Annotated in this window: 57 protein-coding genes (2 of these 57 running past the window's edge); 28 read left to right on the forward strand and 29 right to left on the reverse strand. The window is 71.4% G+C overall.

The features are described 5' to 3' along the window. The 9 genes from HQQ85_RS19545 to HQQ85_RS19585 all read left to right on the forward strand — a co-directional run. Positions 1-725, forward strand: partial view of an ABC transporter substrate-binding protein gene (locus HQQ85_RS19545; RefSeq protein WP_173184282.1) — the 3' portion only. The gene continues 586 nt to the left of window position 1, outside the view; the window shows 725 of its 1311 coding nt (coding positions 587-1311); the start codon falls outside the window, past its left edge; it ends in the stop codon at positions 723-725. 163 nt (positions 726-888) lie between these two features. Further along, positions 889-1797: a carbohydrate ABC transporter permease gene (locus HQQ85_RS19550; RefSeq protein ID WP_254069618.1), complete on the forward strand. Its 909-nt coding sequence runs from the start codon at positions 889-891 to the stop codon at positions 1795-1797. Next, positions 1794-2705: a carbohydrate ABC transporter permease gene (locus HQQ85_RS19555; protein WP_173184284.1), complete on the forward strand. Its 912-nt coding sequence runs from the start codon at positions 1794-1796 to the stop codon at positions 2703-2705. Before HQQ85_RS19550 ends, HQQ85_RS19555 begins: the two co-directional genes overlap by 4 nt. 5 nt (positions 2706-2710) lie before the next feature. Continuing rightward, on the forward strand, positions 2711-3409 hold the full coding sequence (locus HQQ85_RS19560; RefSeq protein WP_371741973.1) for a DUF624 domain-containing protein: 699 nt from the start codon (positions 2711-2713) through the stop codon (positions 3407-3409). Continuing rightward, entirely contained in the window at positions 3406-4689 is a 1284-nt protein-coding gene (locus HQQ85_RS19565; protein ID WP_371741974.1) for an alpha-L-fucosidase, read from the forward strand. The genes HQQ85_RS19560 and HQQ85_RS19565 overlap by 4 nt, the downstream gene beginning before the upstream one ends. After that, on the forward strand, positions 4686-5681 hold the full coding sequence (locus HQQ85_RS19570; RefSeq protein WP_173184288.1) for a serine hydrolase: 996 nt from the start codon (positions 4686-4688) through the stop codon (positions 5679-5681). Before HQQ85_RS19565 ends, HQQ85_RS19570 begins: the two co-directional genes overlap by 4 nt. A gap of 124 nt (positions 5682-5805) precedes the next feature. Then, positions 5806-6930, forward strand: coding sequence for a Gfo/Idh/MocA family protein (locus HQQ85_RS19575; RefSeq protein ID WP_216851929.1), 1125 nt, complete (start codon positions 5806-5808; stop codon positions 6928-6930). A gap of 5 nt (positions 6931-6935) precedes the next feature. Next, positions 6936-8126, forward strand: a complete 1191-nt coding sequence (locus tag HQQ85_RS19580; RefSeq protein WP_371741981.1) for a dihydrodipicolinate synthase family protein — start codon at positions 6936-6938, stop codon at positions 8124-8126. Continuing rightward, positions 8123-9106, forward strand: coding sequence for a sugar phosphate isomerase/epimerase (locus HQQ85_RS19585; protein WP_173184292.1), 984 nt, complete (start codon positions 8123-8125; stop codon positions 9104-9106). The genes HQQ85_RS19580 and HQQ85_RS19585 overlap by 4 nt, the downstream gene beginning before the upstream one ends. A 74-nt stretch (positions 9107-9180) precedes the next feature. Here HQQ85_RS19585 and HQQ85_RS19590 read toward each other — a convergent pair whose 3' ends face one another. From HQQ85_RS19590 to HQQ85_RS19600, 3 genes are read right to left on the reverse strand one after another with little or no spacing between them, the layout of a single operon-like run. Next, positions 9181-9630, reverse strand: coding sequence for a BLUF domain-containing protein (locus tag HQQ85_RS19590; RefSeq protein ID WP_173184293.1), 450 nt, complete (start codon positions 9628-9630; stop codon positions 9181-9183). 35 nt (positions 9631-9665) lie between these two features. Then, positions 9666-10508 carry an aldo/keto reductase gene (locus HQQ85_RS19595; protein ID WP_173184294.1) on the reverse strand — a complete coding sequence of 281 codons (843 nt, stop codon included), beginning with the start codon at positions 10506-10508 and terminating at the stop codon, positions 9666-9668. 25 nt (positions 10509-10533) lie between these two features. Then, positions 10534-12267, reverse strand: coding sequence for a cell wall-binding repeat-containing protein (locus tag HQQ85_RS19600; protein WP_173184295.1), 1734 nt, complete (start codon positions 12265-12267; stop codon positions 10534-10536). A 164-nt stretch (positions 12268-12431) separates the two neighbouring features. Here HQQ85_RS19600 and HQQ85_RS19605 point away from each other — a divergent pair, with 164 nt between their 5' ends. Further along, positions 12432-12647 (forward strand): hypothetical protein, encoded by a 216-nt coding sequence (locus tag HQQ85_RS19605; protein WP_173184296.1) that lies wholly within the window; start codon positions 12432-12434, stop codon positions 12645-12647. Positions 12648-12704: 57 nt separating this feature from the next. Continuing rightward, the gene (locus tag HQQ85_RS19610) at positions 12705-13247 is read left to right on the forward strand and encodes a putative immunity protein (protein ID WP_173184297.1); all 543 of its coding nucleotides are present in this window, start codon (positions 12705-12707) and stop codon (positions 13245-13247) included. A 13-nt stretch (positions 13248-13260) separates the two neighbouring features. On the opposite strand, the gene HQQ85_RS19615 is transcribed toward HQQ85_RS19610, so the two are convergent. Then, positions 13261-13494: a hypothetical protein gene (locus tag HQQ85_RS19615; RefSeq protein WP_173184298.1), complete on the reverse strand. Its 234-nt coding sequence runs from the start codon at positions 13492-13494 to the stop codon at positions 13261-13263. A gap of 215 nt (positions 13495-13709) precedes the next feature. Between HQQ85_RS19615 and HQQ85_RS19620 the strand changes: the two genes are divergently transcribed. Together HQQ85_RS19620 and HQQ85_RS21240 are read left to right on the forward strand one after the other, a co-directional pair. Continuing rightward, positions 13710-14897, forward strand: a complete 1188-nt coding sequence (locus tag HQQ85_RS19620) for a MalY/PatB family protein (protein ID WP_173184299.1) — start codon at positions 13710-13712, stop codon at positions 14895-14897. 109 nt (positions 14898-15006) lie between these two features. Next, positions 15007-15348, forward strand: coding sequence for a carboxymuconolactone decarboxylase family protein (locus HQQ85_RS21240; protein ID WP_173184301.1), 342 nt, complete (start codon positions 15007-15009; stop codon positions 15346-15348). A 113-nt stretch (positions 15349-15461) separates the two neighbouring features. Here the strand turns inward: HQQ85_RS21240 and HQQ85_RS19630 are convergent, their stop codons facing one another. Genes HQQ85_RS19630 through HQQ85_RS19640 form a run of 3 tightly spaced genes read right to left on the reverse strand, consistent with a single transcriptional unit; the run spans position 15462 to position 16921 of the window. After that, on the reverse strand, positions 15462-15830 hold the full coding sequence (locus HQQ85_RS19630) for a VOC family protein (protein ID WP_173184303.1): 369 nt from the start codon (positions 15828-15830) through the stop codon (positions 15462-15464). 10 nt (positions 15831-15840) lie between these two features. Next, positions 15841-16284, reverse strand: a complete 444-nt coding sequence (locus tag HQQ85_RS19635; RefSeq protein WP_371741975.1) for a DUF1232 domain-containing protein — start codon at positions 16282-16284, stop codon at positions 15841-15843. Between the two features lie 34 nt (positions 16285-16318). Then, positions 16319-16921, reverse strand: coding sequence for a Chromate resistance protein ChrB (locus HQQ85_RS19640; RefSeq protein WP_216851901.1), 603 nt, complete (start codon positions 16919-16921; stop codon positions 16319-16321). Positions 16922-17014: 93 nt separating this feature from the next. Here HQQ85_RS19640 and HQQ85_RS19645 point away from each other — a divergent pair, with 93 nt between their 5' ends. Next, complete coding sequence (locus HQQ85_RS19645) at positions 17015-17356, forward strand: hypothetical protein (protein WP_173184305.1); 342 nt, start codon at positions 17015-17017, stop codon at positions 17354-17356. Positions 17357-17439: 83 nt separating this feature from the next. Here HQQ85_RS19645 and HQQ85_RS19650 read toward each other — a convergent pair whose 3' ends face one another. Further along, the gene (locus HQQ85_RS19650) at positions 17440-18075 is read right to left on the reverse strand and encodes an N-acyl homoserine lactonase family protein (RefSeq protein WP_173184307.1); all 636 of its coding nucleotides are present in this window, start codon (positions 18073-18075) and stop codon (positions 17440-17442) included. A 67-nt stretch (positions 18076-18142) separates the two neighbouring features. On the opposite strand from HQQ85_RS19650, the gene HQQ85_RS19655 reads away from it, so the two are divergent. Continuing rightward, positions 18143-18613, forward strand: a complete 471-nt coding sequence (locus HQQ85_RS19655) for a hemerythrin domain-containing protein (RefSeq protein ID WP_173184309.1) — start codon at positions 18143-18145, stop codon at positions 18611-18613. Between the two features lie 119 nt (positions 18614-18732). Then, on the forward strand, positions 18733-20106 hold the full coding sequence (locus tag HQQ85_RS19660; protein ID WP_173184311.1) for an MFS transporter: 1374 nt from the start codon (positions 18733-18735) through the stop codon (positions 20104-20106). A gap of 75 nt (positions 20107-20181) precedes the next feature. Here HQQ85_RS19660 and HQQ85_RS19665 read toward each other — a convergent pair whose 3' ends face one another. Then, complete coding sequence (locus tag HQQ85_RS19665; RefSeq protein ID WP_254069624.1) at positions 20182-20895, reverse strand: IclR family transcriptional regulator; 714 nt, start codon at positions 20893-20895, stop codon at positions 20182-20184. 191 nt (positions 20896-21086) lie between these two features. On the opposite strand from HQQ85_RS19665, the gene HQQ85_RS19670 reads away from it, so the two are divergent. Continuing rightward, positions 21087-23036 carry an FAD-binding monooxygenase gene (locus tag HQQ85_RS19670; RefSeq protein ID WP_173184313.1) on the forward strand — a complete coding sequence of 650 codons (1950 nt, stop codon included), beginning with the start codon at positions 21087-21089 and terminating at the stop codon, positions 23034-23036. On the opposite strand, the gene HQQ85_RS19675 is transcribed toward HQQ85_RS19670, so the two are convergent. Beyond that, a complete protein-coding gene (locus HQQ85_RS19675; RefSeq protein WP_173184315.1) occupies positions 23017-24669 on the reverse strand; it encodes a thiamine pyrophosphate-binding protein in 1653 nt (550 codons plus the stop codon). The genes HQQ85_RS19670 and HQQ85_RS19675 overlap by 20 nt on opposite strands. A gap of 163 nt (positions 24670-24832) precedes the next feature. Between HQQ85_RS19675 and HQQ85_RS19680 the strand changes: the two genes are divergently transcribed. Together HQQ85_RS19680 and HQQ85_RS19685 are read left to right on the forward strand one after the other, a co-directional pair. After that, positions 24833-26374, forward strand: coding sequence for a fumarylacetoacetate hydrolase family protein (locus HQQ85_RS19680; protein ID WP_173184317.1), 1542 nt, complete (start codon positions 24833-24835; stop codon positions 26372-26374). Further along, a complete protein-coding gene (locus tag HQQ85_RS19685) occupies positions 26371-27096 on the forward strand; it encodes a GntR family transcriptional regulator (protein WP_173184319.1) in 726 nt (241 codons plus the stop codon). Before HQQ85_RS19680 ends, HQQ85_RS19685 begins: the two co-directional genes overlap by 4 nt. Positions 27097-27111: 15 nt before the next feature. Here the strand turns inward: HQQ85_RS19685 and HQQ85_RS19690 are convergent, their stop codons facing one another. Both HQQ85_RS19690 and hpaH read right to left on the reverse strand, forming a co-directional pair. Beyond that, a complete protein-coding gene (locus HQQ85_RS19690; protein WP_173184321.1) occupies positions 27112-27936 on the reverse strand; it encodes an aldolase/citrate lyase family protein in 825 nt (274 codons plus the stop codon). Beyond that, positions 27921-28706 (reverse strand): 2-oxo-hept-4-ene-1,7-dioate hydratase, encoded by a 786-nt coding sequence (gene hpaH, locus HQQ85_RS19695; RefSeq protein WP_173184323.1) that lies wholly within the window; start codon positions 28704-28706, stop codon positions 27921-27923. The genes HQQ85_RS19690 and hpaH overlap by 16 nt, the downstream gene beginning before the upstream one ends. A 125-nt stretch (positions 28707-28831) precedes the next feature. Here hpaH and hpaE point away from each other — a divergent pair, with 125 nt between their 5' ends. The 4 genes from hpaE to HQQ85_RS19715 all read left to right on the forward strand — a co-directional run bounded on the left by hpaE (position 28832) and on the right by HQQ85_RS19715 (position 33971). Continuing rightward, positions 28832-30364, forward strand: coding sequence for a 5-carboxymethyl-2-hydroxymuconate semialdehyde dehydrogenase (gene hpaE, locus HQQ85_RS19700; RefSeq protein WP_173184325.1), 1533 nt, complete (start codon positions 28832-28834; stop codon positions 30362-30364). Positions 30365-30402: 38 nt separating this feature from the next. After that, a complete protein-coding gene (hpaD, locus tag HQQ85_RS19705; RefSeq protein ID WP_173184327.1) occupies positions 30403-31479 on the forward strand; it encodes a 3,4-dihydroxyphenylacetate 2,3-dioxygenase in 1077 nt (358 codons plus the stop codon). Continuing rightward, complete coding sequence (locus HQQ85_RS19710) at positions 31476-32936, forward strand: NAD-dependent succinate-semialdehyde dehydrogenase (RefSeq protein ID WP_173184329.1); 1461 nt, start codon at positions 31476-31478, stop codon at positions 32934-32936. The genes hpaD and HQQ85_RS19710 overlap by 4 nt, the downstream gene beginning before the upstream one ends. Positions 32937-32999: 63 nt before the next feature. Next, on the forward strand, positions 33000-33971 hold the full coding sequence (locus HQQ85_RS19715) for a helix-turn-helix domain-containing protein (protein ID WP_173184332.1): 972 nt from the start codon (positions 33000-33002) through the stop codon (positions 33969-33971). Between the two features lie 36 nt (positions 33972-34007). On the opposite strand, the gene HQQ85_RS19720 is transcribed toward HQQ85_RS19715, so the two are convergent. Then, positions 34008-35537, reverse strand: a complete 1530-nt coding sequence (locus HQQ85_RS19720) for a GMC family oxidoreductase (RefSeq protein WP_173184334.1) — start codon at positions 35535-35537, stop codon at positions 34008-34010. A gap of 144 nt (positions 35538-35681) precedes the next feature. Between HQQ85_RS19720 and HQQ85_RS19725 the strand changes: the two genes are divergently transcribed. Then, positions 35682-36497: a MoaF C-terminal domain-containing protein gene (locus tag HQQ85_RS19725; protein WP_173184336.1), complete on the forward strand. Its 816-nt coding sequence runs from the start codon at positions 35682-35684 to the stop codon at positions 36495-36497. A 39-nt stretch (positions 36498-36536) separates the two neighbouring features. On the opposite strand, the gene HQQ85_RS19730 is transcribed toward HQQ85_RS19725, so the two are convergent. From HQQ85_RS19730 to HQQ85_RS19770, 9 genes are all read right to left on the reverse strand, one after another. After that, positions 36537-37253 carry an ABC transporter ATP-binding protein gene (locus HQQ85_RS19730; RefSeq protein WP_173184338.1) on the reverse strand — a complete coding sequence of 239 codons (717 nt, stop codon included), beginning with the start codon at positions 37251-37253 and terminating at the stop codon, positions 36537-36539. Then, on the reverse strand, positions 37250-37978 hold the full coding sequence (locus tag HQQ85_RS19735) for an ABC transporter ATP-binding protein (protein ID WP_173184340.1): 729 nt from the start codon (positions 37976-37978) through the stop codon (positions 37250-37252). The genes HQQ85_RS19730 and HQQ85_RS19735 overlap by 4 nt, the downstream gene beginning before the upstream one ends. Next, positions 37975-39045, reverse strand: a complete 1071-nt coding sequence (locus HQQ85_RS19740; protein ID WP_173184342.1) for a branched-chain amino acid ABC transporter permease — start codon at positions 39043-39045, stop codon at positions 37975-37977. The genes HQQ85_RS19735 and HQQ85_RS19740 overlap by 4 nt, the downstream gene beginning before the upstream one ends. Further along, positions 39042-39908 (reverse strand): branched-chain amino acid ABC transporter permease, encoded by an 867-nt coding sequence (locus tag HQQ85_RS19745; RefSeq protein WP_173184344.1) that lies wholly within the window; start codon positions 39906-39908, stop codon positions 39042-39044. Before HQQ85_RS19745 ends, HQQ85_RS19740 begins: the two co-directional genes overlap by 4 nt. Before the next feature lie 28 nt (positions 39909-39936). Continuing rightward, positions 39937-41241: an ABC transporter substrate-binding protein gene (locus HQQ85_RS19750; RefSeq protein ID WP_173184346.1), complete on the reverse strand. Its 1305-nt coding sequence runs from the start codon at positions 41239-41241 to the stop codon at positions 39937-39939. 127 nt (positions 41242-41368) lie between these two features. Then, complete coding sequence (locus tag HQQ85_RS19755) at positions 41369-42121, reverse strand: SDR family NAD(P)-dependent oxidoreductase (RefSeq protein WP_254069591.1); 753 nt, start codon at positions 42119-42121, stop codon at positions 41369-41371. An 11-nt stretch (positions 42122-42132) separates the two neighbouring features. After that, positions 42133-43542: an aldehyde dehydrogenase family protein gene (locus HQQ85_RS19760; protein ID WP_173184348.1), complete on the reverse strand. Its 1410-nt coding sequence runs from the start codon at positions 43540-43542 to the stop codon at positions 42133-42135. 130 nt (positions 43543-43672) lie between these two features. After that, the gene (locus tag HQQ85_RS19765) at positions 43673-44116 is read right to left on the reverse strand and encodes a nuclear transport factor 2 family protein (RefSeq protein WP_371741976.1); all 444 of its coding nucleotides are present in this window, start codon (positions 44114-44116) and stop codon (positions 43673-43675) included. A 3-nt stretch (positions 44117-44119) separates the two neighbouring features. Beyond that, positions 44120-45226: a zinc-binding dehydrogenase gene (locus HQQ85_RS19770; protein ID WP_173184350.1), complete on the reverse strand. Its 1107-nt coding sequence runs from the start codon at positions 45224-45226 to the stop codon at positions 44120-44122. A gap of 162 nt (positions 45227-45388) precedes the next feature. Between HQQ85_RS19770 and HQQ85_RS19775 the strand changes: the two genes are divergently transcribed. Next, a complete protein-coding gene (locus HQQ85_RS19775; RefSeq protein WP_173184352.1) occupies positions 45389-46204 on the forward strand; it encodes a MoaF C-terminal domain-containing protein in 816 nt (271 codons plus the stop codon). 61 nt (positions 46205-46265) lie between these two features. Here the strand turns inward: HQQ85_RS19775 and HQQ85_RS19780 are convergent, their stop codons facing one another. Next, positions 46266-47159, reverse strand: coding sequence for an NADP-dependent oxidoreductase (locus tag HQQ85_RS19780; RefSeq protein WP_173184354.1), 894 nt, complete (start codon positions 47157-47159; stop codon positions 46266-46268). Between the two features lie 28 nt (positions 47160-47187). Then, entirely contained in the window at positions 47188-48066 is an 879-nt protein-coding gene (locus HQQ85_RS19785; protein WP_173184356.1) for an NmrA/HSCARG family protein, read from the reverse strand. Positions 48067-48135: 69 nt separating this feature from the next. On the opposite strand from HQQ85_RS19785, the gene HQQ85_RS19790 reads away from it, so the two are divergent. Next, positions 48136-48597: a MarR family winged helix-turn-helix transcriptional regulator gene (locus HQQ85_RS19790; protein WP_173184358.1), complete on the forward strand. Its 462-nt coding sequence runs from the start codon at positions 48136-48138 to the stop codon at positions 48595-48597. Here the strand turns inward: HQQ85_RS19790 and HQQ85_RS19795 are convergent. Continuing rightward, complete coding sequence (locus tag HQQ85_RS19795; RefSeq protein ID WP_173184464.1) at positions 48563-49660, reverse strand: low temperature requirement protein A; 1098 nt, start codon at positions 49658-49660, stop codon at positions 48563-48565. The genes HQQ85_RS19790 and HQQ85_RS19795 overlap by 35 nt on opposite strands. A gap of 40 nt (positions 49661-49700) precedes the next feature. Here HQQ85_RS19795 and HQQ85_RS19800 point away from each other — a divergent pair, with 40 nt between their 5' ends. Further along, positions 49701-49877, forward strand: a complete 177-nt coding sequence (locus HQQ85_RS19800) for a hypothetical protein (RefSeq protein ID WP_173184360.1) — start codon at positions 49701-49703, stop codon at positions 49875-49877. Between the two features lie 2 nt (positions 49878-49879). Next, entirely contained in the window at positions 49880-50182 is a 303-nt protein-coding gene (locus HQQ85_RS19805) for a hypothetical protein (protein ID WP_173184362.1), read from the forward strand. Between the two features lie 156 nt (positions 50183-50338). Here the strand turns inward: HQQ85_RS19805 and HQQ85_RS19810 are convergent, their stop codons facing one another. From HQQ85_RS19810 to HQQ85_RS19825, 4 genes are all read right to left on the reverse strand, one after another. After that, positions 50339-51700, reverse strand: a complete 1362-nt coding sequence (locus HQQ85_RS19810) for an HNH endonuclease signature motif containing protein (RefSeq protein ID WP_173184364.1) — start codon at positions 51698-51700, stop codon at positions 50339-50341. A 118-nt stretch (positions 51701-51818) separates the two neighbouring features. Next, positions 51819-52835, reverse strand: a complete 1017-nt coding sequence (locus tag HQQ85_RS19815; protein ID WP_173184366.1) for a transporter substrate-binding domain-containing protein — start codon at positions 52833-52835, stop codon at positions 51819-51821. Positions 52836-52896: 61 nt separating this feature from the next. After that, positions 52897-53658, reverse strand: a complete 762-nt coding sequence (locus tag HQQ85_RS19820) for an amino acid ABC transporter ATP-binding protein (RefSeq protein ID WP_173184368.1) — start codon at positions 53656-53658, stop codon at positions 52897-52899. Then, positions 53655-54487, reverse strand: partial view of an amino acid ABC transporter permease gene (locus HQQ85_RS19825; protein WP_173184370.1) — the 3' portion only. Its footprint extends 229 nt past the window's final position; the window shows 833 of its 1062 coding nt (coding positions 230-1062); its start codon lies off the right edge, out of view; its stop codon occupies positions 53655-53657. The genes HQQ85_RS19820 and HQQ85_RS19825 overlap by 4 nt, the downstream gene beginning before the upstream one ends.

The following is a 54487-nucleotide window of genomic DNA, read 5'->3' on the forward strand; positions in this document are numbered from 1 at the left end:
GCAGCGCCCAGGGCATCTCCGGCGGCACCGACTGGACCGGCCGCATCCAGAACTTCGAGATCCAGCTGCGCGCCGAGGGCGCCGAGCTGTTCAGCGAGGATGGCGAGCCCGGCTTCGACAAGGCCCGCCTCGCCGAGTTCTGGGAGCAGGGCGCCGAGGTGCGCGACCCCGCGATCACCATCCCGCAGCAGCGGCTCGAGGAGATCTACCCGCTGTCGGGCTTCGACGCGGCGCAGACCGCGAGCGAGCTGACCTGGGACAACTTCGGTGCCGGCTACCTGGGCAACCTGGGTGAGGGTTACACCGAGCTCGGCCTGGTCGCCCCGCCCGTCACCAAGGAAGGCGCGAAGGACCTGTACCTGAAGCCCTCCATGCTGCACACCATCTCGGCCAAGACCGATCACCCCGAGGCTGCGGCCACGCTCGTGAACTTCCTGGTGAACTCGCCCGAGGTCGGCGCCATCTTCGGCACCAACCGCGGTCTGCCTGCCTCGGAAACCCAGCTCGAGGGCGCCGACCTCGGCGGTCTCGACGCCCAGATCCGCGACTACGAGGAGTCCATCCAGGACCGCCTCGGCGACGCGCCCCCCGTGCCGATCGTCGGCGCCGGCACCCTGGAGGAGAAGTTCCGCCAGATCGGCCAGGAGCTCGGCTTCGGCACCCTGACGGTCGACGAGGCAGTCGACCAGTTCTTCAACGAGATGGACGTCGTCCTCAACCAGTAACCACCCACGCCTTCCGGGCCCGGACCTCGTGTCCGGGCCCGGAGTGCGTCACAGGGATCGGAGAAATCGCGTGACGATCACGAAAGAGGCTGCCGCGGAGCAGCCCACCCGCGCCGGAGCGGGCGGCCCCTCGAAGGGCGCCGGCCGGCCGAAGACCCCGGCGCTGAAGCCGGGGCGGCGACGGGCCAACCGCCGCGAGAACGTGGCGGGCTACACCTTCCTGCTGCCGTGGCTGATCGGCTTCCTGGGCCTCACGCTCGGGCCGATGATCTACTCCCTGTACCTCTCCTTCACGAAGTACAACCTGTTCGCCGACCCGAAGTTCGTCGGGTTCGACAACTACGTGCGCATGTTCACCGAGGACCCGCAGTTCCTGCAGTCCGTGCAGATCACGCTGGTCTACGTGCTCGTCGGCACCCCGGTGAAGCTCGCCGCGGCCCTCGGCATCGCGATGCTGCTGAACTACCGCAACCGCGGCACCGGCTTCTTCCGCTCCTCCTTCTACGCCCCGTCGCTGATCGGCGCCTCCGTCTCGGTCGCCATCGTCTGGCGCGCCATGTTCTCCTCGAACGGGCCGGTCGACTCCTCGCTCAGCCTGTTCGGGATCAACATCGGCGGCTGGGTCGGCAACGTCTCGCTCGTCATCCCGATGATGATCCTGCTGGCGGTGTGGCAGTTCGGCGCCCCGATGGTGATCTTCCTCGCGGGCCTCAAGCAGATCCCGCGCGAGCTCTACGAGGCCGCCGAGGTCGACGGGGCCGGCCCGGTGCGCAAGTTCCGCTCGGTCACGATCCCGATGCTCTCGAGCGTCATCTTCTTCAACCTGCTGCTGGAGACCATCAACGCCTTCCAGGTGTTCGCCTCGGCGTACATCATCTCGAACGGGTCGGGCGGCCCCGCCGGCATGACGAACTTCTACACCCTCTACCTCTACAAGCGCGGCTTCGCCGACGGGCAGATGGGCTACGCCGCGGCGATGGCCTGGGTGCTGGTGATCGTCGTCGCGATCATCGCCTTCATCCTGTTCCGCACCTCGAAGTCGTGGGTCCACTACGCGGGAGAGAACAAATGAGCACCATCGAAGTCGACCGCGCCGCCTTCCTCGAGGGCCAGATCGAGCCGCAGCCGCGGCGCCGCCGCCCGAAGCGCAAGACCGTCAACACGGTCATCTGGTTCGTGGTGCTCCTCGCGCTCACCGCGATCATCCTGTACCCGCTCGTCTGGCTGGTCTTCTCGACCTTCAAGCCCTCGAGCGAGTTCGGCCAGAACCCCGGGCTCATCCCCGAGAACCCGACCATCGACAACTACCTCAAGGTGTTCGACGGAATCGCCGGCACGCCGCTCTGGCGGTTCTTCGGCAACTCGCTGCTGATCGCGGTGAGCGCGGTCGTCGGCATCCTGGCCTCATCGGCCCTGGCGGCCTACGCCTTCGCCCGGATCAAGTTCAAGGGTGTCGGCGTGCTCTTCGCCGCGATGATCGGAACGCTGCTGCTGCCGTTCCACGTCATCATCATCCCGCAGTACATCATGTTCCAGAAGCTCGAGCTGGTGGACACCTACGTGCCGCTGATCCTGCCGAAGTTCCTCGCGACGGAGGCGTTCTTCGTCTTCCTGATGGTGCAGTTCATCCGCAACATCCCGCGCGACATGGACGAGGCGGCCCGGATCGACGGCGCCGGCCACACCCGGATCTTCTTCTCGATCATCCTGCCCCTGATCAGGCCGGCCCTCATCACGAGCGCGATCTTCGCGTTCATCTGGACCTGGAACGACTTCCTCGGCCCGCTGCTCTACGTGAACTCGCCCGAGAAGTACCCGCTGCCGATCGCGCTGCGGCTCTACAACGACGCCACCAGCACCTCCGACTACGGGGCCACGGTCGCGGTGTCGTTCCTCGCGCTCCTGCCGATCCTGATCTTCTTCATCGTGTTCCAGCGCTTCCTCGTCGACGGGGTGGCCACGCAGGGGCTCAAGGGCTGATGACCGTGACCGACAGGCAGCACCGCCGCTTAGATCGGGCCGCCCGCCGCGCCGCCGATTCGGGCAGCGGGCCGGTTCGCGAGGAGGGGCCGCCCGCGCGGTTCCCGGGCGCGCGCAACCGCTTCGCGCTGCTCGGCGAGGTGCTGACGGTGGGCATACTCGTGACGCTGGTGTCGCTCCCGCTCGTGACGCTGCCGGCCGCCCTCGCCGCCGGGGCCGGGCACATGCGCCGCTTCCTGCGGGCCGAGGAATCGACCTTCGCCGTCGCCTGGGCCGAGTTCAAGGCCGCCTTCCTCGGGGGAGCCGTCGTGGCCCTCAGCGCGGCCGTGCTCGTGCTGGTGCTCGTGCTCGACATCGACCTGGCCGGCTCGGGCGCGCTGCCCGGCGGCCCGCTGGTGGGGCTCGTCGGCTGGATCGGTCTCGCCGCGGTCGCGCTGGTGCTGCTCACCGCGTGCGGTCGATGGTCTCCGGATGCCGGCTGGCGCGCCGCCTTCACGGCGGTGCCGTCGGCTCTCGGCGGCGACCCGGCCGGGGCGGGCTACACGATCGCGACCGCGGCCTTCGCGGTGGTCGTGACGTGGCAGCTGCTGCCGCTCGCCGTTCCGGCGCTCGGCTGCGTCGTGCTGGCGATGGTGGCCATCCCGGAGCGTCCGCGGCGCGCGGACCGGGACGACGACGTGCTGGGCCCGGAGGAGACGCGGTGAGCGCCGGCACGACCACGCCCGCCCGCGACAGCGCTACGGCGAGCGTGCTCTCCCGCCCCCTGCCCGCCTGGGCGCGCGACGCCACGCTCGGCGTCTTCGTGCACTGGGGCGCCTACTCGGTGCCGGCCTGGGCCGAGCCGAGCGGCGCGCTCGGCGCCGTGCCCGACGAGGAGTGGTTCGCCCACAACGCCTATGCCGAGTGGTACGCCAACACGATCCGGATTGAGGGCTCGCCGGCGGCGCGTCGGCACACCGAGCTCTACGACGGCGCCCCCTACGCCGCCTTCCTCGACTCCTGGACCGCCGAGCGCTACGACCCCGCCGAGTGGGCGAGGCTCTTCGCCTCGATCGGCGCCGACTACGTCGTGCCGACCACGAAGCACCACGACGGGATCGCGCTCTGGGACGCTCCGGGCGCCGGTGAGCTCAGCACGGTGGCCCGCGGGCCCCGCCGCGACCTGATCGGCCCCCTCGCGGCCGCGGTGCGCGAGGCCGGGATGCGCTTCGGCGTCTACTACTCGGGCGGTCTCGACTGGGCGTTCGCGGAGCATCCGCCGCTCACCTCGAGCGACGACGTCAGCCGGCTGCGACCGGTCGGCGCCGACTACAACGACTACGCCTTCGCGCAGGTGGCCGACCTGATCGACCGCTACGCGCCCGAGGTGCTCTGGAACGACATCGACTGGCCCGACGCCGGCAAGGAGCCCGGGCCGACCTCGATAAAGGAGCTGCTGACCCGCTTCCGGGCGGCGGCGCCCGAGGGCATCGTGAACGACCGCTGGGGCGCGCCGGTCGGCGACTATCGCACCAGCGAGTACGACCACGACACGTCCAACGAGACCGACACCGGTTGGGAGCACTGCCGCGGCCTCGGCTTCTCGTTCGGCTACAACGCCGTCGAGGACGAGGCCCTGACGCCGCGCGAGCTGGCGCGGCTCTACGCCGACGTCGTGTCGCGCGGGGGCCGTCTGCTGCTGAACGTGGGGCCGACGGCGGCGGGCGAGATCCCGGATACTCAGCGGCGCACCCTCGAGGGCGTCGCGCCGTGGCTGGCCGAGGTGAAGCCCGCGACGGTGGGGCGGTCGACGGCCGAGCGGGCGGTCATCCGGGTGACCGTGCCGGGGGCTTCCGCCGACCGGCGGGACGACCCGTGGTGGCGCGCGTGGCGGAGCCCGGACGGCCTGGTCGTCGTGGTGGACGACCCGCGCGCGATCGTGGAGGCCGACGGCCCGGCGCGCGTGTTCGCGCTTCCCGACGGTGCAGACGAGGAGACGGCATGAGCGGCTACGGGCACGCGCTGGGCTGGGCCCGGCGGCAGGTCGACGAGGGCATCCTGCCGACGGCGGTGCTCGGCATCGCCGACGCGAGCGGCGTGCTCGAGCTCGAGGCGTTCGGCGCGAGCGGGTCGAGGCAGGCCGCGGTGGGCGACCACTACCCGCTGTTCTCGATCACGAAGCCGATCGTCGCGCTGACCGCGCTGCGGGCCGTCGAGCGCGGGCTGCTCACGCCGCAGACACCACTTCAGGATGCTCTGCCGGCCTTCGGGGAGCGCCGCTCCGACACCGTGCGCCTGCGCCACCTGCTCAGCCACACCTCGGGCATCGCCGAACCGCCGCTGCACACGCCGCTCGGGCTCGAGGCCTCGCTGCTCGGCGCGGACGCCGACTTCGCCGCCGGCACCGTCTCGCGGTACTCGAGCATCGCGTTCGCGGGCGTGCAGGCGCTGGTCGAGCACGCGACGGGGGAGTCGCTCGAGCACGAGCTCGACGCACTCGCCGCCGACGCCGGGATGCCCGGGCTGACGTTCGACGCGGGCTGCGATCCGCACCCGGTGTTCGACGCGGCCGAGCAGGGGCTGGACTATCCGGCGCTGCAGCGGCTCGCGCATCCGGGGGCGGGGCTGTACGGCACCGCGTCCGACCTGCTGGCGCTGGGATCGGCGCTGCTGGCCGACGGTGGGCGGGTCGTGCATCCGTCGACCGTCGCCGCGATACTGCGCCCGCAGACCACCGGACTGCCCCGGCTCGAGCCCTATCCCGCCGAGCGCGGACAGGACTGGGGCCTGGGCTGGAACCTGCGCTTCGCTGCCCCCGGGCTGCTCGAGCAGCGCACCTACGGCCACGGCGGCTGGGCCGGCACCGAGTTCTGGATCTACCCCGAGCTCGGCGTCGCGTTCGTGCTGCTGACGAACATCGCGAGCCCGTCGCGGCTGGGGCTCGACGTCGACCGGCTGCACAACGCGGTCGTGGCCGGAACGCCGGCGGCGGGCTGACACCCCACTCCCACTGGACAACGCCGGACCCGTCTGGCAGAGTCGAACCATCTGGAAAGCGCTTTCCGCACGGAGAGCCCGAGAGAACGGAAACGACGTGTCGACGCAGACGCTTCGCATCATCATGAACGGCGTCACCGGACGCATGGGCTACCGCCAGCACCTGGTGCGGTCGATCCTCGCGATCCGCGACGACGGCGGCATCCTGCTGCCGAACGGTGACCGGCTCACGGTCGAGCCGATCCTGGTCGGCCGCAACGCCGAGAAGCTGGCCGAGCTGGCCGCCCTGCACGGCGTCGCCGAGTACACCACCGACCTGGCCGCCGCGCTCGCCGACGAGACCGCGACCATCTACTTCGACGCCCAGGTCACGAGCGCCCGGAAGGACGCCATCCTGCAGGCCATCGCCGCCGGCAAGCACATCTACACCGAGAAGCCGATCGCGAACACGGTCGCCGACGGCCTCGAGCTCGTCGCCGCGGCCGAGCAGGCCGGCGTCATCAACGGCGTCGTGCACGACAAGCTCTACCTGCCGGGCCTGCTGAAGCTCAAGCGCCTGATCGACTCGGGCTTCTTCGGCCGCATCCTGAGCGTGCGCGGCGAGTTCGGGTACTGGGTCTTCGAGGGCGACTTCCTGCCCGCGCAGCGCCCCTCCTGGAACTACCGTGAGGAGGACGGCGGCGGCATGACCCTCGACATGTACTGCCACTGGAACTACGTGCTCGAGAACCTCTTCGGCCGCGTCGAGGCGGTCTCCTCCAAGGCCGTCACCCACATCCACGAGCGCTGGGACGAGCAGGGCAACCGCTACGAGGCCACCGCCGACGACGCCGCCTACGGCATCTTCGAGCTCGAGGGCGACATCATCGCGCAGATCAACTCGAGCTGGGCGGTGCGGGTCGACCGCGGCGAGCTGGTCGAGTTCCAGGTCGACGGCACCCTCGGCTCGGCGGTCGCCGGCCTCTTCGGCTGCAAGGTGCAGCCGCGGGTGAACACGCCGAAGCCGGTCTGGAACCCCGACCTGCCGACCGACCAGGACTTCCCGTCGCAGTGGACGCAGATCCCCGACAACCAGGAGTTCACGAACGGCTTCCGGGCGCAGTGGGAGCAGTTCCTGCAGGACGTCGCCGCCGGCCGCCCGCACCCCTACGACCTGGCCGCCGGCGTGCGCGGGCTGCAGCTCGTGGACGCCGGGCTTCAGTCGTCGAACGAGGGGCGTCGCGTCGAGATCCAGGCGGTGTCGTCGTGACGCTCGTGAGCGCCGGCAGCAGCACGGGCACCGGCACCCGCCTCGCGCTGCCGACCGCCGGCGGGTGGCGGGAGATCGAGCTGAACGAGCCGCGGGCGTGGGCCGCGCATCCGTCGCCCTACACCTCGCGGGTCGCGTTCGCGGCCGCCCACGTGGTGGCCGACCCGCACGGCGACAACGTGCCTGGGGCGCCCGCCGCGATCGACTGGGACGCGACGCTCGCGTTCCGCCGGCACCTCTTCGGCTACGGTCTCGGCGTCGCCGAGGCGATGGACACCGCGCAGCGCAACATGGGGCTCGACTGGCCCGCCATCCAGGAGCTCGTCACCCGCAGCGCGGCTCAGGCGAACGACTTCGGGGCCCGCATCGCGTCGGGCGCCGGTACCGACCACCTCACGGTCGCCCCCGGCGTCGCGACGCTCGCCCAGGTTCAGGACGCGTACCTCGAGCAGGTCGCGTTCGTCGAGTCGACCGGGTCGCAGGTCATCGTGATGGCCTCGCGCCACCTCGCCGCGGCGGCCACCGGACCCGAGGACTACCTGGCGGTGTACGACCGCATCCTCTCGCAGGTGTCGGAGCCGGTCGTGCTGCACTGGCTCGGCGAGGCCTTCGACCCGCAGCTCGCGGGCTACTGGGGCACGCGCGACGTGGCCGCCGCGACCGCGACGTTCCTGTCGCTGATCGAGACGCACGCGGCCAAGGTCGACGGCGTGAAGGTGTCGCTGCTCGACGCCTCCCACGAGATCGGGCTGCGCCGGGCGCTGCCCGCCGGGGTGCGGCTCTACACGGGTGACGACTTCAACTACCCGTCGCTCATCCGGGGCGATGAGCAGGGTCACTCGGATGCTCTGCTCGGCGCGTTCGCGGCCATCGCCCCCGCCGCCTCGGCCGCACTCGCCGCGCTCGACGACGGCGACCTCGCGCGCTACGACGCCGAGCTGGCGCCGACGCTGGAGCTCTCGCGCCACATCTTCGAGGCGCCCACCTTCTACTACAAGGTGGGCATCGCGTTCACGGCGTGGCTGACGGGTGCGCAGAGCGGGTTCCAGATGGTGGGCGGGCTGCAGTCGGCCCGCAGCCTGCCGCACCTCGCGCGCATCGTGGAGCTGCTGAACGAGGCGCGGCTGCTGCCCGATCCGTCGTTGGCGGCGCACCGGTTCGGGCTGCTCGCCGAGACGCTGGGGGCGTCGCGATGAGTGTGCAGCAGAACGTCGAGCTGTCTCCGGATGCGCGTGGTGGCGCATCCGGAGCCACCGTCGCCGGGGCGGCCCGCCTCGACGAGCCTGTCTCGTTCGACGTGCCGAGCGGGCTGCCGGCCCGCGTGCCGACGCCCGTGCCCGGTGACCCGCGGCTCGCTCGGCTGTCGCTGAACCAGCGCACCACCGCGAACTGGACACTGCGGGAGGCCATCGACGGCGCTGTCGCCGCCGGCCTCGGCGGAATCGGCGTCTGGCGCGAGCCGCTCGCCGACGTCGGGCTCGATACCGCCGCCGCGTGGATCGCCGACTCGGGCCTGCGCGTCTCGAGCATCTGCCGCGGCGGCTTCTTCACCGTGATCGATCCGGCCGCGCGTCGGGCGGCCCACGACGAGAACCTGCGGGCGCTCGACGAGGCCGCGGCCCTGAAGGCACCGACGCTCGTGCTCGTGCCGGGCGGGCTGCCCGAGGGGTCGAAGGACCTCGTCGGCGCCCGCACCCGCGCCGCGGAGGCCATCGCGGAGCTCGCCCCCGAGGCGCGCGCCCGCGGGGTCGTGCTCGGCATCGAGCCGATGAACCCGATCTTCGCCGCCGACCGCGGGGTCGTCTCGACCCTCGGCCAGGCGCTCGCCTTGGCGGAGCCGTTCGCGCCCGACGAGGTCGGCGTGATCGTCGACACCTTCCACCTCTGGTGGGAGCCGGGAGTGCTCGAGCTCGTCGCCGGCGCGGGAGAGCGGATCGTCAGCTACCAGGTCTGCGACTGGATCACACCGCTGCCCGCCGACACCTTGCTCTCGCGGGGCATGATGGGCGACGGCCACATCGACTTCCCCGCCTTCACGCGAGCGGTCGCGGCCGCCGGCTACGCGGGTGACGTGGAGGTCGAGATCTTCCACGCCGACGTCTGGGCGGCGCCCGGCGCGGAGGTCGTGGCGACGATGGCGCGGCGCTACGCCGAGCTCGTCGAGCCCTGGCTCTGAGCTAGACGGAGCCGCCGACCGCCGCCAGGACGGCTGCCGCCCGGCCTTCGGAACGGCTGCCGCCGGGCGCTGGGTCAGACGCTGCGCTGCGCCTCGGCCTCGAACCAGGCCATGAGATCGCCGAGGGCCCGGGCGGCCTCGCGGGACTCCTCATCGTCGTCGGTGACCCCGAAGGCGCTGAGGTAGCCCGGGATCCCGTCGGGCGGGGTGGCGTCGTGCGGGACGAATCCCATGGTCCAGTCGGGGAAGCGGCGCTCGGACAGGCCCTCCTCGAGCAGCACCTGCACGTCGGTATGACGCGAGTCGCCGGAGATGACGGTCATGCGTTCGCGCACCGAGCTGTCGGGACCCTCGAGCACCTGCAGGAAGCGGCCGTCTCGGTAGAGGAGCATCCCCGTCACCTCGCGGCCGGCGTTGTTGCGCCGGCTGAGCTTGAGGAGCTCGACCAGGTCGTCGTCGCTGAACGGCATGGTGGCGACGCTCGAGTAGATGATCGACAGTACGGCGTCTCGTTCGGTTACCACGTCAGGAGTCTAGCGAAGGGGCGTGCCCGGCCCCGCTACTGCTCCTCGTGCGTCTCCGGGTCGCCGCCGAAGAGCCGCCCGTCGGGCCGGCCGAGCGCGGTGATCGCCGCGACCTCGTCGGCGGAGAGCTCGAAGCCGAACACGTCGAGGTTCTCGGCCTGGCGCGCCGGCGTGCCGCTCTTCGGGATCGGCACGCTGCCGAGCTGCACGTGCCAGCGCAGGATCACCTGCGCGGGCGACACCCCGTGCCGCTCGGCCGCGGTGACGATCGCCGGGTCCTCGTAGCGGGCCGCGCCCTTGCCGAGCGGGCTCCACGCCTCGGTGACGACGCCGAGCTCGGCGTGCACCGCGCGCAGCTCCTCCTGCGGGAACGACGGGTGCAGCTCGATCTGGTTGACCGCCGGCGTCACCCCGGTGGCCTCGATGATCGTGCGCAGGTTGCCCGCGGTGAAGTTGCTGACACCGACCGAGCCGATGACGCCCTCCTCACGGGCCTGCACGAGCGCCTCGTAGGCCTCGACGAACTTCCCGACGCTCGGGTTCGGCCAGTGGATGATGTAGAGGTCGAGGTAGTCGAGCCCCAGCCGCCAGAGCGACTCGCGCACCGCCTCGCCCGCCTGCTCACGGGCGTGGTAGCGGCCGGGCAGCTTCGACGTGACGAACAGCTCCTCGCGCGGCACCCCGCCCCGGCGGATGCCCTCGCCGACCGCTCCCTCGTTCTCGTAGTTGAAGGCGGTGTCGATCAGGCGGTAGCCGGTGCCGATGGCGGAGGCCACCGCATCCGCCCCCGTCTCGCCGCGCAGCGGATAGGTGCCGAACCCCAGCGCGGGGATCGGGCGGCCGTCATTCAGGGTCAGCGTGGGAGCGAGCTCGGTCATCCCTCCACGCTATCCCGGCGCTGCGTCAGTCGCCGCAGGTCGTCAGCGCGAGCACCGGGTCGGCGACCGCGCGGGGGCCGCCGAGAACGGTGAGCGACGAGACGTCCTGGCCGCGCATGGCCGCGAGGGCGTCGGCCGGTAGGCAGTCGGGTCGCGTGACGTAGAGGGGCGCGCCGACGCGGCCGGCCCAGGCCGCGCCGGCGAGGGCGTCGGGGAAGTCGGCGCCGGTCGCGACGAACGCCTGCGGAGCGAAGTCGAACACGGCGGCGTTCAGGGCCGCCGCCACTTCGAAGCGGTCGGCGCCGCCGTAGCGCTGGGTCGGCGCGATCCCGCTGACCTCGTCGGCCAGACCCTCCGAGACCGCGGCGGGCCCGCCCACGATTGTCACCCGCTCGATCGGCAGGTCCCCGAGCATCTCGGCGGTGGCGTCGTCGAGAGCGGATGCGCGGCCGTCCACGATCAGCACCGGCTCCTGCGCGGCCCCCGCCGCCGCCCCGGCGGCCAGGGCGTCGGGGAAGGCGTCGCCGGTGGCGAGGTAGAGCCCCGCGGTCGCGTCCCCGAACACGGACGACAGCACCGCCCGCGACACGGCGAACCGGTCGGCACCGCCGATGCGCTGCACCGGAGCGATCGCAGCGAGGGCGTCGAGCACTCCGTCGGAGACGGCCGAGGCGCCGCCGACCACCACGATGCGGCCGGGCTGCAAGCGTTCGAGCTCGGCCGCGGTGGCGTCGCTGAGCCCGTCGTGGCGGGTGAGCAGCAGCGGCCCGCCCTCCTTCGCGGCGGCCGGTCCGGCGCTCAGGGCGTCGGCGAACGACTCGCCCGTCACGACGTAGGCGACCGGCGCCCCACCCGGGAACTGGGCGGCCGACGCGGCGGCCGCGACGGCGTACCGGTCGGCTCCGCCGACCCGTGTCGCGGTGATCGCCCGCTCGACCACGACGGGCGTCTCGAAGGACACCCCGGCGATGATCCCGGGGGAGACCGGTGCCGCGTCCATCACCACGGAGAGTCGATCCGCGCGGAAATCCCCGAGATCCTCGGGCAGCGCGATCTGCAAGACCGAGCCGTCGTCGGAGACGATCCCCTCGAGGGGGACAGAACTCCCTGGTCCGTGCAGAACGATCTCGCGGAAGAGCTTGTGGCCCCAGTCGGAGTCAGGCCCCGTCGTCCAGAACCCCGGGCGCTCCACGAGATCCAGGCGTTCGCCGGCCACCAACGCGACGGGCTGGCCGCCTGCGGTGTAGGCATGCTGCCGGATGCCACCCGCAGCACTCGATCCGGGCGCGAGATCGGCATCGACGGTGACCAGGGGCGGGTGACCCTGTGCGGGCACCACGGGTACGAACGACGCCGTCAATGAGGCTGCGTCACCGGTTCCGGCGGTCGCGCCGCTGACCAGCAGTCGCAACGTCGACGTGACCGCATCCTCATCCGGGAGCTCGATGTCGAACGAGGTGGACAGGGCGGGAAAGGCACCTCGGAGATCGCTCGGGAATCCGCTGAGGCTCCACGCGTAACCCGTCAACTCGTAGTCGGCGAGCTCCGGGGGGAGCGTGACATGGATGCGCTCCGTCCGTGACGGCACGTAGGCGAAGCTGTCCCAGCTGGCGTCCAGCGACCGCCCGGCCGGCACAAGGGGCACCTCGATCGGCGGGCGGGAGTCGTCGGCCGCGGCGGACGTCGTCACCGCTGCGCCGCTCAGCAGCAGCGCGGCGATCGCGGCTCCGGCCAGTGCCGTGCGTCGTGCAGTCGTCATCGTTCCCCCCACCGCCGCCGCGCCCCGACGGGCGGCGGACGAGGTCACAGTAGCAGCGGGCGGCATCGGCGGCGGGCTGGGCGTGGGGTGTGCATCCGCGTGTCTCGCTCGACACTCGTCGAGGATGGAGTGACGGCACGTCGAGAGGCACAGGAGGAAGCGACATGGAACCGTTCTGGATCGACATCATCGCCCTGGTGGCGTTCGTGGTCGTGGTCGTGGTGGCTTTCGTGGTGCGGCGGCGACTCCGCGGCGGACTCGACTACAAGGAGCCCACGGTGCACCCTGCCGATCGGCCCGACCACTCGCAGGATGCGCGGGCGGCGATGGCGCGGCGGATGTCCGACCGCAGCGGGTTCGGCGCCGGCGGAGGCGTCTGACGGCGGTGGGCTGTGACGGCGGTGGCGCGGCGGCGGAGGGTCTGACAGGCTTCGGGCATGTCCTCACCGCAGACCCTGAGCGAGGGCGATCGGCGGCTCGTGGCGGCCTGGGCGGCCGACTGCGCCGAGCGGGTGCTGCCGCTGTTCGAGGCCGAGGCGCCGGGCGACGACCGGCCGCGTGACGCCATCGCCCGTGCTCGGGCCTTCGGCCGGGGCGAGCTGGATGCGGCGGGCGAGATCCGGCGTCGCTTCGTCGCGAACCGGGCCGCGCAGGTCGTGTCCTCGCCGGCGGCGCGGGCGGCCGCCTGGTCGGCGGGGCAGGCGTCGGGGGTGGCGCACATGGGGGCTCATGCGCTCGGTGCCGCGGCCTATGCAGCCAAGGCCGCCGCTCTCGCCGCCGGTGAGGCGGGCCTGTCCGGCGCGGCGGAGGCCGAGCTGACCTGGCAGCTCGAGCAGATGAGCGAGCCGGTTCGGCACGCCCTCCGGCAGCTGCCCAGCCTCGGAGCCGACACGTCGGGCCCGCTCGGCGCGGGGCTGCTCGCGACGGGACTGCTCGGCGAGAGCATCCGCTGGTTGCAGAAGTCGCTCGCCGCCCACTGAAGAACCGACGGAGCTAGTCGCGCTCGCCGAGTGCTGCGCCATCGTCGGGGCCGGCGTCGCCCGGCTCGGGGGTGCGGAACGGCGGGTTCTGCGTGGCCGGGGCCGTTCCGCTCTGCTCGGCTGCGGTGGGGGAGTCCTCGAGGTCGGCAGGGGTGCCGCCGCCGGGGGCTCCGGGGCCCGGGTCGGAGGCGGCGGGCGCCTCGTCGCGGTCGGACAGGATGGGCACGAAGGGCTCTGACATCGACATGGGTCGAGCCTCCGCCCTCGCGGCGGGAGACGCAGCCCCCTTGACCGTGACGCATTCCGCAACAGTCGGTGCGGGCGGCGCGGCGGGCGGCGAGGATGCTGGGGCGGGCATCCGACGACCTGCACCCTCACGAGACCACACCCGCACCGCGGCCACACCGGCACCGCCGACGCACCCGCACCGACCCCGCACCCGCATCCGCACCGAAACGAGACATGCACCGGTTCGACCAGATCACCGCCGACCACCTCGACGTGCCGTCGAGCCGCAAGTGGAGCCTGCACCCCGGCACGATCGGCGCCTGGGTCGCCGAGATGGACTTCGGCACCGCACCCGCCGTCACCGCCGCCCTGCACCGCGCGCTCGACGAGGGGGTGCTCGGCTACCTCGCCCCGGCGACGGCCCACGAGATGGCCGAGGCGACGGCCGAATGGATGCTCGACGCCTACGACTGGCGCATCGACCCCGCCCGGGTGCACCACGTCTCCGACGTGATGGCGGCCCTCGGCGTGGCCGTGACCGCGTTCTCGCCGCCGGGCTCGGCCGTGATCGTGCCGACGCCGGCGTATATGCCGTTCTTGACATATCCGCCGACGCTCGGGCATCCGGTGGTCGAGGTCCCGGGGATCTTCGTCGACGACGAGGTGACCGGCGCGCCGCGCTGGCGGCACGACCTCGACGCGATCGACGCCGCCTTCCGCGCGGGGGCCGGCACGCTCATCCTGTGCAACCCGCAGAACCCCACGGGCACCGCGCTCGACCGCGCCGAGCTCGACGCGATCGCCGAGCTGGTGGAGCGGCACGGCGGGCGGGTGTTCGCCGATGAGATCCACGCGCCGCTCCGGTTCGACGGGCGACCGCACATCCCCTACGCGACGGTCTCGGAGGCCGCCGCCGCCCACTCGATCACCGGCACCAGCGCGTCGAAGGCCTGGAATCTGCCCGGCCTCAAGGCCGCTCAGCTGATCACCACGAACGACGCCGACGAGCGCCGGTACGCGCGTTTCGGCTTCGCCGTGCAGCACGGGGCGGCCACGCCGGGCGTGATCGCCGCAACCGCCGCCTACCGCGCGGGGCGGGAGTGGCTCGGCGAGGTGGTCGACTACCTCGACGGCAACCGCCGCCTGCTCGGCTCGCTGCTCGCCGAACACGCCCCGGGCGTCGGCTACGCCCTGCCCGAGGCGACCTACCTCGCCTGGCTCGACTGCCGATCGCTCGAGCTCGACCTCGGCCCCGGCGTCTCACCCGCCGCCCTGCTGCGCGAGCGCGCCGGCGTCACGGTCACCGACGGCGCCCTCTGCGGCGCCGGCTACGAGGGCTTCGTGCGCCTCGTCTTCGCCATGCCCCGCCCGCTGCTGCGCGAGGCCACCCTGCGAATAGCGGATGCCCTGGCCGCCCCCTGACCGCCGCCCACCCGCCCCGCTACCCTGCTGCGCCCACCACTGAGCCCCACCGCTCGCCGACACCACCGAGCCCACCCCCGCCGAGCCGACCCCACCAGGAGGAACCCCCATGGCCGACTACTTCGACCGCACCGCCGACAAGACCTTCACCGCCGTCTACAAGAAGGAGACGCCCGACATCCTCGCGGCGTTCGCGGCCTTCGACAACGCCGTCTTCCAGCCGGAGGGCCGCGAGATCCCGCTGAAGTACCGCGAGCTGATCGCGCTCGCCGTCGGAATCACGACCCAGTGCGTCTACTGCATCGACGCCCACAGCCAGAACGCCGTCAAGGCCGGCGCCTCCGAGGGCGAGCTCGCCGAGGCCGCCTGGGTCGCCACGGCCATCCGCGCCGGCGGCGGCTATGCGCACGGGCGACTCGCCTTCAAGCTCTCGGGCGCGCACGAGCACTGAGCCGGGGCGGGCCGGGCCGGCAGGGGGCGCGCGGGGCGGGGCGGCCTCCGGGGTCGTGCCGCCGAGCATCCGGAACCCGCACCGGGCACCCGGGCACGGGCGGAGCGAGCGGGTCAGTCGTTCGGCGCGACGAGGCAGAACGGATGCCCGGCCGGATCGAGATACACCCGGAACGTCTCGGTGACCGACCCCGTCGCCGTCGCCCCGATCGCCAGCACGGCCTGTTCGCCGGCGTCGAGATCGTCGACCTTGACATCGAGGTGGATCTGCTGCGGAACCAGCTGACCCGGCCACTCGGGCGCCCGGTAGTCGTCGACCTGCTGGAATGCGAGGAGCGGGCGGCCGGTCGCGCCGGGCGGCAGCACCTCGGCCCAGTCGGGATCGTCCTGGACGATCTCGCCCCCGATCAGCTCGGCGTAGAACCGGGCGAGGGCCTGGGTGTCGGGGCAGTCGAGGACGACGACGTCGAGGGTTCCGATCATCCGGCACACCCTATTCCTTCGGAACCCGATCGTCACGGGGACCAGCCAGGCCGGTCAGCGCGAGCAGACTGCTCAGTCCCGCCGCGGTGCCGGGCCAGTGACGGCGCAGGGGTGCGACCCCGGTGCGGCGGAGGACGAACCGGAGCACGAGGGCAGCGACGATCACATCATCGGCGACGCCCAGCACGGGGATGACGTCGGGGATCAGGTCGAGGGGCAGCAGCAGGTAGCCGAGCAGGCCCACCAGCGACCAGCGCACGGAGCGCGGGAGGGTGCGATCGCCGACGAGCGCCCGGAGCAGGCGGATCGTGTCGGGGACGAGACGCACGGCCTCGCGCCAGTCGATCGACCGGCCCATGCGTCGCTGCTGCAGCCACAGTGTGATCACGAGGGCGCACCAGGTGAGCAGCAGGCCGCCACCCACGGCTGCGGCGACGCCCCACCAGTCGGTCACGGTGTGGCCGTCGCGCGCCGGGTCGTCACCGAGCTCATCCCTCCCCGGGGACGGGGACGGGGACGGGGTCGAGGCCGGGGCCGGTACCGGGGTCGGGCTCGGTCGGCAGGTTCACCTCGTAGACCCGCTCGGAGTAGGACGCGAGCTTCTCGGTGCTGGCCGTCAGCCGCTCGGTCGCCTGCTGGGTCTCGGGCAGCGGGAAGGCGTTGCGGCGCAGGAAGTCACGGTGCCACCGCCGGAGGCGGTCGAGGCTCTGCTCCTCCTCCTCGAGCTCTCCGAAGGTGAACTTCTCCTTGGCGAACTCGCGATCGATCTCGGCGTCGAACTTGCCGCAGTCGGCGACGAACTCGGCCCATTCGTCGACTCGGGCGCTCGTGAACGTCTCGAGCAGTGCAGCCGCGTCGGCCTCGGACTGCCCGTTCGCGCGGAACACCGACACGCTGCCGTCCCCCCGCTCGGCCAGCTCGCGCACGGCGTCGACACCCTCCGCGAATGCCGGCAGATCGGGCGCCGCCCACATCCCGGCGGCCGCCGGCACGGCGCCGAGTCGCCGCAGCTCCCGCCACACCGCGACGCGATGCCGCGACGGCTGAGCAGGCACCCGCGGAACGACAAGAAGCCAGGAAATATCAGTCACACGCTCACTGTAACACCCGTTACATTCAATTTACGAGTGGCTGTTCCTGGTCGTTCGACTACTGACGGGCGCAGTCAGAGCTATCGTGTCGGGGTGAGCGAACCCCAAAGGTCGGGCCACCACCCGGCGACGGGGGCGGTGCAGCCCGGGCGAGTGCGGCAGTGGGGAAAGGTGCTCGCCGCCCATCCGCCGGTCTTCGCGGCCGCATCGATGCTCGCGTTCACGTTGACGATCTGGTTCTGTGCGGCCCACGGCTGGCACCTCGACGAGGTCGTGGATCTAGGGCGCTACCGGCTGAGACTGTGGGTCGTGGCCGCCATCGGCCTTCCCCTCTGGTCTGTCGGTATCGCCGTCGGAGTGTGGCAGGCCGTGACGGGCCCCCGCCGACGTCCGGCGTCGGGTCGGGACCACCGCCAGGACGGTCGGGCGGAGTGATCACCACTCGCCCGAACCACGGTCGCTGGGGCGTCGCCGTCGGACTCTGGCGCGCGATCGCGCGACCCAAGCGGTTCCCGCCGTCACGGGATTGAGGGCGGTCTAGGGGTGGGGGTCCAGGGTTCGGTCTGGTGCGCGAGCCAGGCGCGGCTCGGCGCGAGGGAGCGGACGAGGCGCTGGCCCTCGGTGGTGGGGGAGTCGAGTTCGCCCGACCAGACCGCGGTGTCGCCCACGATCGCGACCGGGCCCTGCGGGGTGTCGACGACCACGATCTGGGAGCCCGGGGTGTGGCCGGGGGCAGGGAGCAGGCGCACGCCGGGGAGCAGCTCGAGCTCGCCGTCGACCTCCACGTACTCGACGCCCGGGGCGTCGACCCACTCGCGGATCGTGTAGTCCTCGAGGGTGCGGGCGTCAGCGAGCTCGCGGCGCCGCACGTAGACGGGCCGGCCCGCGAACAGGTGGTTGCCGCCGCAGTGGTCGAAGTGCAGGTGGGTGTTGACGACGGCGGTGACGCGCGAGAGGTCGAGTCCCTGCTCGGTCAGCGGCTCCAGCTGCGGGTCCATGTCGGCCGCTGCGGGGTGCAGCTCGGTCAGTCCGGTGTCGACGAGGATCAGGCCGTCGGGATGCGCGACGAGGTGCACGTACACGGGCAGCCGCTCCTCCCCGGCCAGAAGCGTGGCGACGCGGATGGGGGTGACGGTGATGGTGCTGTCGGGCATCCTGAACTCTTCCTCACCGGGCTGGAGCGGCCCACCGCAGACATGTGGACACTGTACACTGAACGACGTGACCGAGCACGACAGGACCAGGCTCGTCGCCTGGGGCGCCGAACTCCGCGCCGTGCACACGCGCATCCGGGAGGCCCTGCGGGTGACCCGCGACGCCGTGCGCGACGGGGGCGAGGTGCAGCAGGCCGGCCGGGATCTGCTCGTCTACTGCCACGGGTTCTGCGCGGCACTCGACGCCCACCACCGGGGCGAGGATCGCGCGCTCTTCCCCGCGATCGAGAGGGAGCACCCCCACCTGGCGCCCGTGCTGCGCTCGCTCGAGCGGGATCATGGGATGATCGCCCACCTGCTCGGCGGGCTCCGGGAGGCCGTCGACGATGCCGCCCCTCCGGCGGAACTGGGTCGTCATCTCGAAGGCGTTGCGGCGATCATGGAGAACCACTTCCGCTACGAGGAGCGGCGACTGCTCGCCGTGCTGGAGGACCTCGACCTGCGCGAAGCGGTGCCCGACGTGCTGGGGCCGCTCTAGCGCAAGCCCCCTTCTCCTCGTACTCGAAATCGTATATCATCGGCGGATGACCCGAACGGGTGGCGCATCGGGGCGCCAGACCGCACGACGACGATGTCCGGGTCGGAGGAGAAACACGCATGAGTACCACCGGGCTCACCCCCACCGGGTCCCTGGCGAGCGTCGGCGACCGCCGTCGCGTCGTCTTCGCCACCGTCATCGGAACCACCGTGGAGTGGTACGACTTCTTCATCTACGCCTCGGCCGCCGGCCTGGTGTTCAGCCAGCTGTTCTTCGAGCCCGCCGGCCAGCAGGCGGCCATCCTGCTCTCGTTCGCGACGGTCGGCGTGAGCTTCCTGTTCCGTCCGCTCGGCGCCTTCCTGGCCGGCCACTTCGGCGACAAGTACGGCCGCCGGGTGGTGCTCGTGCTGACGCTCATCCTGATGGGTGCCGCCACGGCGCTGATCGGCCTGCTGCCGACCTTCGCCCAGATCGGCGTCGCGGCTCCCGTGCTGCTCATCCTGCTCCGCATCATCCAGGGCATCTCCGCCGGCGGCGAGTGGGGCGGCGCGGTGCTGATGGCCGTCGAGCATGCCCCCCGCGCCAAGCGCGGCCTCTTCGGCGCCTCGCCGCAGCTGGGCGTGCCCCTCGGTCTGCTGCTCGCCTCGGGCGTGATGGCGCTGATGGCCGTGATCGCCCCGGGCGACGCCTTCCTCGAGTGGGGCTGGCGCGTGCCGTTCCTGCTCAGCATCGTGCTGATCGCCATCGGCTACTGGGTGCGCCGCCGCGTCGAGGAGAGCCCGGTGTTCGCGGAGATCGCCGAACGCAAGGTCAAGTCCCGGATGCCCATCGTGCAGCTGTTCCGCAAGCACACGCTGCTCGTGATCATCGCCGCACTGGTGTTCGCGGGCAACAACGCCGTGGGCTACATGACCACCGGCGGCTACATCCAGAACTACTCCACCAACCCCGACGGCCCGATCGGCCTCGAGCGCGGACCGGTGCTCTGGGCGGTGGCGGGCAGCGCGGTCACCTGGCTGCTGTCGACGTTCTTCGCGGGCTGGATCTCCGATCGCATCGGCCGGCGCACGACCTACATCGTGGGCTGGGTGCTGCAGCTCCTCGGCGTCTTCGCCCTGTTCCCGCTGGTGAACACGGGGACCGTCGGCGGTCTCTTCGCCGGCGTCGCGATCCTGACCATCGGCCTGGGGCTCACCTACGGGCCGCAGGCGGCGCTCTACTCCGAGCTCTTCCCTGCGTCCATCCGGTTCTCGGGCGTCTCGATCTCGTACGCGATCGGTGCGATCCTCGGCGGGGCCTTCGCGCCGACCATCGCGACGGCGCTAGTGCAGGCGACGGGCACCACCTGGTCGGTCACCTGGTACCTGGCCGGGATGACCGTGGTCGGCCTGATCGCGACGCTCCTGCTGCGCGACCGCAGCGGCATCCCGCTCGGACCCGACCACGAGGCGGAGCAGGCGGTCAGTCCGCTCTACGGAGCGAAGCGCGCCTGACCGGGAGGGCTGAGCCAGCTCTGCGGGCCCAGTCCTCCTGACGGGCACGGTGCGGGCGAGCATCCGCCCGCACCGTCACCCGCCGAGCGCCGCCCGCACCGCGGTGGCCGACCGCGTCAGCCGGCCGGCCACCGCGGCCGCGTCGTGCCCGCCGGGCAGATGCACGGCCGCGATCGCCGCCGGAGCCCGTCCACGCAGCGCCAGCGGCACCGCCACCGCGTGCAGGCTCGGGATGACCTCGTTCTGGCTCTCGGCCCACCCCCGCACCGCGGCCTCGTGCACCTCGCCGGCCAGCGCTGCGCCGAGACCGGGCGGCCAGGCGGCGGGCCGCAGCTGCGTGAGGATCGCCTTGCCCGGCGCTCCGACCCCCACCGGATGTCGCGTGCCCGGCCGCTGGGCGACGGTCGCGACGGCGTGCCGCGGCTCCACGCTGACGAGCGTCACGCACTCATCGTGGTCGAGCACCACGAGGAAGCAGGTCATGCCGAGCTCGTTCGCGGCCGCGGTGAGCTCGGGCAGCACCTCGGCCTGCAGATCGTGCGCGACGCCCGCGGCCAGCGCGGCGAGCGCGGCGCCGAGCTGCAGTCGCCCGGCGGCGTCGCGGCCCACGAGACCGTGCTGCTCGAGAGTGCGGATGAGCCGGTAGGCCACCGAGCGGTGCACACCCAGTGCTGCTGCGACGTCGTCGATCGACTGCGGCTCGAGTCGGTCGGCGAGCAGCTCCAGGATGCGGATGCCGCGGTCGAGGGTCTGAGACGTGGCGCCGTTCGTGCCGTCGGATGCGCTCATGCTGCTCGTGGCTCCAGATCTGTCGTCGGCCGTCGCCTCGAGGGCCATTGCTTCGAGTGCCATTGCCCCGAGGGCGGCAGCGAGCTAGCATCGCGTGAGCGATAGTCGAACCGTGCGTTCGATTATCGAACATACCCTCCTCGCACACCGAAGTCGAGGGGGAAGGTCGACGAAGACGGAGCACCCATCGCATGCAGTTCCACCACCACGGCTACGTATCCGGCGATCCCCGCATCGCCCCGGCGGCGGGCACCGGCATCGACCGCCCCGCCCTGCTGCCCGACGAGGTCGACGTGCTGATCGTCGGCTCGGGCCCGGCCGGGATGATCCTGGCCGCCCAGCTGGCCCAGTTCCCCGAGATCCACGCCCGGGTGATCGAGCGGCGTCCCGGCCGGCTGGCGATCGGGCAGGCCGACGGCATCCAGGCCCGCAGCGTCGAGACCTTCCAGGCCTTCGGCTTCGCCGAGCGCATCACGGCCGAGGCCTACCAGATCAGCGAGATGGCCTTCTGGTCGCCCGACCCGGCCGACCCGAGCCGCATCCACCGCTCCGCCCGGGCCGTCGACGACGCCACCGGGGTGAGTGAGTTCCCGCATCTGATCGTCAACCAGGCGCGAGTTCTCGACTACTTCGCCGAGGCGATGCACAACGCGCCGGCGCGCATGGAGGTCGACTACGGCTACGAGTTCGTCACCCTCGCCGTGGAGGAGGGGCGCGAGCATCCGGTCGCCGTCACCCTGCGCGAGACGGCCGGCGAACGGGAAGGTCTCGAACGGCAGGTGCGGGCGAAGTACGTCGTGGGCTGCGACGGTGCTCGGAGCGGCGTGCGCGAGGCCATCGGCCGCTCCCTCGTCGGCGCCTCCGCGGCGCACGCCTGGGCCGTGATGGACACGCTCGCCGTGACCGACTTCCCCGACATCCGCACCAAGTGCGCGATCCAGTCGCAGGCGGGCAGCATCCTGCACATCCCGCGCGAAGGCGGGCACCTGTTCCGCATGTACGTCGACCTCGGCGAGGTGGCGCCCGGCGACAACGGGGCCGTGCGCCGCACCACGGTCGAGACGGCGATCGAGAAGGCGAATGCCATCCTGCACCCCTACACGCTCGACGTGAAGGACGTGGCCTGGTACAGCGTCTACGAGGTCGGCCACCGCCTCACCGACAAGTTCGACGAGGTGCCTGAGGGCGACGACCGCTGCCCGCACGTGTTCATCACGGGGGACGCCTGCCACACGCACAGCGCCAAGGCCGGCCAGGGCATGAACGTGTCGATGCAGGACGGCTTCAACCTCGGCTGGAAGCTCGCCCACGTGCTGACCGGGCGGGCGTCCGAGGAGCTGCTGAAGACCTACTCCGCCGAGCGCCAGGTCATCGCCAAGAACCTGATCGACTTCGACAAGGAGTGGTCGACCCTGATGGCGAAGAAGCCCGAGGAGTTCGAGAACCCCGAGGAGCTGGCCGACTTCTACGTGCGCACCGCCGAGTTCCCCGCGGGGTTCATGACGCAGTACCCGCCGTCGATGCTGATCGGCGGGGCCGAGCACCAGGCGCTCGCCGAGGGCATCCCGATCGGCAAGCGCTTCAAGTCGGCGCCGGTGGTGCGGGTGGCCGACGGGAACCCGATCCATCTCGGACACCATGCCCGCGCCGACGGGCGCTGGCGGCTGTACGCCTTCCCGGCAGCTTCGTCGGCGGGAGGGCGCGAGGCCCTGGGGGAGTGGGCCGAGTGGCTCGAGCACGCCCCCGACTCGCCGCTCATCCGGCACACGCCGGCCGGCGCCGAGCCCGACAGCGTCTTCGACGTGAAGGTCGTCTACCCCGAACCGCACGTCGACGTCGACATCTCGACGGTGCCGACGGTCTTCCTGCCGCGCACCGGGCCGTTCGGGCTGATCGACTACGAGAAGGTCTACGCGGCCGACCCTGCAGAGAGCATCACGACGCTCCGGGGGCTCGACCCGGCCACCGGATGCGTCGTGGTCGTGCGCCCTGATCAGTACGTCGCGCACGTGCTCCCGTTGACCGCCACGGCGGAGCTCTCGGCGTTCTTCGCCGGGGCGATGCTCGAGGGCGGGGCCGAGGCCGGGCCCGGGGCCGAGACCGAGGCTGTCGCCGGGAGCCTCAGCGGTTCACGCGGATGATCTCGTGCTGGTAGGGCGCGACCACCGCGCCTGAGATGCGCAGGTCGAGCAGCAGGAAGGGCCGCTCGGGCACCGGTCGGGCGGCCCACTCGCCCAGCACGTCGAGGTCGGCCAGCGTCTGCACCACGACGCCCTGGGCGCCGACCGCGCCCGCCAGGGCGGCGAAGTCGACCTCCGGGATGCGCATCGGCTCCTCGGCTAGGCCCTTGCAACCGTAGACGTGCACCTCGGCCCCGTAGGCGGCGTCGTTCCACACCACGGCGACGCCGCGGCCGGCCGCGACCCGTACGGCGCTCTCGAGGTCGGCGAGCGCCATCAGGCCTCCGCCGTCACCGGTCGTCAGCACCACGGTGGCGTCGGGCTTCGCCATCGCCGCGCCGGGCACGCTCGGGAAGCCGAGCCCGATCGACTGGAAGGCCGTGCCGACCATCATCAGGCGGTCGGGGGAGGCGACCGGCCAGTACATGTTGGCCCAGCCGATGAAGTGGCCGCCGTCGGAGACGACCACCCGGTCCTCTGGCAGGAGCTCGCCGATCCGCTGCGCCGCCGAGCGGGGGTCGAGCCGCCCGTCGGGGGCGAGCTCGTCGCCGAGCTCCTGCTGCCGGGCGGCTGCGACGTCGACGGACTCCCGCCAGCCGCTCGGCGTTGCACCGCGCGAACGGAGCGCGCGCACGATGGACCGGGCGATCTCGGCGGCGTCGCCCCGCACGAAGCCGCTCACGTGCGCGTGGCTAGCGGTCGGTGCCACGTCGACCTGCACCACCCGGGTGCCGGGCGCGAAGAGCTCACCGAAGCGCATCGTGAACTGATTCAGCGAGGCCCCGAACACCACGGCGACGTCGGCTTCGCGCACGAGCTCCATCGCGCCCTCGGCGCCGAAGCCCCCGGTGACGCCGAGGTCGTGCCGCTGATCGGGGAAGACGCCGCGCCCGAGCGCGGTGCTGGCCGTCAGCGCTCCGGTGGCGTCGGCGAGTTCGCCGAGCGCCTCGCCGGCGCCGGCTAGCCAGGCGCCCCGGCCGGCGAGCAGGAACGGCCGGCGGGCACCCGCCAGCAGCTCCGCCAGGCCGGCCACGGCCGCCTCGGCGAACGGGCCGGGCACCACGAGCGGGCCGGGCAGCGACGGCTCGGCCACCGCGGGCACCTCACCGGCCTCGAGGGCGGCGACGTCGTAGGGGATGGCCAGTACGGTCGGCACCCGGTAGGTGAGGGCGTGCTCGACGGCGATCACCGTCGTGGCCGCCGCGTCCATCCGGCCGACCGTGTAGGTGCGGGCGCCGACGGCGGCGGCGACGGCGATCTGGTCGACGTCCCACGAGCGCGGGCCGGAGGTCGGCTCGTCGCCCACCACGAGCACGAGCGGCACCTTCGCCTGCACGGCCTCGGCGAGGGCGGTGAGTGTGTTGGTGAAGCCGGCGCCGTAGGTGGCCGTGGCCGCCGCGAGCCCGCCACCGGCGCGATGGAAGGCGTCGGCCGCGACCACCCCGCCGGCCTCGTGACGCACCGCGGTGAAGCGGGCGGAGGTGTGCTCGAGCAGGGCGTCGAGGAAGTAGGCGTTGCCGTTCCCCATGATGCCGAACACATGGTCGACGTGGTGGGCGAGGGTGAGGGCGACGTGGGCGGAGACCGACGGCATGACGAGCCTTTCGAGACAGGGACGGGAGGTTTCCGTATGTGTCTCGTTCGCCGCGACGGGCGGACTTCGTGCCCCTTTTTCGAGCACCGGTCGGCTTCGACCAGACGGTGCAAGTATAGCGTCGGGACTGGGAAAAGTGTACTAAATAATATACGATCGGCCCATGACTGACGAAGCCGTCACCCCTGCTCCGACGTTCGAGCCCGCCCGGTCGTTCGCGCCCGCCCGGTCGTTCGCGCCCGCCCGGTCGTTCGACCCCGCCGGGCGCGACCGGCCCGGCAAGGTGATCGCCCTGCACCTGAACTACCCGAGCCGCATCGCCCAGCGCGGCCGCACCCCCTCGCAGCCGTCCTACTTCCTGAAGCCGTCGACCTCCGTGGCGGCGAGCGGCGGCGTCATCGAGCGCCCGCTCGGCACCGAGCTGCTGGCCTTCGAGGGCGAGATCGCCCTCGTCATCGGAAGAGAGACCCGACGGGTCTCCCGCGAGGAGGCCTGGGCCCACGTCGCCGCCGTCACCGCGGCGAACGACTTCGGCGTCTACGACCTCCGCTGGGCCGACAAGGGCTCGAACCTCCGCTCGAAGGGCGGCGACGGCTTCACCCCGCTCGGCCCGGCCCTCGTCGACGCAGCCGGCCTCGACCCGACGGCGCTCCGCATCCGCACCTGGGTCGACGGCGCACTGGTGCAGGACGACCGCACCACCGACCTCGTCTTCCCCTTCGCCCAGCTCGTCGCCGACCTCTCCGAGCTGATCACCCTCGAGCCCGGCGACGTCATCCTCACCGGCACGCCGGCGGGGTCGAGCGTCGTCAGGCCGGGCCAGGTGGTCGAGGTCGAGGTCGATGCTCCGGATGCTCCGGGCGCTCCCACCAGCGGCCGGCTCGTCACCCGGGTCGTCGAGGGCGCGGCGCCCACCGGAGCCCACGGTGCCGGCCCGCAGATCGACGAGCTGCAGCGCGCGGAGGCCTGGGGCAGCCGCGAGGCGGCCGAACTCCCGCCGGCCGAGTCCCCCTTCGAGCTCACCGACGAGCTGCGCGCGAAGCTCGCCTCGGTCGGCACGGCCACGCTCAGCTCCCAGCTCCGCAAGCGCGGTCTCGACCAGGTGACGATCGACGGCGTCCGGCCGACGCACCCCGGCACGAAGATGATCGGCCGGGCCCGCACCCTGCGCTTCATCCCCAACCGGGAGGACCTGTTCGCGGCGCACGGCGGCGGCTACAACGCGCAGAAGCGCGCGTTCGACTCGCTGAAGCCCGGCGACGTGCTCGTCATCGAGGCGCGGGGCGAGGCCGGCACGGGCACGGTGGGGGACATCCTGGCGCTGCGGGCGCAGCAGCTCGGCGCGGCCGGGATCGTGACCGACGGGGGCATCCGGGACTTAGCGGCCGTCACGGCGCTGGACATCCCGGCGTACTCGCAGGGCGGGCATCCTGCCGTACTCGGCCGCCGGCACGTGCCGTGGGACGTCGACCTGACCGTCGCCTGCGGGGGCACTGCCGTGCAGCCGGGCGACGTGATCGTCGGCGACGACGACGGCGTGCTGGTCATCCCGCCGGCCCTCGTGGCCGAGATCGCCGACGCCGCCATCGAGCAGGAGCGCGAGGAGGCGTGGATCGCCGAGCAGGTCGCCCGCGGCGAGGGCGTCGACGGCCTCTACCCTATGAATGCGGCGTGGAAGGCGCGCTACGAGAAGGAGACCCGATGACGACGAGTGCCACCCGCGACGAGGGACCGCCCGCCCAGACGGCGTCGAGCACGGAGACCGCGTCGAGCAAGTCGGAGCAGGCCTACGCGTTCATCAAGGAGCGCATCCGGAACGGCAGCTACACCCCCGGCTTCCGCCTCGTGCTCGGCCCCATCGCCAAGCAGCTGGGTGTCAGCGTCGTGCCCGTCCGCGAGGCCATCCGCCGGCTCGAGGCCGAGGGCGCCGTCACCTTCGAGCGCAACGTCGGGGCGCAGGTCGCGATGGTCGACGAGCGCGAGTACTTCTACACGATGGAGACGCTCAGCCTCGTGGAGGGAGCGGCCACCGCGCTCTCCGCGCCGTTCGTGACCGCCGGCGACTTCGCCGAGGCGCGTGCCGTGAACGCGCAGATGGCCGACTGCCTCGACCACTTCGACCCGCACCGCTTCACCGAGCTGAACCGCGCCTTCCACGCGGTGATCTTCGAGCACTGCCCGAACCCGCACGTGCTCGACCTCGTGCACCGCGGCTGGGACCGGCTGGCCGTGCTCCGCGACTCCACCTTCAGTTTCGTTCCCGGTCGCGCGCGGGAGTCGGTCGCCGAGCACGAGAGCCTGCTGCGGCTGATCGAGTCGGGCGCCCCGGCACTCGAGATCGAGCTCGCTGCGCGGGCCCACCGCACCGGCACGCTCGACGCCCTGCTGTCGTACCAGGCCGACCACCACGCCGCACCGCGACGCTGAGACGCGGCGCCCCTCTCAGTAGCCGGGGCGGTCGGCGGCCGGCGAAGCCGGGTCGGCCTCGCCGACCGCGTACCGTTCGGCCAGCGCCTCCGATCCCCGCGCCAGCAGGGCCACGTCGGCCCCCACCAGCACGAACGACGCTCCCGCCGCGAGGTAGCGGCGGGCCAGCGGCTCGGCGAAGGCGTTGACGCCGGCGGCAACCCCGTGCGCGGCGGCCACCGTGAGGCAGTGCTCGACGGCGGCGATCACCTCGGGGTGGTCCTGCTGCCCCAGTACGCCGAGCGAGGCGGCGAGATCGGCCGGGCCGAGGAAGATCCCCCCGAGCCCCGGCACCTGCACGATCGACTCGATGTTCCGGACGGCCTCGCGCGACTCGATCTGCACGATCACCGCGATCGTCTCACCGGCGTGCTGCAGGTAGCCCTCGCTGCGGTTCCAGCGCGAGGCGCGGGCGAGCGCCGAGCCGACGCCGCGGATGCCGTCGGGCGGGTAGAGCGTGCTCCGCACTGCGAGCTCGGCCTGCTCGGCCGTGTCGACCATCGGCACGAGCAGGGTCTGCGCGCCCAGATCGAGGTACTGCTTGATCAGCACCGGGTCGAGCACGGGCGGCCGCAGCACGGGCAGCACCGGGTAGCCGTGCACCGCCTGCAGCTGGGCGACGAGCGACTCCAGACCGTTGGGGCTGTGCTCGGCGTCGATCAGCAGCCAGTCCAGGCCCGAACCGGCCGCGAGCTCGGCCACCAGGGGGCTGCCGCTGCACACCCACATGCCGGCGAGGGGTCCAGGATGCGCGGCGAGCGCCGCCCGGAAGCCCTCCTCGGGGCTCACACGAACCGGCACGTCACCACCCCCAGAGGGCCGTAGTCGGCGAACACCGAGTCGCCCTGATACACCCACATCGGCCGCGTGAACGATCCGGCGAGGATCAGCTCTCCGGCGGCGAGCCCGTCGTCGTGGGCCGCGAGCTTGTTCGCCAGCCACGCCACACCCGACGCGGGGTTGTTGAGCACGCCGCCGGCGAGACCGGTCTCCTCGATGCCCTCGTTGCGGTAGAGCATCGCGCCCGCCCAGCGCAGGTCGATCTCGTCGGGACGCACCGGGCGGCCGCCGACCACCATGACCCCCATGGCGGCGTTGTCGCTGATGGTGTCGACGATCGTGCGCCCATCCATCTCGATGCGCGAGTCGAGCACCTCGAGGGCCGGCACCACGTAGTCGGTCGCCGCGAGCACGTCGAAGATCGTGCATCCGGGCCCCCGCAGCGGGCTCTTCAGGCGGAAGGCGAGCTCGACCTCGACCCGGGGGTTCGCGTAGGCACCCCACTGCAGCACGCTGCCGGTCTCGAGCACCATATCGTCGAAGATGACGCCGTAGTCGGGCTCGGTGATGCCGGTGGCGGCCTGCATGGCCTTGGAGGTGAGGCCGATCTTGTGGCCGGCGACCGTGCGGCCGAGGGCCTCGTTGCGGGAGCGCCAGAGGCCCTGCACCGCGTAGGAGTCCTCGACGGTCATGCCGGGATGGCGGGCGGTGAGCAGCGGAACCGGGGCGCGGCTCGTCGCCGCTTCGACGAGTTCGTCGGCGATGGCCTCGATGGTGGCGGAGTCGAGCATGACGTCGTCGTCCTTCCTCGCGGTGCGCCCTCGCAGTCTATCGAGGACACCCTCTTCTGATTGTGTCTCTTATCGTATATCATCTGACTCAGCCGCACGATGGAGTCCGCTCTCAAGGAGTCACCATGACCGATCAGTCCCCCCGCACCCTGCACGTCCCCGAGGGGCTGCCCGAGAAGATCCAGCACTACATCGACGGCGAGTTCGTCGACAGCCTCTCCGGGGCCACCTTCGACGTGCTCGATCCGGTCTCGAACGAGACGTACGTGCAGGCCGCCGCCGGGCAGCGCGACGACATCGATCGCGCGGTCGCCGCGGCACGCCGCGCCTTCGACGAGGGGCCCTGGCCCCGCATGCTGCCTCGGGCGCGCTCGCGCATCCTGAACCGCATCGCCGACCTGGTCGAGTCGAGGGATGCGCGGCTCGCCGAGCTGGAGTCGTTCGACTCGGGGCTGCCGATCACCCAGGCACTCGGGCAGGCGCAGCGGGCGGCCGAGAACTTCCGCTTCTTCGCCGACCTGATCGTGGCGCAGGCCGACGACGCCTACAAGGTGCCGGGCCGGCAGCTGAACTATGTCAACCGCAAGCCCAAGGGCGTGGCCGGGCTGATCACGCCGTGGAACACCCCCTTCATGCTCGAGAGCTGGAAGCTGGCGCCGGCGCTCGCCTCGGGCTGCACGGTGGTGCTGAAGCCCGCCGAGTTCACGCCGCTCTCGGCGAGCCTCTGGGCCGACATCTTCCGCGAGGCGGGGGTGCCCGACGGGGTCTTCAACCTCGTGAACGGCCTGGGGGAGGAGGCCGGCGACGCGCTGGTGAAGCACGAGGACGTGCAGCTGATCTCGTTCACCGGCGAGAGCCGCACCGGGCAGATCATCTTCGCCAACTGCGCTCCCACCCTGAAGGGCATGTCGATGGAGCTCGGCGGCAAGTCGCCGGCCGTGGTCTTCGCCGACGCCGACCTCGACCGGGCCATCGACTCGACCCTGTTCGGGGTGTTCTCGCTGAACGGCGAGCGGTGCACGGCGGGCTCCCGCATCCTGGTGGAGCGCCCCGTGTACGACGAGTTCGTGGAGCGCTATGCCGCGCGGGCGAAGAGGATCGTGGTGGGCGACCCGCACGATCCGAAGACCGAGGTCGGGGCGCTCGTGCATCCGGAGCACTACGAGAAGGTGATGAGCTACGTCGAGATCGGCAAGGGCGAGGGCCGCCTCGTGGCGGGCGGGGGGCGGCCCGAGGGCTTCGAGACCGGCAACTACGTGGCGCCGACGGTGTTCGCCGACGTGAAGCCCGACGCGCGCATCTTCCAGGAGGAGATCTTCGGCCCGGTCGTCGCGATCACGCCCTTCGACACCGACGAGGAGGCGCTGGCGCTCGCCAACGGCGTGAAGTACGGTCTCGCCGCCTACATCTGGACCTCGAACCTGGAGCGCGCCCACACCTTCGCCCAGGCGGTCGAGTCGGGCATGGTCTGGCTCAACTCGCACAACGTGCGCGACCTGCGCACCCCGTTCGGCGGGGTGAAGGCATCGGGACTCGGCCACGAGGGCGGCTACCGCTCGCTCGACTTCTACTCCGACCAGCAGGCGGTGCACATCACGCTCGGCGAGGTGCACACCGCCCGGTTCGGGGCGTCCGACGCCGCGGTCACCGCCGGCTGAACCCTCCCCACACTCCCCGCTACAGAAAGGTCTGATCGATGACGATCGACACCATCCCCACCCCCGAGCTGACCCCGCCCGACATCCTGCGCTGCGCGTACATGGAGCTCGTGGTCACCGACCTGGCCCGCTCGCGCGAGTTCTACGTCGACATCCTCGGCCTCGTGGTGACCGAGGAGGACGACGAGGCGATCTACCTGCGCAGCCTCGAGGAGTTCATCCACCACAACCTCGTGCTGCGGAAGGGCCCGGTCGCGGCCGTCGCCGCCTTCTCCTACCGGGTGCGCAGCCCGGAGGACGTCGACCGGGCGGAGGCCTGGTACCGCGCTCTCGGCTGCCGCGTCGAGCGCCGGGCCGACGGCTTCGTGAACGGTGTCGGCGACTCGGTGCGGGTCACCGATCCGCTCGGCTTCCCGTACGAGTTCTTCTACCAGGTCGACCACGTCGAGCGCCTCGCCTGGCGCTACGACCTCTACGGCCCGGGCGCCCTCGTGCGCCTCGACCACTTCAACCAGGTCACCCCCGACGTGCCGCGCGGCCGCAAGTACCTCGAAGACCTCGGGTTCCGGGTCACGGAGGACATCCAGGACGAGAACGGCGTCACCTACGCCGCCTGGCTCCGCCGCAAGGACACCGTGCACGACACGGCCCTCACCGGGGGCAACGGCCCACGGATGCACCACATCGCCTTCTCGACGCACGAGAAGCACAACATCCTCTACATCTGCGACAAGCTCGGCGCCCTGCGCAAGAGCGACCTGATCGAGCGGGGCCCGGGCCGGCACGGCGTCTCGAACGCCTTCTACCTCTACATCACCGACCCCGACGGGCACCGCGTCGAGATCTACACGCAGGACTACTACACGGGCGACCCTGACAACCCGGTCGTGACCTGGGACGTGCACGACAACCAGCGCCGCGACTGGTGGGGCAACCCCGTCGTGCCGAGCTGGTACACCGAGGCCTCCCTCGTGCTCGACCTCGACGGCGAGCCGCAGCCGGTGATCGCCCGGGAGGCTCCGAGCGAGATGGCCGTGACGATCGGCGCCGACGGCTTCTCGTACACCCGGGCCGGCGACACCGATCAGGGCTTCAAGCTGGGGAACACGCTGTGACGGCCGAGCGTGAGGCCGAGCTGCTCGGCGGCATCCCGACGCAGCTGTTCATCGCCGGCCGCTGGGTCGACGCGCTGAGCGGTGCGACGCTCGACGTCGACGACCCGGCGACCGGCCGCGTCATCGCGTCCATCGCCGATGCCGGCGTGGAGGACGGAGCGCTCGCCCTCGACGCCGCGGTCGCGGCGCAGGAGTCGTGGGCCGCGACCGCGCCCCGCGTGCGCGGCGAGATCCTGCGCGGAGCCTTCGATCTGCTCCAGCAGCGCAAGGAGGACGCGGCCCTGCTGATGACGCTCGAGATGGGCAAGCCGCTCGCCGAGGCACGCGGCGAGGTCGCCTACGGCGGCGAGTTCCTCCGCTGGTTCGGTGAGGAGGCCGTGCGCATCACGGGCCGCTACGGCTCGAACCCCGAGGGCACCGGGCGGATGATCGTGACCCAGCGCCCCGTCGGACCCTGCTTCCTCATCACACCGTGGAACTTCCCGCTGGCCATGGCCACCCGGAAGCTCGCCCCGGCGATCGCGGCCGGCTGCACCTCGGTGATCAAGCCGGCCGCCCTGACGCCGCTGACCACCCTCTTCCTGGTGAGACTGCTCGAGGAGGCCGGCCTGCCGGCCGGCGTCGTCAACGTGATCACCACCACCACGAGCCGGGCGGTCTCCGACCCGATCATCGCCGACCCGCGCCTCCGCAAGCTCAGCTTCACCGGCTCGACCCCGGTGGGCGTGCAGCTGCTGAAGCAGGCGGCCGAGGGTGTGCTGAAGACCTCGATGGAGCTCGGCGGCAACGCCCCGTTCGTCGTGTTCGACGACGCCGACCTCGACGCGGCGGTCGAGGGGGCGCTGGTGGCGAAGTTCCGCAACACCGGCCAGGCCTGCACCGCCGCCAACCGCTTCATCGTGCACGAGGCCGTGGCCGACGAGTTCGGCCGTCGGCTCGCCGAGCGGGTGGGGTCGTTCCGGATGGGCCGGGGTACCGAGGAGGGCGTGACGATCGGGCCGCTGATCGACGCGGGAGCGGTGTCGAAGGTCGGGGCATTGGTGGCCGATGCCGTCGACCGCGGCGCGAGCATCCTGACCGGCGGCTCGGCCGGCGCGGGGGAGGGCTCGTTCTTCGAGCCGACCGTGCTCGACCAGGTGGCGCCGGGCAGCGACATCCTGCGCGAGGAGATCTTCGGGCCCGTCGTCTCGATCGTGCGCTTCACCGACGAGGCCGACGCGGTCGCGAAGGCGAACGACACCGAGTACGGGCTGGTCGGCTACGTGTTCACGCGCGACCTCGCGCGGGGCCATCGCCTGATCGACTCGATCGACACCGGGATGATGGGCCTGAACACGGGCGTCGTCTCGAACGCCGCGGCGCCGTTCGGCGGCGTCAAGCAGTCCGGTCTCGGCCGCGAGGGCGGTGCGGAGGGCATCCACGAGTACCTCGAGACCAAGTACGTGCTGACCCCCTGAGCTAGAATCCGACCATCGCCTCCGCACCCGAGGAGGCGCATCGCTATTACGAGGTGGTAATACGTGAGCACTGCAGCATCCGCGACCGATCCCGGCCCGCACACCGTCCGCACCACTGTCGCGCAGAGCCTGCGCGACTTCCGGCTGACCGTCGCCCAGTCGTTCGTGCCCCTCGAGGTCGCGAGCCTCGGTGCCGCTCCGTTCTGGGGCCGGCTCCGCACCGTCGACGTCAACGAGGTGCACGTCAGCGAGATCACCGCCACGTCGCACCAGGTGCTCCGCACCCCGAAGCTCATCGCCGACAGCGACCCGAAGTACTACAAGGCGAGCCTGCAGGTCTCGGGCACCGGCCTCCTCATCCAGGACGGGCGGGAGGCCCTGCTCGAGCCGGGCGATCTGGCCGTCTACGACACCCAGCGGCCGTACTCGCTCGTCTTCGGCGAAGACATCCGGATGCTCGTGCTGATGTTCCCGCGCGACCAGCTCGGCCTCCCACCCGACGCCGTCGGGCAGCTCACCGCCCACCGCTTCTCGAGCGACGACGGCCTGGGGGCGATGATCATCCCGTTCCTCCAGCACGTCTCGCAGAACCTGGACCGCTTCGGTGGGGTGACCGGGCCACGGCTCGTCCAGTCGGCCATGGACCTGATCACCACGATGTTCGCCAGCGAGCTCGACCTCGACGCCGACGCGGGCGACAGCCACCAGCTGCTGATGCAGCAGATCCGCCGGTACATCGACGTGAACCTGAGCGCGCCCGATCTGGGCCCCGAGCGGATCGCCGCCGCGCACTACATCTCCACCCGGCACCTGCACGGACTGTTCCGCGAGAAGGGCACGACCGTGTCGACGTGGATCCGCGAGCTCCGGCTGGAGCGCTGCCGGCGCGACCTGCTCGACCCGCTGAACGCCGCGGTGACGGTGGGGGCGATCGCCGCCCGCTGGGGCTTCTTCGACGCCGCGCACTTCTCGCGGGTGTTCAAAGCCGCCTACGACGTGTCGCCGAGCGACATCCGCAACCGCCCCGGGCAGTGACGCCCGGGGCGGCGGACGGGGCCGCGGCCGTTCAAGTCAGGACAGCAGGAACTCGGCGGCCTTCTCGGCGATCATGACGGTGGGGGCGTTCGTGTTGCCCGTGGTGATCCGCGGCATGATCGACGCGTCGGCCACCATCAGGCCCGTCAGCCCGTGCACGAAGAGCGTCGAGTCGACCACGGCCAGGGCGTCGTCGCCCATCCGGCAGGTGCCGACCTGGTGGTGGTACGTGATCGCGGTGCGGCGCACGTAGCCGCGGAGCTCCTCGTCGCTCTGCACCTCGGGGCCGGGGTAGATCTCCCGGGCGCCCCACTCGCCGGCCAGAGCATCCGCCCGGCCCATCTCACGGCACTGCCGGACGCTCGCCGTGAGCGCCTCGAGGTCGGCGTCGTCCTCGAGGGCGTGCAGGTCGATCAGCACGGCGGCGTGCGGATCGGATCCGGCCAGGGTGAGCTCGCCCCGGCTCCGAGGGCTGACGATGCCGCCCATCAGAGTGAAGCCCGACGCGGGGCCCGACATCCAGTCCTCGTACATCGGCACGCTGAAGTGGATGGGCTGGGTGTCGGGCACCTCGAGCCCCTCACGACTGCGCCAGAACAGGTGCGACTGGGTGATGCCGGTACCGGCGGCCGGAGCGACGATCTCCTTGGCGTCGGTGGCGAAGATGACGGGGGAGAGCAGGTGGTCGTGCAGGTTCTTGCCGACCCCGGGAAGGTCGTGCACGACCTCGATGCCGAGCGCCTCGAGCTCGGTGGCCGGCCCGATGCCGCTGCGCAGCAGGATGCGCGGCGAGTCGATCGCGCCGGCGCAGAGCACCACCTGCGGAGCCATCACCTGACGCAGCTCCCCGGCCACCTCGTACTCCACGCCCACGACGGCCGTGCCCTCGACGAGCAGCCGGTGCACCCAGGCGCCGGTGGTCACCTCGAACAGCGGCGAGTCCACCACCGGCTGGGCGTAGGCGAGCCAGGTGTTCAGCCGCTTGCCGTCGCGGATGGTGAGCTGCTGACGGGACACCCCGTCGAGCGTCGCGCCCTCGTGGGTCGCGTTGTAGTCGGGGTTCTCGTCGAGGCCGATCTCGACCGCGGCGTCGATGATCGACTGCTGGATCGGGTTGAGCTCGTAGTCGACGGTGACGTCCAGCAGGCCCTCGGTGCCGCGGCCTTCGCTCGCGGGGCCGTCGTACTTCTCGATCCGCTCGAAGATCGGCGCGACGTCCGCCCACGACCAGCCCTCGTTGCCGAGCGCCGCCCAGCCGTCGTAGTCGGCGGGGGCGCAGCGCACCCAGATCATCGCGTTGAGGGAGTGCGAGCCGCCGAGCACCTTGCCGCGCGGGAGGTGCAGCCGCCGGTCGGCGGCGTGGCTCTGCGGAACGGTGAAGTAGTCCCAGTCGTCGGCACTGTGCCAGATCTCGCCGAGGCGGGCCGGGTCGTGGATGGCGGGATTGGTGTCCGCCCCTCCGGCCTCCAGCAGCTGCACCGAGCGGCCGGCGTCGACCAGCCTTCGGGCGATCACCGATCCGGCCGAACCGGCGCCGATCACGATGACGTCAGGACCTGCGTTCATTGCGTCTCCTCTCTGATGACACGGTCCGACAGTGGCACACGCGCGGTGGCGCGGGACAGTGCAGGCGGGCTGCTGTTCGCTGACCGGCAAGCGTCGTTCCCCGCGCGACAACTCCGGCCGCCCGGATGCGGAGAGGCTGGGAGCATGACAGACATCTCCGATCGCGCACTCGACGAGGCTCCGGCCGACGAGTGGCGCAGCTACGACGAATTCGCCGCCGGTATCGACACCTACCGACTGCCTGCGGCCGACCTCAGCGGGATCGAGGTGGGCATCGCGCTCACCGAGGGGCCGAGCATCCGCCTCAGATTCGAGGATGCCCGCACCGTGACCTGGTCGGCCGACGGGGCGTTCGCGACCGGCCGGGAGAGCGACCCCTACGACGCCGTTCAGGTCAGGCCCGACGTGCTCTTCGTGAACCTGCCGCTGACCAGCCGGCACCGCGAGTCGATCACGCTGGTGTGGTCGACGACGACCGGGCGGGCGCTCGCCGCGCACTCGGTCATCCAGGCGGAGGCCACCGAGGAGGTGCCCCAGGTGACGCAGGAGTTCTGGAGCGGCGTGCTCGAGGGCGTCGAGCCGAGCGGGGAGGCGCCCGGGCCCTCGCGTGACCTGATCGGCAAGCGGAACGTCTACCGCTACAGCCCCTACCACCTCTACGAGCACACCTACATGTCGTCGCAGCGCTACATGTGGCAGTGCCTGCAAGGGGTGCAGCGGGGTCACGGTGACGTCGACATGTCGACCGTCTGGAAGTTCGCCGACGGCCTGTACCTGTTCTGCTTCCGCGAGTTCAAGATCGCGGTCGCGAGCGTCTGGCTGCATGACCTCGGTTACGCGCTGCAGACGACGGGCGTCTTCCTGGGGCTGAACGGCGCGGGCGAGGCCGAGCACTCCAAGGCGGGCGGGCGGATCTACCCGCTCGGGTCGGTCGATTACCCCGACGTGCAGCCGGTCTGAGTCTCCGCCTCCCTGACCGGGCCTTCACTCGGGGCCCGGTCAGGCCAGTCGGTAGGCCTGCTCGAGCCGCTCGGGCGCGTCGCGCAGCTCGGCCGCGGGCGCGTGCACGACGATGCGGCCCTGCGCCATGGCGTAGGCGTCGGTCGCCAGGTCGAGGGCCAGCTGCGTGAACTGCTCGATCAGGATGACACCGACCCCGGCCTCGGCGATCCGCCGGAGGGCGGGCACGAGGCGCCGCACGATGATCGGCGCGAGCCCGAGCGACATCTCGTCGATCACGAGGTACTTCGGCTGCACGACGAGGGCCTGGCCGATGGCGAGCATCTGCTGCTGACCGCCCGAGAGAGAGCCCGCCAGGCGCTCGCCGAGGGGGGCGAGCTCCTCGAACAGGCCGTGCACCCGCGCGATCGCGGCGTCGCGCTCCCGGGCGGGCAGGAGGAACGACGACACCCGGAGGTTGTCGAGCACCGTCATGTCCTTCAGCACCCGGTGACCCTCGGGCACGGTGGCGAGACCGGCCGCGCGCACCGCGGTGGGCTTGCGGCCCGAGAGCTCGAGCCCGTCGAGGGTGACCGTGCCGCCCTTCACGGGCAGGGTGCCGGCCAGGGCGAGAACCAGCGACGACTTGCCGGCCCCGTTCGGGCCGAGCAGGGCGGTGATCTCGCCGGGCCGGGCCACGACATCGACCCCGTGCACGACCTCGCGGCCGCCCCGCTCGATGGTGAGGCCGGAGATGACGAGAGTGGTGTCGGTCATGCTTGCTCCTCGACGTCGGCGGTTCCGAGATAGGCCTTGCGCACCTCGGGGGAGGCGAGCACGGCGGTGGTGGGCCCGAGGGCGATCAGCTTGCCGAAGTCGAGCACCGCGGTGGTGCCGCAGACGGTCGAGACGAGGTCCATGTCGTGGTCGATCAGCACGACGAGCACGTCGAACGACTCGGGGATGCGCTGGATCAGCGCGGTGAGCTGCTCGGTCTCGGCGGCGTCCAGCCCGGCGGCGGGCTCGTCGAGCACCACGAGCCGGGGTGACCCGGAGACGCACTTCGCGAACTCGACCAGCCGCCGCTCGAGCATCGACAGCGAGGATCCCGGCCGGTCCAGGCCGTCGAGCCCCACGAAATCGAGGGCGGCCTGCACCTCGGCCCGGCCGCCTCCGGTCTGCTCGGCGGCGAGGAGCACGTTGTCCCAGGCGCTGAGATCGTGGATCACCTGCTCCTGCTGGAACGTGCGACGGAGCCCCCAGCGAGCCCGTCTCGCCGGGTTCATCGCCAGCAGGTCGACCCCGTCGAACCGCACTGATCCCGACGAAGGGGACGCGAATCCGGAGAGCACGTTGAAGAAGGTGGTCTTGCCGGCGCCGTTCGGCCCCACCAGACCGCAGACGCCCGTGTCGAAGGAGAGGGAGACTCCGTCGAGGGGCTTCACCCCGCCGTAGGTCACCGAGATGTCGTCCACCAGGAGGCTGGGCGCGCCGGCGGTCATGGGCGGTCTCCGTTCTTCGGGCGCGACCGGTCTCGGGAGCCGGAGAGGCGTCTGCGGATGGCGTGGTAGAGGGTCTGCAGCTGTCCGGCGATACCGCGCGGGGCGGTGGTGATCGCCTGGATCATGCCGAGGCCGAGGATGACGAAGATGAGGTTGCCGTCGATGCCCCAGGCGTCCAGCAGCGGCGGGATGCCCTGCGAGAAGAAGCCCGCGATCACCGCGCCGAGCAGCGAGTACGCACCGCCGATCAGCACGGTGGCGAACAGCAGGATCGACTGCGAGGCCTTGAACGAGATCGGGTCGAGGAGCCCGGCGTTGCCCGCCAGCAGGCCGCCGGCCACGCCGGTCGTGGCCGAGACCACCGCGAGCGCCCAGAGCCGGTAGCGCACGGTGCCGATGCCGGCGGCGAGGGCGCCCGCCTCGCTCTGCCGGATGGCGGCCCAGGCGCGGCCGGGTCGGCTGGAGAGGTGCAGGGCGATGATCAGGAACATGACGATCGCGATGATCACGACGTAGCGGAAGTACGCGTCGTCGCTCTGCGCGATGGCGGGCCGGGCCAGCGGCTGCTGCAGCACGCCGCCTTCGGCGCGGCCGAGGAACCCGTCGCCCCCGTTGGGGAAGCCGGTCACGTTGAACACGACCTCGAAGGCCCCGGCGAGCATCAGCGTGACGATCGCCAGGTTGAGACCCGAGAGCCGGAGGGCCGGCAGCCCGACGAGCACGCCGATGATCCCGGTGCCGATCGCGGCGATCACGAGCACCACCTCGAACGGGAGGCTCGTGGCGTGACCGACGCGCAGGGTGATCCAGCCGCCGACGCCGATCAGGGAGACCTGGCCGAGCGAGACCAGGCCGAGCCGGCCGTAGAGCAGGGCGATGCCGGCGGCGGCGATCGCGAAGATCGCGGTCACCGTGAAGATGCGGGTCCAGTAGGCACCGAACACCGTGGGTCCGGCCGCCAGCACGGCGGCGAGCACGACGGCGACGACGATGTTGCGGGGGCGCAGCAGCCGCGACGCGTCCCACTTCGAGGAGCGGGCGGAGCGCTGCTGGAGCGTGGCGGTCATCGTGCGACCTCGATGGTGACGACCTTTCGTCGTTGCAGGTACAGGATGATGACGGTGGCGACCAGGAACGGTGTCGCGTTCGCGAACGGCGACGTCGCGGGAAACGCCGACGCCACCGCCTGGATGACGCCGATGACAAGACCGCCGACGAGCGTTCCCGGCAGGGAGCGGAACCGGCCGACCACGACCGCGGCGAGCACCGGGATGACGAGGAAGGTCAGGAAGGCCGGTTCGAGCCGGGTCTGGGAGGCCAGGAGCAGGCCCGAGAGCCCGGCGAGGGCGCCCGAGACCGTCCAGGCGAGCAGCTCCACCCGCCGCACCCGGATGCCGAGCATCGACGACAGCTCCCGGTCGCTCGCCAGCGCCCGCATCGCGGTGCCGGTCGAGCTGATCCGCAGGTAGAGCGAGGTTCCGATCACCACGACGACGGCCAGCACGAGGCAGATCACCTGCGTGGCCGTGATGCGGGTGCCGGCGACACCGAGACCGATGGTGTCGGTCGCGAGGCGAAGGGTGCGCGCCTTGTCGTTCCAGGCGAAGAGCATCACGCCGAGGAGCACGAGGGCGAGCCCGAGGGTGGCGGTCGCCTTCGTCAGGGTGGTGACGGTGGCGAGGAACGGTCCGGCCAGGAAGCCGAACAGGAGGGAGAGAGCCGTCGCGACGACGATGCCGACGAGGTAGGCCAGCACGGGCTGCATCCTCAGTTCGACGAGCTGCCAGGCGAGCATCGCGGACAGGGCGCCGAGGGCGCCGTAGCCGAAGTTCAGCACCCCGGTGGTGCGGAAGAGGACGAGCATCCCCACCCCGCTCAGGGCGTAGAGGGATCCGGTCACCAGACCGGCGATGATGAAGGGCAGGAGCATCGCGACGGCTCTCTCGATCCGGCCGGCGTCAGCCGGCCAGGCCCTCGGACTTCTCGCGGTCGACGATCGGCTGGAGCGACGGGTCGTTCACGTTCTCGCAGCCGGCCAGCTCGCCGTAGACGCCGTCCTCGATCACGGCCATGCGGGTCGCGTGGTTGGCGTTGTGCGCGTCGGCCTCGCCGTAGTACCAGGGTGCGCAGAGCAGGTCGGACGAGAAGCCGGTCACGCCCTGGAGCGCCGTCGAGACGGTGTCCCGGTCGATGTCGCCGTCCATGCCGAGGAGGGTCTCGGTGAAGATCTTCGCGGCGAGGAAGCCGGCCTGGCTGAAGGTGTCGCGCGGGGCGTCGCTCGGTGCATAGGCGTCCATCACCGACTTCCAGAGCTCGTTGTCGGTGCCGTCGGCGTCGACGAGCTGCAGCTCCGAGTTGGAGATGAAGCCGTCCCAATAGGCGCCGATCTGCTGACCGAACTGCGCGTCGTAGCAGGAGGCGGTGCAGGCCCAGGAGATCTCCCCACGAAGGTCCTGCTGCTCGGCGGCGGCGAGGATGGACGCCGTGATCGGCCCCGGGTCGGCGATGATCACCGCGGTCGGGTTCGCGTCCTTGATCTTCTGCAGCAGCGGCAGCCAGTTGCTCTCGGTCGGGTCGCTCAGCTCGGAACCGACGATGTCGATGCCGTTCGCGGCCGCGTACTCCTCGATGCCGGCGGCGACCCAGTCGCCGTTGCCCTGGGTGTTCAGCCCCACCTGGAACACGCGGTCGGCCTGCCCCTCCTTCTGCAGGTGCTGGAGAATGGCGATCGCGCTGTTGCGCGGGCCGGCGTTGATCGGCGCGATGTTGCTGGAGTTGAAGCACGCCTGGGGCACGCCCACGCCGGTGATGGAGAACAGGTTCGCCTTCGCGTACTCGGCGTTCGCCACGTCGCAGCCGATGAAGGTCGCGTCGCCGACGAGGCCGACCACGCTGGTGTCGGCGGCGTAGCCGGCGGCGAGCTGCGCGGTCTTGGTGGGGTCGAGCGCGTCGTCCTGGAAGGAGTACTCGATCGGCCGCCCGTCGATCCCGCCGTTGTCGTTGACGCAGTCGAAGAACGCCTGCGCGGCGACGGGAGAGGACGAGAAGTCGACGCCGCCGCTCGCGGTGGCGATCGCACCCACCTTGATGGGGTCGCCCGAGGCCGCCTCGCCGCTGGCGAGGCCGCATTGCAGTTCGGACTTCTCGGTGGTGCCGCCGGCGTTGCCCGTGTCGGCGCTCTCCGACACGCAGGCCGACAGACCGACGGTCAGCAGGCCGACCGTCGCGAGCACGAGTGCGCTCTTGGCTGTGAGGAATCTCATGAGGGTGTACTCCTTCGTACAAGGGGGGAGTGGTGCTGGGTCCAGCATCCGGGCTGGGCGGCCGAGGCCGGTTGTCCCGGGGGGAAGAGCGCTTGCACTCAGGTGCACGGGCTCCGCGGCGTGCCTCTCAGATGCCGGCGACCAGGTATCCGCCGTCGACCGGCAGCACGGCGCCGGTGATGAACGACGCCGCGTCGGAGGCGAGGAAGGCCACCACGATGCCGATCTCCTCCGGGTCGCCGTAGCGGCCGAGCGGGGTGCGGGAGAGCAGTCGCGGTCCGACGACCGGGTCGGCCTTGAGCGGCGCGAGCAGCGGGGTGTCGATCCAGCCGGGCGCGATCGAGTTCACCCGGATGCCGTCGGGGGCATAGGCCTCCGCCAGCGACTTGGTCAGCTGCACCACCCCACCCTTCGACGCCGAGTAGGCCACGATGTCCCCGCCCCCGAAATAGGCGTACATCGAGGCGATCGTGATCACGCTGCCGCCCGTCTTCGAGAGCAGGCCGCGCGCGAGCTGGATCGTGCGGTACACGGCCAGCAGCTGGATCGAGACCACGCGCTGGAACGCGTCCCACTCGTGCTCCCGCTCGCCCAGGCTGATGCCGGCCGCCGGCACCAGGATGTCCAGACGCCCGAGCCCCGCGAACAGCCGCGTCAGGGCGGCGTCGTCGGTCACGTCGAGCTCCTGCACGCGGATGCGCGGGTCGTCGAAGAGCGCCGGGTCGGCTCCGAGGCCCACCGCGTGCACCTCGGCGCCGAGGCGTGCGAGCACCCGGGCGGTGGCCGCGCCGAGGCCCGAGGTGCCGCCGGTGACGACCGCGACGCGGCCCTCGAAGAGGGACGGGAGGAACGTCGGCTCGGGCATCCTGAACTCGGACATGCTGACCCCGCTCAGCCGTTGATGACCTGCGGCACGGCGACCGACTTCAGGCCCTCGACGCCGAACTCCAGCCCGTACCCCGACGCCTTGACGCCGCCGAACGGCGCCATCGGGTGCAGCGTGCCGTGCTGGTTGATCCAGACAGTGCCCGCCTCCAGTCGCGCCGCGACCTCGCGGGCGACCGCCGGGTCGGACGACCAGACGGAGGCGCCGAGGCCCACGTCGAGGCCGTTGGCGCTCGCGATGGCGTCGTCGAGCTCGGTGTAGCGGATGATCGGCAGCGCCGGCCCGAACTGCTCCTCGTCGACCAGCGGGTCGCCGTCCTTCAGGTCGGCGACGATCGTCACCGGGTAGAACAGCGCACCGAGCTCGCTCGCGGGGGAGCCGCCCGTGATCACGCGGCCGCCGCGGGACTTCGCGTCCTCGACGAGGCCGACGACGATGTCGAACTGGCTCTTGTTCTGGATCGGGCCCAGTACGTTCGCCTCGTCGAGACCGTTGCCCATCGGCATGGTCGCGGTGACCTCCTTGAGGGCGTCGATGACCTGCTCGTAGACCGAGTCGTGCACGTACAGCCGCTTGAGGGCCGCGCAGGTCTGCCCGGTGTTGATGAACGCGCCCCAGAACAAGTCCTGGGCGATGGCCTTCGCGTCGGTGCCCGGTAGAACGATGCCGGCGTCGTTGCCTCCGAGCTCGAGCGTGAGCCGGGCGAGGTTGGCGGCCGAGCCCTTGATGATCTCGCGGCCGGCCGCTGTCGACCCGGTGAACATGACCTTGGCGACGTCCGGATGCGCGGCGAGCCGGGCCCCCACGGTGCGGTTTCCGGTCACGGGGACGAGCACGTCGGCCGGCAGCACCTCGTTCATGATCGACACCAGGGCGAGCACGCTGAGGGGAGTGTTGGACGAGGGCTTGATCACGACGGTGTTGCCCATCCGCAGCGACGGGGCCATCTGCCACATGCCGATCATCAGGGGCCAGTTCCAGGGGCCGATCGCGCCGACCACGCCGGCGGCCTTGTAGCTCAGCACGGCCCGGGTCTGGCCGTCGTCGACGAGGGTCTCGGCCTCGAGCACGGTGTCGGCGGCCGCCCGCAGCCAGGCCGAGCAGGCGCCCACCTCGAAGCGTGCGTTCGGACCGTTCAGGGGCTTGCCCTGCTCGCGGGAGAGCAGCTCGGCGAGAGGCTCCGACTCCGCCTCGATGCGGTCGGCCACCGCGTTCAGCAGCTCGCTGCGCTTCGCGTGGCCGAGGGCGGCCCAGGAGCGCTGCGCGGCCTTCGCGCGGGCGACGGCCGCGTCGAGCGCCTCGACGTCCTGCTCGAGCACGGCGCCGATGGCCTCGCCCGTCGCCGGGTCGCTCACGGTGCGGCCGGTGCCGTCCGGGGCGACGACGCGCTCCAGCAGATCGGTGTATTCGGTCATGACTTCCTCCTCGATGAGTGCCGCGGTGGCCAGCTCTTCCAGCATCGCCAGCCCGGTCGGGCGGCGGTTGATCGTGGGCGCACGCCGCGTGTGCGACAGCGCAGCGACGGGACGGAACGGAACGCGACGCTCAGTGCATCGCGTCGAGCACCTCGGCCGTGTCGGTGATCTGCTCGAACCGCACGGCCTTGCCGTCGCGCACCCGCCAGACGTGCGAGACGCGGGTGGTCAGCGACTTGCCGGTGCCCTTGTTGACGCCGCTGTAGGTGCCGAGGCCCACCACCGTCTCGCCGTCGACGATCAGCTCGTCGATGGCGACCGACCAGCCGTCCCAGTCCTTCGCCAGACCGATGAAGACGGCCTCGCGCACGGCGTCGACGCCCACGTAGGTGCCGCCGATCGGGAAGCCGGCGGCCTCGGTCCAGACGATGTCGGGGGAGAAGTCGGCGAGCATACCGGGCAGGTCGCCCCGCTCCCCGGCGGCGTAGTGGGCTTCAATGACCTCGCGGGGGCTCTTCACGGTGTTCGGCTCCTTGTTCGTGTCGGTTTCGGTTTCGGTTCGGGTCTCGGTCACGGCTCAGTCCTCCAGCACGAGCACGGCCTTGATCACGTCGTCGCGCTTGGTGCGCACGACGTCGTAGGCCTCCTCGACCTGCTCGAGGGGGAAGCGGTGGGTGACGAGGTCGGCGTAGGGGTAGTCGTCGGCCGCGAGCGCGGCGATCGAAGGCTCGTAGCCGCCGGCCGACAGGAAGGAGGGCAGCACGTCGATCTCGCGCGTGAGCAGGTCGCGATCGGAGCCGAACGTCACGTCGGCGCCCCACCCGCAGGCGCCGGCGAGCACGACCCGCCCGCCGCGCCGCGCCAGCGTCACCGCGAGCGACTGGGCATCGGGTACCCCGGCGATCTCGATCACCACGTCGGCGAGGCCGCCGAGCGCCTCGACCACCGCCTGGCGCACGTCGTCGACGCGGCGGGAGTTGACCGTGTCGTCGGAGCCGAAGCGGCGCGCCAGCTCCAGCCGGTTGTCGCGGGTGCCGATCATGACCACGCGCGAGGCCCCCTGGATCCGGGCCGCGGCCGAGATGAGCAGACCCACCGGGCCCGGGCCGATGATCGCCACGGTGTCGCCCGGCGCGACCCGGCCGCGCTGCACGGCGCGGAAGGAGACGGCGACCGGTTCGACGAGGGCCGCCGTGTCCCACGGGATCGACTCCGGGAGCCGGTGCACGATGGCCTCGGCCGGCACCTGCAGATGGTCGGCGTAGCCGCCCCAGAGCCCGGGCGCCGCCGTGCGCGGGATGTTCACGCCGTACTCGCGGCCGACCGGCAACCCGGCGGCAGGGTCGTCGCGGTCGCAGAGGTTGTAGCGGCCCTCCCGGCAGCGGTCGCACTCGGTGCAGGGCAGCTGCATCTCGACGGCGATCCGGTCGCCGACCGAGAGACCTCGGGCATCGGCGGCGTTCTCGCCGATGGCGAAGACCTCCCCGACGAACTCGTGCCCGGGTACCAGGGGGAACGGATCCCCGATGTGTCCCTCCAGCAGGTGCAGATCGGTCGCGCAGATGCCGACGCGACGCACCCGCATGACGAGTTCGTCCGGAGCGGGTTCCGGCACGTCGGCGGTGGCCAGTTCGATGACGCCGCGTTCCGGGAACACGACCTGCCGGGACGTCGTCTGCGCCATCATTCCTCCTCAGCGCGCCGCGCTCCGATGCGGGGCCGCCGACACAGCGTCGCACCGGCCCCGACCCCCGGCGTTGTCGTCGACCGAACGGCCGTTGACCAGGAGCGAACGGTGACCGGGAGACTCTTGGCGGGCATCCGGAACCCGTGCCACCGTCGTCGCATGACTGACGCACTGACGAGCACGACACTCCGGGACGAGTCCCCCGAGTGGCTGAACATGGACGACTTCTCGGCCGGCATCGACGCCAACCGGGTCGCCCGCACCTCCGACCTCGCTGGCCGCTCGCTGCGGATCACGGGCCACGACGGCTCGCTCCGCCTGAGCTTCGGCGACGACGGCACGGTGGCCTGGGAGGCCTCGGGGTTCGAGTGGTCGGGATCGGGATCCGATGCGTACGAGGCGGTTCCGGTGGGCGACGGCGCCTACTGGATCGACTTCTCGCTGGGCGAGCGCCGGGTGGAGACGATCACGATCGGGCTGCACCCGGAGCGGGGGTGGGCGCTTATCGTGCACTCGCGCATCCACGACGAGGGCGCCGACGTCGACACCCGGGTGATGCAGACGTTCCACCCCGGACGGATCGACGGGGCGGCGGGCGACGCCGAGCTGCCCGCCCCCACCCGTGACCTGATCGGGCGGCGCACGCTCTTCCGCTACAGCCCGAACCACCTTTACGAGCACATCTACCTCAGCTCACGCCGGTTCACCTGGCACAACCTGGTGGGCGAGCAGCGCGGCCACGCGGCGACCGAGCTCGCGACGACCTACAAGCTCGACGACGGCATCTACCTGTTCACCTGGCGGGAGGAGAAGATCCCGGTGGGCACAGTGTTCATCTTCGACTACGCCGGGGGCCGCTCGACGGGCAAGTTCATCGGACTCGAGGGCGACGGAACGATCGCCAACTCGCCGGGCGGCGCGCTGATCATCCCCTTCGGCTCGTCGGACTACTCGGCCCACGTCGACCCGGTCTGAGGCTTCGGGATGCTCGGCGACACCGTGGTTCCGTCGTCGTCGAGCACCCGCTCGCCCGTGGTCAGGGCGTGACGACGAGCTTCCCGACGGTGTGACCGCCTTCGGCGTGCCGATGGGCCTCCGCGATCTCGTCGAGGGCGAAGCGGCGCTCGACGGGGAGCGAGAAGCCGGGCAGTGCCGCCGCTTCGGCGAACCCGTCCCGGGGATCCGTCGTGCGCGCCGCTCCGGTGGACACGCGTGCGCCGAGGCTCGGGGCGCTGAAGTCGCTGATCGAGATCACCCGCGAGGCATCGCCGACGAGGGTGACGAGCTCGGGGATCACCCCCGCCCCGGAGATGTCCAGTGCTCCGTCGACGCCGTTCGGGGCGGCCTCCGACACCCGGTCGACGAGCCCGCTCCCGTAGACGACGGGGACGGCGCCGAGGCGTGTCAGGTACTCCTGGTTGCGGGCGCTCGCCGTGCCGATGACGGTGAGCCCGCGCGCCACGGCGAACTGCACGATCGCGGTTCCGACCCCGCCCGAGGCGCCGCTCACCAGGATCGTCCCTGCGGTCAGACCCAGCTCGGTGAGCAGCCGTCCTGCCGTCTCGGTGGCGACGCCCCATCCTCCCGCTTCGACCGGATCGACGCCTGTCGGGATCCCGGCCCACTGCGTCAGCACTGCCACCTCGGCCATGGTGTCGCGACCGGTCCCGAACACGAGGTCGCCGACCGTGACGTCGCCGACCCCGTCCCCCACCTCGAGCACGGTGCCGGAGGCGTCGAACCCCGTGCCCAGAGGGAATGCCGGAACGCCGGTGGGCATGGTGCCCGACCGGATCTTCGTGTCGAGTTGATTCACACCGGCTCCGGCGACGCGGACGGTGATCTCGCCCGGCCCCGGGCGGGGCGTGTCGACGTCGACGACCTCGAGCACGTCGGGCCCGCCGAATGATGAGTAGCGCACTGCCTTCATGGACATCTCCTTGGATCGATCGTTCGGGTCAGCGGGCCGACGGGGCGGATTCGGCTGCGACCCAGGTGCTGAGGGTCGATGTGCCGGGGTGGATCCGGCGCACCTGCTCGAGGTCGGCCTGGTAGGCGGGCGTCTCGGCGAACCACCGGAACATGGCCTGCAGATCGTCCTGGCCATCGAGCACGGTGACGGGCAGCGCCTCGTACCGCGCCGGCACCCCGGCCCGGTCGCCATGGATCGAGGCGATCTGGCTGCCCGTGAGTTCGTCTCCGGCGATCTCGACGGCGGCCGGCACCGATGCCTGGTCGAGGAGGGCCTTGGCCGCGATGATCCCCACGTCGCGGACGGCGATGACCTGCAGCGGGATCGCGTCGGGGATCGGAAGACGCAGGACGAGGGTTCCGTCCTCGACCGCCGGCGCCATCTGGAGGAAGTTCTCGGCGAAGAAGACGGGGCGCACGATGGTCGTGTTGAGCCCGAGCTGCGCGAGATGCTGCTCGACGCGATACTTCGACTCGAAGTGCGGGACGCCCGACCGGCGGTCGGCGCCTCCGACGGAGTTGAACACGACGTGGGGCACCCGGGCCGCGGCGGCCGCGTCGGCCAGGGCGATGCCCTGTCGCGTCTCGCCCTCGGTGTCGGCGTTCTGCATGCCCCCGGGAGGCGTGGTCATGAACCAGAACGCGTCGGCGCCCTCGAGTGCGGACACGAGCGACGTGGGATCGTTTACGTCGATCTGCACCAGCTCGACCCCGCGTCGGGCGAGGGACTCGGCCTTCTCGGACCGGGTGTCCCGGAGCAGCGCTCGGACGGTCGCGCCGGCGTCCAGCAGGGCGTCGGCGACGGCGCCGCCCTGGCTGCCGGTGGCGGCGAACACGGCGATGGTCTTCGGGGACTCTTCACTCATGGTTGACTCCTTCATAGTCGTTGACGAGTGAAAGCATTAGCCGGCTAACTATTATTCCCGAGGAGTGAGATGAGTTCTGCATCCGTCGGTTCGGAGCCCGGTGACGGCATCGACAAGGGATCGATCAGCTCCCTCATCCCCACCGTGTCCAAGGCCCACCGCAAGCTCGCGGGCTCGTTGCTCGCCGATCTCGGGTTGGCCGCCGGTCAGCAGTTCGTGCTGATGCTCCTCTGGGAGGAGTCACCGCAACCGCAGTCCGACCTGACCCGGAAACTGATGATCGAACCGCCCACCGCGGCGAAGATGCTGGCCCGTCTCGAGAGTGCGGGCTTCATCCAGCGTGAACGCTCCTCGACCGATCGGCGCGTGGTCCTGGTGTCGCTCACGGAGTCGGGCCGAGCTCTCGAAGGCCCGGTCAACGCTGTCTGGGGCAGGCTCGACGAGGAGACGACCCGCGATCTGACCGCTGCCGAGCAGGACCAGCTGCGCGCCCTCCTCACCCGCGTCGCGGAGTCGCTGACGGGTCGGTGACCTTCGGGCCGAGGCGGCGGGCGGTGACCGCGGTGAGAGCGAGCACGATCGCGATGACGGCGGCGGCCGCCCCGACGACCGCCTCGGCCGGCAGGTGCTGCGACAGGGGCAGGATCGCCCACGGCAGCAGGACGCCCGCCGGCGCCCAGGCGGCAATGCCCCGCCAGGGGATGCCGTAGCGGAGGGACTCCGCGGCGTTCGCGACGAAGAACAGGCTGATGCCGGCGCAGAGCGACACCGCTGCGCCGGTGGGCAGGTGGTGCCCTGCCTCGGCGACCGCCGTGCCGAGGGCGGAGGCGAACAGGGTGACGCCGGCGATCAGCAGGAACGGCAGGTACATCACCGTGTCGCGGATCGCGCCGACGCTGCCGCTCAGCTGCAGCCGCTTCAGACCCCGCTCAGCGGCGGACGCGGAGTAGGTGAAGTAGACGAAGGCCAGCATCGAGACGGCCGCGAAGCCGAGCACCGCGGTCAGGCCCGACGACGACACCCAGTGCGTCGACTCGCCGAAGACGATCACGACGAGCAGGCCCACCCGCTCGGCCAGGTGATCGACGTCGAGGGCGTCCCGCAGCAGGTCCTGCCGGCCGTCGAGGAAGCTGAGCAGCAGCACCTCGACGGCCACGGCGGCCGCCCAGAGCGCGTACTGCCAGGGCGGAGCCACCGCGATGGAGATCAGCCAGAGCGACGCCGGGATGCCGTTGTAGACGACCGAGCGCCACCAGGGGAAGCCGATCGCCCGGCGGTTCATGAACCACGGCATGGACCAGATCAGCCGGATCAGCGCGTTGCCGACGGCGAAGGCGGCGGCCCGTTCGCCGAGCGCCTCGGGGATGGCCGCCGCCATCACCCCGATCGCGAGCATGGCGATCGTGACCGAGATCCAGATGGAGGCGGTCACCCGCGCCCCGAACAGGTTCATCGTGAGCGTGGCATTCACCCACGCCCACCAGGCGGTGGCGAGGAAGCCGGCGAAGACGAGCGCGTCGATCCAGCCGACAGTGAGAAGCCCCGGCTCGGGTGGATCTGAGCGGAGAGGGCCAGGGTGGATAGCGGCGCGCAGCGTGCGGGCCGATCATCCCCAGCGGAAAGCAGGAGACGACATGGGCACGAACGATGCAGGCAGCGCGGATGCGCCCCGCGACGACGAGCTCGCCGAGCTGATCAAGGCGGCCGACGAGGACGAGGGGGCGGGCGCCTCGGAGATGTCCGACCGGCTCCGCGACCGCACGGAGCAGACGGCCGCCGAGCCGGAGCAGGCCGGCGACCTCGAGGACTGATCGTGGCTCGGCGGTCGGGCGGGACGCGGAGGCGGGCGGCGGATGTGCTGGCTGCGCATCCGCTGCTGCTTGCCGCCCTGTCGGCGGCGTTCCTCGCGCTGACCCTCTGGCTCTGCGTGACCCACGGCTGGCGGTTGGGCGAACCCATCGGGAGCGGGCGCCGCAGCGCACCGCTCTGGGTCGTGGCGTTCTTCGGCCTGCCGCTCTGGACACTCGGCGTCGCTGTCGGGGTCTGGCGCTCCATCGTCGGCCCACGCCGGAGCAGCGGCCCACCAGATGACGACTCGCCGGAGGCGGGCGCCTGACGGTAACGCTTCAATCGAGGTGTGAAATCTCGCGAAGCCGGGTGCGATGGCGCGCCTCTCGACCCAGCCATGATCATCTCGGGCAAGCGCGTCAGCGCGCGGCAGCCGGGTCTGCTGCCGCGCGCTCCGCGCTTGCCCTCGGAGAACGGTGGCTGGCTAAGCGGCGGGTCGCTGGATGGTGCGTCGCCGGGTCGTCGGGATCGGCTTCTGCTCCGTGTCGACCCACCTCGGCGGAATGAGATGCGGTACCCCGCCCTGCATGGTCAGTTTCCACGGTGATTTGTGCAGGTGTGAATGGTGGAAGTGGCAGAGCAGAACGCCGTTGTCGATATCAGTGCGGCCGGGCGGATGATCGTCCGAGACCCACTCGTTGGCATGGTGTGTCTCGCAGAATGACGGTGGCCTGTCGCAACTGGGCCATACGCAGCCGCCGTCTCGCGCCGCTAGTGCCCGGTTCTGCGCCGCGGTGAAGAGGCGCTTCGCTTTGCCGTGGTAGAGCACCTCGCCCTTGTCGCCGAACAGGGTGGTGGCGGTGGGGGAGGTGCATCGTAGCTGGGCGACGGTGGAGGCGGGGACGGGCTGGTCGAGACCGTCAATCCATCCGACTCCCCGGCCCTTTTCAAGATCGTCCAGGGTCATGTGCACGTTGACGGTAGCGATTGCACCGTTGATGCGGGGCATGTCGTCCGCCCCGGCGGCGCGGGCGATCAGCTCGGTGACGGTGTCGGCGTTCTTCTGCGCCTGCGTGCGGCCATCTGCGGTCACGTACTCGTCTCCATCGACGAACCGCGGCCCCGCCACGCGCGGGCTCTGCATCGCCCGGATGCTCGACATCCACACCCCGCCCTGCTCAGGCGCGAGCGCGAACTTCCCCCGGTACATCCCATCCGACGCCAGCGCGATCGTCAACGACCGCTGCATCTGCAGCACCTCGTCCCGCGGCTCCGCACCATCGGGGTCGAGCACCTCGCGCAGGTGAATGGCGGCCCGAAAGGTCTCATCCGCGGTCAGTCGGCACGAGATGGTCTGGTCGACGAGAGTCTCCTCGGCGAGGGCCACGACGTCGGCCGAGCACCCGCGGTCGGCGAGCACCCCACACTGCTTCACGATGGCCGTCGCTGCCTCGACCCCGAGCACACCCTCGTCGAGCACGCGGGCGACCACCGGGAACGGCGCCGGCCCCTCGCCTCCACCCAGCAGCACCGCGCCCCGAAGTTTGCGGCCGAGCTCGAGCCGGGCCTTGCACGCCCGCGCCGACGCGCCTGTGACCTTCGAGATGAGCGCGACGGGGGTCGTGAAGTTCTGCGACCGGCTCAGGCCCTCGTCGCCCAGCTCGCTGCGCGACCGCACACCGACCTCACCCGCGAGCTGCACCTGCTGCGCAGACACCGCGCGCCCGAGGGTCTCGTAGGCGGCCATCAATTCGAGCAGCTCGTCATCACCGAGACCCGCCAAACCCACGCCAGAACGGCCGCAGACACCGGCGGCCATCTCAAGGATTCGGGCGACTGAACTCATACTGAGATTCTATCAGAATCAGCTGATGAATGCTCGTTTACTTCCGCCGGGAACGAGCCCGAGAAACGCCGAACCCCCGACCGCTGAGAGGGGTCGAGGGCTCGGCACCGGGAGCCGCTCAGCTGTTGTCGAGCGGCAGCCCGGGCGGGTTGACGAGCGAGGTCTCGACGGCCTCGTTCTCGAGGTCGTAGGCCGCCAGCCACTCGTCGTACTGGCCGTTCTCGATCAGGTGGTTGATCGCATCCGCCACCGGCTGGGCGAGGCCCGAGTCTTTCTTCACCGTCGCGGCGATCAGGCCGTCGAGGGTCTCGCCCGCGCCCGAGAAGGTGCCGGCGGTTCGGGTGGGGTTCGCCCCGCCCTCCGAGAGGGTGTTCTGGTACGCGATGCCCGGGTTCGGGCCGAAGGAGGCGTCGATCTTGCCCGAGTTCAAGGCGAGCGTCGTGCTGTTGGCGTCGGGGAAGTAGACGATCTCGAGCGTCTTGCCCTCGGTCTCGAGCTTCGACTTCCACTCCGAGAGGATCTTCTCCTGGTTCGTGCCGGCGCTCACGGCGACGGTCAGGCCGTCGAGGTTCTCGTAGTCGCCGTCGAAGTCCCAGTCGTTCGAGGCGAGCACCTGGAAGGCCAGGTTGTCGCCGCGGTAGGAGGCGAAGTCGTACTTCTCCTTGCGCTTCTCGGTGTCGGTGATGTTCGAGAAGCCGACGTCGGTGGCGCCGGTGTCGATGCCGACGAAGAGGTTGTCCCAGGTCGAGTTCTGCACCACCGGCTTCAGGCCGAAGACCGCGGCGACCAGGCGCCCGAGGTCGGGCTCGGCGCCGGTCAGGGTCTCGTTGTCGTCGCCGGTGAAGGCGAGCGGCGGGAAACCGGCGGGCAGGGCGCCCACCCCGATCACGAGTTCGCCGCTGTCGAGAACCTCCGCCGGCAGGGTCTCGCGGATGCTCTCGACCGTCGACACCTCGATCGACGTCTCGGTCGCCGCACCGTTCGAGAACGCGCCGACGGTGACGGTGCCCTCGGGGGCGGCCGAGGAGCCCGAGGCCGACGCATCGGACGCGCAGGCGGCGAGGCTCGTGACGAGCAGCGCGGCGGCGGCGAGGGCTCCGAACGTTCGGAGGCGGGTGGGGAGTGAGTGCTGCATGGGATGTCCTTCGCTGTGATGGTGATGGTGGGATAGGGAAAGGGGGAGAGGGGCGCTGCCGCTAGGCGAGCACCTTGTCGAGGAAGTCCCGGGTGCGCGGGTGCTGCGGCGCCGAGACCACGGTGCCGGGCGGCCCCTGCTCGAGGATCTCGCCCTCGTCGATGAACACCACATGGTCGGCCACCTCGCGGGCGAAGCCGATCTCGTGCGTCACGACGACGAGCGTCTTGCCGCTGCCGGCCAGGGTGCGGATGACCTGCAGCACCTCCCCGACGAGCTCCGGGTCGAGCGCGGAGGTGGGTTCGTCGAACAGCAGCACGTCCGGGTCCAGGGCGAGGGCGCGAGCGATCGCGACGCGCTGCTGCTGGCCTCCCGAGAGCTGCCGCGGATAGGCGCCGGCCTTGTCGGCCAGCCCGACGCGGGTGAGCAGGGCCAGGGCGCGGGTTCGTGCATCCGCTGCTCGCAGACCCTGCGCGATCGGGGCCTCGACCACGTTCTCGAGCACGGTGAGGTGCGGGAAGAGGTTGAAGTTCTGGAAGACGAAGCCGATGCGGGCGCGCTGGCGGAGGATGTCGCGTTCGCGCCGCTCCTTGAGGCGGTCGCCGCGCACGGTGACCCCGATCAGCTCGCCGCCGAGCGCGACGTAGCCCTCATCGAGCTTCTCGAGGTGGTTGATCGCACGCAGCAGAGTCGACTTGCCCGAGCCGCTCGGGCCGAGGATGACCGTCACGGTGCCGGCGGCGAGGGTGAGGTCGACGCCCTTCAGCACGGTCTTGCCGCCGTAGGCCTTGGTGGCGTTGTGGATCTCGATCGCGGCGCTCATACGACCTCCCTCGATTCGTGCGGGCGGACCGCGGGCCGACGGCTCAGCTGCCGCACTCCACCCCGGAACCGCTGCCACGGCGTCGCCGGCAGCACCCGCACCGACCCCCGCGCGTAGAACCGCTCGATGTAGTACTGCACCACCGAGATGACGCTCGTCAGCACGAGGTACCAGATCGTCGCGACCACGAGCAGCGGGATGATGTCGGTCGGGTACGTGCTGCCGAGGTTCTGAACCACGCCGAAGAGATCCAGCAGCGACACGTAGAACAGCAGCGAGCTCGCCTTCAGCAGCCCGATGATCTGGTTCACGTAGGCCGGCACGATCGAACGCAGCGCCTGTGGCAGCACGATGCGCGTGAACTGCCGCCGCGACGGGATGCCGAGCGCCTTCGCCGCCTCGTGCTGACCCTGGTCGACCGCCAGGATGCCCGACCGCACCACCTCGGCGCTGTACGCGATCTCGCTGAGGCTCAGTCCGATCACGCCGAGCGCCAGCGACGACAGCACGGTCACGGTCGGCAGTTCCAGCTGCGGCCCGAACGGAACCCCGATGCCGATCGTGGGGTACAGGTTGCCGAGGTTGAACAGGAAGATCAGCACCAGGATCAGCGGCACCGAGCGGAACAGCCAGATGTACAGCCAGCTCAGCGTGCTCAGCACCGGGTTGCCCGAGATGCGGCCGAGTGCCACGACGATGCCGCCGAGGAAGCTGACGACCGCGCTGATCGCGGTGGCGAGCAGAGTGAGTTGCAGCCCCTTCAGGATGGCGGGGGCGAACAGCCAGGTGCCCACCTTCGACCACTCCCAGGCCGGGTTCGTGAACAGTG

Origin of the sequence: Herbiconiux sp. VKM Ac-2851 (assembly GCF_013205105.1) — a bacterium.
GTDB lineage: Bacteria > Actinomycetota > Actinomycetes > Actinomycetales > Microbacteriaceae > Herbiconiux > Herbiconiux flava.

What these genes read in the sequence shown, in the direction of transcription:
- HQQ85_RS19555 (WP_173184284.1), top strand. Translation starts at nt 1,794, where the DNA reads ATGAGCACCATCGAAGTCGACCGCGCCGCCTTCCTCGAGGGCCAGATC.
- HQQ85_RS19570 (WP_173184288.1), top strand. Translation starts at nt 4,686, where the DNA reads ATGAGCGGCTACGGGCACGCGCTGGGCTGGGCCCGGCGGCAGGTCGAC.
- HQQ85_RS19575 (WP_216851929.1), top strand. Translation starts at nt 5,806, where the DNA reads ATGAACGGCGTCACCGGACGCATGGGCTACCGCCAGCACCTGGTGCGG.
- HQQ85_RS19585 (WP_173184292.1), top strand. Translation starts at nt 8,123, where the DNA reads ATGAGTGTGCAGCAGAACGTCGAGCTGTCTCCGGATGCGCGTGGTGGC.
- HQQ85_RS19595 (WP_173184294.1), bottom strand. Translation starts at nt 10,508, where the DNA reads ATGACCGAGCTCGCTCCCACGCTGACCCTGAATGACGGCCGCCCGATC.
- HQQ85_RS19600 (WP_173184295.1), bottom strand. Translation starts at nt 12,267, where the DNA reads ATGACGACTGCACGACGCACGGCACTGGCCGGAGCCGCGATCGCCGCG.
- HQQ85_RS19605 (WP_173184296.1), top strand. Translation starts at nt 12,432, where the DNA reads ATGGAACCGTTCTGGATCGACATCATCGCCCTGGTGGCGTTCGTGGTC.
- HQQ85_RS19610 (WP_173184297.1), top strand. Translation starts at nt 12,705, where the DNA reads ATGTCCTCACCGCAGACCCTGAGCGAGGGCGATCGGCGGCTCGTGGCG.
- HQQ85_RS19615 (WP_173184298.1), bottom strand. Translation starts at nt 13,494, where the DNA reads ATGTCGATGTCAGAGCCCTTCGTGCCCATCCTGTCCGACCGCGACGAG.
- HQQ85_RS19620 (WP_173184299.1), top strand. Translation starts at nt 13,710, where the DNA reads ATGCACCGGTTCGACCAGATCACCGCCGACCACCTCGACGTGCCGTCG.
- HQQ85_RS21240 (WP_173184301.1), top strand. Translation starts at nt 15,007, where the DNA reads ATGGCCGACTACTTCGACCGCACCGCCGACAAGACCTTCACCGCCGTC.
- HQQ85_RS19630 (WP_173184303.1), bottom strand. Translation starts at nt 15,830, where the DNA reads ATGATCGGAACCCTCGACGTCGTCGTCCTCGACTGCCCCGACACCCAG.
- HQQ85_RS19650 (WP_173184307.1), bottom strand. Translation starts at nt 18,075, where the DNA reads ATGCCCGACAGCACCATCACCGTCACCCCCATCCGCGTCGCCACGCTT.
- HQQ85_RS19660 (WP_173184311.1), top strand. Translation starts at nt 18,733, where the DNA reads ATGAGTACCACCGGGCTCACCCCCACCGGGTCCCTGGCGAGCGTCGGC.
- HQQ85_RS19665 (WP_254069624.1), bottom strand. Translation starts at nt 20,895, where the DNA reads ATGAGCGCATCCGACGGCACGAACGGCGCCACGTCTCAGACCCTCGAC.
- HQQ85_RS19670 (WP_173184313.1), top strand. Translation starts at nt 21,087, where the DNA reads ATGCAGTTCCACCACCACGGCTACGTATCCGGCGATCCCCGCATCGCC.
- HQQ85_RS19675 (WP_173184315.1), bottom strand. Translation starts at nt 24,669, where the DNA reads ATGCCGTCGGTCTCCGCCCACGTCGCCCTCACCCTCGCCCACCACGTC.
- HQQ85_RS19680 (WP_173184317.1), top strand. Translation starts at nt 24,833, where the DNA reads ATGACTGACGAAGCCGTCACCCCTGCTCCGACGTTCGAGCCCGCCCGG.
- HQQ85_RS19685 (WP_173184319.1), top strand. Translation starts at nt 26,371, where the DNA reads ATGACGACGAGTGCCACCCGCGACGAGGGACCGCCCGCCCAGACGGCG.
- hpaH (WP_173184323.1), bottom strand. Translation starts at nt 28,706, where the DNA reads ATGCTCGACTCCGCCACCATCGAGGCCATCGCCGACGAACTCGTCGAA.
- hpaE (WP_173184325.1), top strand. Translation starts at nt 28,832, where the DNA reads ATGACCGATCAGTCCCCCCGCACCCTGCACGTCCCCGAGGGGCTGCCC.
- hpaD (WP_173184327.1), top strand. Translation starts at nt 30,403, where the DNA reads ATGACGATCGACACCATCCCCACCCCCGAGCTGACCCCGCCCGACATC.
- HQQ85_RS19720 (WP_173184334.1), bottom strand. Translation starts at nt 35,537, where the DNA reads ATGAACGCAGGTCCTGACGTCATCGTGATCGGCGCCGGTTCGGCCGGA.
- HQQ85_RS19725 (WP_173184336.1), top strand. Translation starts at nt 35,682, where the DNA reads ATGACAGACATCTCCGATCGCGCACTCGACGAGGCTCCGGCCGACGAG.
- HQQ85_RS19730 (WP_173184338.1), bottom strand. Translation starts at nt 37,253, where the DNA reads ATGACCGACACCACTCTCGTCATCTCCGGCCTCACCATCGAGCGGGGC.
- HQQ85_RS19735 (WP_173184340.1), bottom strand. Translation starts at nt 37,978, where the DNA reads ATGACCGCCGGCGCGCCCAGCCTCCTGGTGGACGACATCTCGGTGACC.
- HQQ85_RS19740 (WP_173184342.1), bottom strand. Translation starts at nt 39,045, where the DNA reads ATGACCGCCACGCTCCAGCAGCGCTCCGCCCGCTCCTCGAAGTGGGAC.
- HQQ85_RS19745 (WP_173184344.1), bottom strand. Translation starts at nt 39,908, where the DNA reads ATGCTCCTGCCCTTCATCATCGCCGGTCTGGTGACCGGATCCCTCTAC.
- HQQ85_RS19750 (WP_173184346.1), bottom strand. Translation starts at nt 41,241, where the DNA reads ATGAGATTCCTCACAGCCAAGAGCGCACTCGTGCTCGCGACGGTCGGC.
- HQQ85_RS19755 (WP_254069591.1), bottom strand. Translation starts at nt 42,121, where the DNA reads ATGTCCGAGTTCAGGATGCCCGAGCCGACGTTCCTCCCGTCCCTCTTC.
- HQQ85_RS19760 (WP_173184348.1), bottom strand. Translation starts at nt 43,542, where the DNA reads ATGACCGAATACACCGATCTGCTGGAGCGCGTCGTCGCCCCGGACGGC.
- HQQ85_RS19770 (WP_173184350.1), bottom strand. Translation starts at nt 45,226, where the DNA reads ATGGCGCAGACGACGTCCCGGCAGGTCGTGTTCCCGGAACGCGGCGTC.
- HQQ85_RS19775 (WP_173184352.1), top strand. Translation starts at nt 45,389, where the DNA reads ATGACTGACGCACTGACGAGCACGACACTCCGGGACGAGTCCCCCGAG.
- HQQ85_RS19780 (WP_173184354.1), bottom strand. Translation starts at nt 47,159, where the DNA reads ATGAAGGCAGTGCGCTACTCATCATTCGGCGGGCCCGACGTGCTCGAG.
- HQQ85_RS19785 (WP_173184356.1), bottom strand. Translation starts at nt 48,066, where the DNA reads ATGAGTGAAGAGTCCCCGAAGACCATCGCCGTGTTCGCCGCCACCGGC.
- HQQ85_RS19790 (WP_173184358.1), top strand. Translation starts at nt 48,136, where the DNA reads ATGAGTTCTGCATCCGTCGGTTCGGAGCCCGGTGACGGCATCGACAAG.
- HQQ85_RS19800 (WP_173184360.1), top strand. Translation starts at nt 49,701, where the DNA reads ATGGGCACGAACGATGCAGGCAGCGCGGATGCGCCCCGCGACGACGAG.
- HQQ85_RS19810 (WP_173184364.1), bottom strand. Translation starts at nt 51,700, where the DNA reads ATGAGTTCAGTCGCCCGAATCCTTGAGATGGCCGCCGGTGTCTGCGGC.
- HQQ85_RS19815 (WP_173184366.1), bottom strand. Translation starts at nt 52,835, where the DNA reads ATGCAGCACTCACTCCCCACCCGCCTCCGAACGTTCGGAGCCCTCGCC.
- HQQ85_RS19820 (WP_173184368.1), bottom strand. Translation starts at nt 53,658, where the DNA reads ATGAGCGCCGCGATCGAGATCCACAACGCCACCAAGGCCTACGGCGGC.